54 protein-coding genes, 1 tRNA gene and 3 pseudogenes (1 of these 58 running past the window's edge) are annotated in these 57,296 nt (G+C 67.0%); 23 read left to right on the top strand and 35 right to left on the bottom strand.

Translation table 11 applies throughout. The features are described from left to right. Positions 1-214, top strand: a pseudogene (locus EJK91_RS21710) (IS3-like element ISAar46 family transposase); the annotation flags it as partial. 40 nt (positions 215-254) lie between these two features. On the opposite strand, the gene EJK91_RS07030 reads toward EJK91_RS21710, so the two are convergent. Both EJK91_RS07030 and EJK91_RS07035 read right to left on the bottom strand, forming a co-directional pair. Continuing rightward, positions 255-701: an SRPBCC family protein gene (locus EJK91_RS07030; RefSeq protein ID WP_125078568.1), complete on the bottom strand. Its 447-nt coding sequence runs from the start codon at positions 699-701 to the stop codon at positions 255-257. Further along, on the bottom strand, positions 698-2,218 hold the full coding sequence (locus EJK91_RS07035; protein WP_239651168.1) for an SDR family oxidoreductase: 1,521 nt from the start codon (positions 2,216-2,218) through the stop codon (positions 698-700). The genes EJK91_RS07030 and EJK91_RS07035 overlap by 4 nt, the downstream gene beginning before the upstream one ends. A 173-nt stretch (positions 2,219-2,391) precedes the next feature. Between EJK91_RS07035 and EJK91_RS07040 the strand changes: the two genes are divergently transcribed. Further along, on the top strand, positions 2,392-3,753 hold the full coding sequence (locus EJK91_RS07040) for a TIGR01777 family oxidoreductase (protein WP_125078569.1): 1,362 nt from the start codon (positions 2,392-2,394) through the stop codon (positions 3,751-3,753). A 3-nt stretch (positions 3,754-3,756) separates the two neighbouring features. On the opposite strand, the gene EJK91_RS07045 is transcribed toward EJK91_RS07040, so the two are convergent. The 9 genes from EJK91_RS07045 to EJK91_RS07085 form a co-directional block, all read right to left on the bottom strand. After that, entirely contained in the window at positions 3,757-4,245 is a 489-nt protein-coding gene (locus tag EJK91_RS07045) for a TspO/MBR family protein (RefSeq protein ID WP_125078570.1), read from the bottom strand. A gap of 14 nt (positions 4,246-4,259) precedes the next feature. After that, a complete protein-coding gene (locus EJK91_RS07050) occupies positions 4,260-4,901 on the bottom strand; it encodes an SOUL family heme-binding protein (RefSeq protein WP_125078571.1) in 642 nt (213 codons plus the stop codon). Positions 4,902-5,005: 104 nt separating this feature from the next. Continuing rightward, on the bottom strand, positions 5,006-6,355 hold the full coding sequence (locus EJK91_RS07055) for a cryptochrome/photolyase family protein (protein ID WP_125078572.1): 1,350 nt from the start codon (positions 6,353-6,355) through the stop codon (positions 5,006-5,008). Between the two features lie 48 nt (positions 6,356-6,403). Beyond that, complete coding sequence (locus EJK91_RS07060) at positions 6,404-6,892, bottom strand: MarR family winged helix-turn-helix transcriptional regulator (RefSeq protein WP_046300738.1); 489 nt, start codon at positions 6,890-6,892, stop codon at positions 6,404-6,406. 26 nt (positions 6,893-6,918) lie between these two features. Continuing rightward, positions 6,919-8,598 carry a GMC oxidoreductase gene (locus EJK91_RS07065; RefSeq protein WP_125078573.1) on the bottom strand — a complete coding sequence of 560 codons (1,680 nt, stop codon included), beginning with the start codon at positions 8,596-8,598 and terminating at the stop codon, positions 6,919-6,921. A 55-nt stretch (positions 8,599-8,653) separates the two neighbouring features. Then, the gene (locus tag EJK91_RS07070; RefSeq protein WP_046300736.1) at positions 8,654-9,070 is read right to left on the bottom strand and encodes a hypothetical protein; all 417 of its coding nucleotides are present in this window, start codon (positions 9,068-9,070) and stop codon (positions 8,654-8,656) included. 44 nt (positions 9,071-9,114) lie between these two features. Then, on the bottom strand, positions 9,115-9,867 hold the full coding sequence (locus EJK91_RS07075) for an SDR family oxidoreductase (RefSeq protein ID WP_024441816.1): 753 nt from the start codon (positions 9,865-9,867) through the stop codon (positions 9,115-9,117). Positions 9,868-9,894: 27 nt separating this feature from the next. Further along, positions 9,895-10,941 (bottom strand): zinc-binding alcohol dehydrogenase family protein, encoded by a 1,047-nt coding sequence (locus tag EJK91_RS07080; RefSeq protein WP_125078574.1) that lies wholly within the window; start codon positions 10,939-10,941, stop codon positions 9,895-9,897. 91 nt (positions 10,942-11,032) lie between these two features. Further along, entirely contained in the window at positions 11,033-11,905 is an 873-nt protein-coding gene (locus EJK91_RS07085) for an alpha/beta fold hydrolase (protein ID WP_125078575.1), read from the bottom strand. An 80-nt stretch (positions 11,906-11,985) separates the two neighbouring features. Here EJK91_RS07085 and EJK91_RS07090 point away from each other — a divergent pair, with 80 nt between their 5' ends. Then, positions 11,986-12,513 carry a CGNR zinc finger domain-containing protein gene (locus EJK91_RS07090; protein WP_125078576.1) on the top strand — a complete coding sequence of 176 codons (528 nt, stop codon included), beginning with the start codon at positions 11,986-11,988 and terminating at the stop codon, positions 12,511-12,513. Between the two features lie 285 nt (positions 12,514-12,798). After that, positions 12,799-13,392: a hypothetical protein gene (locus EJK91_RS23105; RefSeq protein WP_306341111.1), complete on the top strand. Its 594-nt coding sequence runs from the start codon at positions 12,799-12,801 to the stop codon at positions 13,390-13,392. Here EJK91_RS23105 and EJK91_RS07100 read toward each other — a convergent pair. After that, positions 13,363-13,566 (bottom strand): hypothetical protein, encoded by a 204-nt coding sequence (locus EJK91_RS07100; RefSeq protein ID WP_082108346.1) that lies wholly within the window; start codon positions 13,564-13,566, stop codon positions 13,363-13,365. The two genes, EJK91_RS23105 and EJK91_RS07100, sit on opposite strands and share 30 nt — an antisense overlap. A gap of 135 nt (positions 13,567-13,701) precedes the next feature. On the opposite strand from EJK91_RS07100, the gene EJK91_RS07105 reads away from it, so the two are divergent. The 5 genes from EJK91_RS07105 (at position 13,702) to EJK91_RS07125 (ending at position 18,865) form a co-directional block, all read left to right on the top strand. Then, positions 13,702-14,727 carry an ATP-binding protein gene (locus EJK91_RS07105; RefSeq protein WP_046285499.1) on the top strand — a complete coding sequence of 342 codons (1,026 nt, stop codon included), beginning with the start codon at positions 13,702-13,704 and terminating at the stop codon, positions 14,725-14,727. Next, the gene (locus tag EJK91_RS07110) at positions 14,717-15,574 is read left to right on the top strand and encodes a TniQ family protein (RefSeq protein ID WP_046285500.1); all 858 of its coding nucleotides are present in this window, start codon (positions 14,717-14,719) and stop codon (positions 15,572-15,574) included. Before EJK91_RS07105 ends, EJK91_RS07110 begins: the two co-directional genes overlap by 11 nt. A gap of 114 nt (positions 15,575-15,688) precedes the next feature. Continuing rightward, the gene (cmtR, locus tag EJK91_RS07115) at positions 15,689-16,045 is read left to right on the top strand and encodes a Cd(II)/Pb(II)-sensing metalloregulatory transcriptional regulator CmtR (protein ID WP_046285501.1); all 357 of its coding nucleotides are present in this window, start codon (positions 15,689-15,691) and stop codon (positions 16,043-16,045) included. 50 nt (positions 16,046-16,095) lie between these two features. Further along, positions 16,096-16,404, top strand: a complete 309-nt coding sequence (locus tag EJK91_RS07120; protein WP_276062076.1) for a DUF1490 family protein — start codon at positions 16,096-16,098, stop codon at positions 16,402-16,404. A 91-nt stretch (positions 16,405-16,495) separates the two neighbouring features. Beyond that, positions 16,496-18,865: a heavy metal translocating P-type ATPase gene (locus tag EJK91_RS07125; protein WP_046285513.1), complete on the top strand. Its 2,370-nt coding sequence runs from the start codon at positions 16,496-16,498 to the stop codon at positions 18,863-18,865. A gap of 63 nt (positions 18,866-18,928) precedes the next feature. Here the strand turns inward: EJK91_RS07125 and EJK91_RS07130 are convergent, their stop codons facing one another. Continuing rightward, entirely contained in the window at positions 18,929-19,303 is a 375-nt protein-coding gene (locus EJK91_RS07130; RefSeq protein WP_046285502.1) for an ArsR/SmtB family transcription factor, read from the bottom strand. Between the two features lie 89 nt (positions 19,304-19,392). On the opposite strand from EJK91_RS07130, the gene arsM reads away from it, so the two are divergent. Then, positions 19,393-20,181: an arsenite methyltransferase gene (arsM, locus tag EJK91_RS07135; RefSeq protein WP_046285503.1), complete on the top strand. Its 789-nt coding sequence runs from the start codon at positions 19,393-19,395 to the stop codon at positions 20,179-20,181. Between the two features lie 102 nt (positions 20,182-20,283). Then, a pseudogene (gene arsB, locus EJK91_RS07140) lies at positions 20,284-21,794 on the top strand (ACR3 family arsenite efflux transporter). Positions 21,795-21,898: 104 nt separating this feature from the next. Here the strand turns inward: arsB and EJK91_RS07150 are convergent. Together EJK91_RS07150 and EJK91_RS07155 are read right to left on the bottom strand one after the other, a co-directional pair. Further along, a complete protein-coding gene (locus EJK91_RS07150) occupies positions 21,899-22,657 on the bottom strand; it encodes a DUF2182 domain-containing protein (protein ID WP_234821612.1) in 759 nt (252 codons plus the stop codon). A gap of 25 nt (positions 22,658-22,682) precedes the next feature. Further along, a complete protein-coding gene (locus EJK91_RS07155; RefSeq protein ID WP_046285514.1) occupies positions 22,683-23,147 on the bottom strand; it encodes a heavy metal-responsive transcriptional regulator in 465 nt (154 codons plus the stop codon). A gap of 71 nt (positions 23,148-23,218) precedes the next feature. On the opposite strand from EJK91_RS07155, the gene EJK91_RS07160 reads away from it, so the two are divergent. The 4 genes and pseudogenes from EJK91_RS07160 to EJK91_RS07175 all read left to right on the top strand — a co-directional run. After that, entirely contained in the window at positions 23,219-23,554 is a 336-nt protein-coding gene (locus EJK91_RS07160) for a DUF1490 family protein (protein ID WP_414826532.1), read from the top strand. 55 nt (positions 23,555-23,609) lie between these two features. Further along, positions 23,610-25,958, top strand: coding sequence for a heavy metal translocating P-type ATPase (locus tag EJK91_RS07165; protein WP_125078595.1), 2,349 nt, complete (start codon positions 23,610-23,612; stop codon positions 25,956-25,958). Between the two features lie 39 nt (positions 25,959-25,997). Then, the gene (locus tag EJK91_RS07170) at positions 25,998-26,489 is read left to right on the top strand and encodes a transposase (protein WP_133055903.1); all 492 of its coding nucleotides are present in this window, start codon (positions 25,998-26,000) and stop codon (positions 26,487-26,489) included. 51 nt (positions 26,490-26,540) lie between these two features. Beyond that, positions 26,541-27,738 (top strand): annotated as a pseudogene (locus EJK91_RS07175) (heavy metal translocating P-type ATPase); the annotation flags it as partial. 216 nt (positions 27,739-27,954) lie between these two features. On the opposite strand, the gene EJK91_RS07180 reads toward EJK91_RS07175, so the two are convergent. From EJK91_RS07180 to EJK91_RS07190, 3 genes are all read right to left on the bottom strand, one after another. Continuing rightward, positions 27,955-28,971: a cation diffusion facilitator family transporter gene (locus tag EJK91_RS07180; RefSeq protein WP_082108489.1), complete on the bottom strand. Its 1,017-nt coding sequence runs from the start codon at positions 28,969-28,971 to the stop codon at positions 27,955-27,957. Beyond that, positions 28,955-29,299, bottom strand: a complete 345-nt coding sequence (locus tag EJK91_RS07185) for a TFIIB-type zinc ribbon-containing protein (protein WP_082108488.1) — start codon at positions 29,297-29,299, stop codon at positions 28,955-28,957. The genes EJK91_RS07180 and EJK91_RS07185 overlap by 17 nt, the downstream gene beginning before the upstream one ends. A gap of 167 nt (positions 29,300-29,466) precedes the next feature. Further along, positions 29,467-30,234 carry a DUF1275 family protein gene (locus EJK91_RS07190; protein WP_085263410.1) on the bottom strand — a complete coding sequence of 256 codons (768 nt, stop codon included), beginning with the start codon at positions 30,232-30,234 and terminating at the stop codon, positions 29,467-29,469. Positions 30,235-30,471: 237 nt separating this feature from the next. Here EJK91_RS07190 and EJK91_RS07195 point away from each other — a divergent pair, with 237 nt between their 5' ends. Both EJK91_RS07195 and EJK91_RS07200 read left to right on the top strand, forming a co-directional pair. Further along, positions 30,472-31,074 (top strand): methyltransferase family protein, encoded by a 603-nt coding sequence (locus EJK91_RS07195; protein WP_046285971.1) that lies wholly within the window; start codon positions 30,472-30,474, stop codon positions 31,072-31,074. A 37-nt stretch (positions 31,075-31,111) separates the two neighbouring features. After that, positions 31,112-31,768 carry a class I SAM-dependent methyltransferase gene (locus EJK91_RS07200; protein WP_082108384.1) on the top strand — a complete coding sequence of 219 codons (657 nt, stop codon included), beginning with the start codon at positions 31,112-31,114 and terminating at the stop codon, positions 31,766-31,768. Between the two features lie 42 nt (positions 31,769-31,810). Here EJK91_RS07200 and EJK91_RS07205 read toward each other — a convergent pair whose 3' ends face one another. The 3 genes from EJK91_RS07205 to EJK91_RS07215 form a co-directional block, all read right to left on the bottom strand. After that, positions 31,811-32,476: a cation transporter gene (locus EJK91_RS07205; protein ID WP_046285981.1), complete on the bottom strand. Its 666-nt coding sequence runs from the start codon at positions 32,474-32,476 to the stop codon at positions 31,811-31,813. A gap of 292 nt (positions 32,477-32,768) precedes the next feature. Continuing rightward, positions 32,769-34,976 carry a manganese-exporting P-type ATPase CtpC gene (ctpC, locus tag EJK91_RS07210; RefSeq protein ID WP_224865678.1) on the bottom strand — a complete coding sequence of 736 codons (2,208 nt, stop codon included), beginning with the start codon at positions 34,974-34,976 and terminating at the stop codon, positions 32,769-32,771. Positions 34,977-35,077: 101 nt separating this feature from the next. Next, positions 35,078-35,359 (bottom strand): DUF1490 family protein, encoded by a 282-nt coding sequence (locus EJK91_RS07215; RefSeq protein WP_046285972.1) that lies wholly within the window; start codon positions 35,357-35,359, stop codon positions 35,078-35,080. A 190-nt stretch (positions 35,360-35,549) separates the two neighbouring features. On the opposite strand from EJK91_RS07215, the gene EJK91_RS07220 reads away from it, so the two are divergent. Beyond that, the gene (locus EJK91_RS07220) at positions 35,550-36,227 is read left to right on the top strand and encodes a DedA family protein (RefSeq protein WP_082108382.1); all 678 of its coding nucleotides are present in this window, start codon (positions 35,550-35,552) and stop codon (positions 36,225-36,227) included. Positions 36,228-36,810: 583 nt separating this feature from the next. Here EJK91_RS07220 and EJK91_RS07225 read toward each other — a convergent pair. The 6 genes from EJK91_RS07225 to EJK91_RS22325 all read right to left on the bottom strand — a co-directional run bounded on the left by EJK91_RS07225 (position 36,811) and on the right by EJK91_RS22325 (position 41,383). Further along, entirely contained in the window at positions 36,811-37,920 is a 1,110-nt protein-coding gene (locus EJK91_RS07225; protein ID WP_046285973.1) for a helix-turn-helix domain-containing protein, read from the bottom strand. Continuing rightward, the gene (locus tag EJK91_RS07230; protein ID WP_224864599.1) at positions 37,904-38,524 is read right to left on the bottom strand and encodes a hypothetical protein; all 621 of its coding nucleotides are present in this window, start codon (positions 38,522-38,524) and stop codon (positions 37,904-37,906) included. Before EJK91_RS07230 ends, EJK91_RS07225 begins: the two co-directional genes overlap by 17 nt. 176 nt (positions 38,525-38,700) lie before the next feature. Then, entirely contained in the window at positions 38,701-39,699 is a 999-nt protein-coding gene (locus tag EJK91_RS22145; RefSeq protein ID WP_046285974.1) for a hypothetical protein, read from the bottom strand. Then, positions 39,686-40,234 carry a DUF6932 family protein gene (locus tag EJK91_RS07240; protein ID WP_046285975.1) on the bottom strand — a complete coding sequence of 183 codons (549 nt, stop codon included), beginning with the start codon at positions 40,232-40,234 and terminating at the stop codon, positions 39,686-39,688. Before EJK91_RS07240 ends, EJK91_RS22145 begins: the two co-directional genes overlap by 14 nt. 39 nt (positions 40,235-40,273) lie before the next feature. Then, positions 40,274-40,879 carry a hypothetical protein gene (locus tag EJK91_RS07245; RefSeq protein ID WP_046285976.1) on the bottom strand — a complete coding sequence of 202 codons (606 nt, stop codon included), beginning with the start codon at positions 40,877-40,879 and terminating at the stop codon, positions 40,274-40,276. A 165-nt stretch (positions 40,880-41,044) separates the two neighbouring features. Continuing rightward, entirely contained in the window at positions 41,045-41,383 is a 339-nt protein-coding gene (locus tag EJK91_RS22325; protein WP_224864597.1) for a helix-turn-helix domain-containing protein, read from the bottom strand. Between the two features lie 128 nt (positions 41,384-41,511). Between EJK91_RS22325 and EJK91_RS07255 the strand changes: the two genes are divergently transcribed. From EJK91_RS07255 to EJK91_RS07270, 3 genes are all read left to right on the top strand, one after another. After that, positions 41,512-42,456, top strand: a complete 945-nt coding sequence (locus tag EJK91_RS07255) for a site-specific integrase (protein WP_224864596.1) — start codon at positions 41,512-41,514, stop codon at positions 42,454-42,456. Between the two features lie 6 nt (positions 42,457-42,462). Beyond that, complete coding sequence (locus tag EJK91_RS22330) at positions 42,463-43,890, top strand: hypothetical protein (protein ID WP_224864595.1); 1,428 nt, start codon at positions 42,463-42,465, stop codon at positions 43,888-43,890. Positions 43,891-44,110: 220 nt separating this feature from the next. Beyond that, positions 44,111-44,186: transfer RNA gene (locus tag EJK91_RS07270), tRNA-Arg, on the top strand. Between the two features lie 31 nt (positions 44,187-44,217). On the opposite strand, the gene EJK91_RS07275 is transcribed toward EJK91_RS07270, so the two are convergent. Both EJK91_RS07275 and EJK91_RS07280 read right to left on the bottom strand, forming a co-directional pair. Then, positions 44,218-46,005 (bottom strand): alkaline phosphatase family protein, encoded by a 1,788-nt coding sequence (locus EJK91_RS07275; RefSeq protein ID WP_125078577.1) that lies wholly within the window; start codon positions 46,003-46,005, stop codon positions 44,218-44,220. A 97-nt stretch (positions 46,006-46,102) separates the two neighbouring features. Further along, the gene (locus EJK91_RS07280; protein WP_125078578.1) at positions 46,103-48,067 is read right to left on the bottom strand and encodes a hypothetical protein; all 1,965 of its coding nucleotides are present in this window, start codon (positions 48,065-48,067) and stop codon (positions 46,103-46,105) included. 312 nt (positions 48,068-48,379) lie between these two features. Between EJK91_RS07280 and EJK91_RS07285 the strand changes: the two genes are divergently transcribed. Further along, positions 48,380-49,405: a DUF1214 domain-containing protein gene (locus tag EJK91_RS07285; protein WP_024441823.1), complete on the top strand. Its 1,026-nt coding sequence runs from the start codon at positions 48,380-48,382 to the stop codon at positions 49,403-49,405. Between the two features lie 42 nt (positions 49,406-49,447). Continuing rightward, on the top strand, positions 49,448-50,266 hold the full coding sequence (locus tag EJK91_RS07290; RefSeq protein WP_125078579.1) for an LLM class F420-dependent oxidoreductase: 819 nt from the start codon (positions 49,448-49,450) through the stop codon (positions 50,264-50,266). On the opposite strand, the gene EJK91_RS07295 is transcribed toward EJK91_RS07290, so the two are convergent. The 6 genes from EJK91_RS07295 to EJK91_RS07320 all read right to left on the bottom strand — a co-directional run. After that, positions 50,247-50,663, bottom strand: a complete 417-nt coding sequence (locus EJK91_RS07295) for a hypothetical protein (RefSeq protein ID WP_046302371.1) — start codon at positions 50,661-50,663, stop codon at positions 50,247-50,249. The two genes, EJK91_RS07290 and EJK91_RS07295, sit on opposite strands and share 20 nt — an antisense overlap. Positions 50,664-50,672: 9 nt before the next feature. Continuing rightward, positions 50,673-52,259 (bottom strand): ABC-F family ATP-binding cassette domain-containing protein, encoded by a 1,587-nt coding sequence (locus EJK91_RS07300; protein ID WP_125078580.1) that lies wholly within the window; start codon positions 52,257-52,259, stop codon positions 50,673-50,675. A gap of 172 nt (positions 52,260-52,431) precedes the next feature. Then, positions 52,432-52,869, bottom strand: coding sequence for a type II toxin-antitoxin system Rv0910 family toxin (locus EJK91_RS07305; protein WP_024441827.1), 438 nt, complete (start codon positions 52,867-52,869; stop codon positions 52,432-52,434). Between the two features lie 26 nt (positions 52,870-52,895). Next, a complete protein-coding gene (locus tag EJK91_RS07310; RefSeq protein WP_125078581.1) occupies positions 52,896-55,310 on the bottom strand; it encodes a cation-translocating P-type ATPase in 2,415 nt (804 codons plus the stop codon). Further along, positions 55,307-56,878, bottom strand: coding sequence for a serine hydrolase (locus EJK91_RS07315; protein ID WP_125078582.1), 1,572 nt, complete (start codon positions 56,876-56,878; stop codon positions 55,307-55,309). Before EJK91_RS07315 ends, EJK91_RS07310 begins: the two co-directional genes overlap by 4 nt. 4 nt (positions 56,879-56,882) lie before the next feature. After that, positions 56,883-57,296 carry the 3' portion of an MBL fold metallo-hydrolase gene (locus EJK91_RS07320; protein WP_125078583.1) on the bottom strand. 756 nt of this gene lie beyond the right edge of the window, so the window shows 414 of its 1,170 coding nt (coding positions 757-1,170); the start codon falls outside the window, past its right edge; the stop codon is at positions 56,883-56,885.

Below are 57,296 nucleotides of genomic sequence, written 5' to 3' on the forward strand. Positions count from 1 at the left end.
GCATCGTCATACCGGGATCGGGCTACACACGCCTGCCGACGTGCACTTCGGGCTGGCCGCCGACAAGGCTGCCGACCGGCGAGCCGTGCTCGCCGACGCCCGTATCCGACACCCGCACCGCTTCGGTACCAACCGTGCGCCGAAGATCCTCGACCTGCCCGACACCGTCTGGATCAACCAGCCAGCCCAGGAGGCCGACACAACAGCCGCCTAACACCTGATGGACTCAAACGCCTTGACAAATTCCGGCACGCTCAGATCCCCCGATCGCCGAGGCGCCGCAACTCCCCTTGAAGTCCGCGTACGCCGTCGTCGAGCAACCGGGTAACGGCTGGACGCAGCAGTGGCTCGATCCACTTCAGCCAGCCCTGAAAGGCGAATCTCACCCGATAGGTGATCAGGCAGCCGGACGGCTGCGCGGCGACCGTGATGGTGTCGCAGACGATCACGGAGTCGTTCTCTCCACGCAGGTCGATCGAGCGACCCGGTCGCAGCGCCGTGACGACGTAGTCGATGGAGCTCACCCGTCCGGCGAACCGGGATGTGTTCCGGTAGCGGGTTCCCACCCCGCCATCGCCTGAGAACCGCACCGTCCGTATGGTTCCCGGGTCCCACCGCTGCGTGGTGGTGAAGTCGGCCAGATAGGCAAACACCGCATCTGGTGCCACGTCACTGCGCACCTCACGCTGCATGGTGATCATGCGCCATCCCTCCCCGCGCGCGGAATTCGTGGTACGCGGCCCGCGGCAACGGCGATATTGTTGGCCATGCCGGTGAATATGATGCCGTGAAACGGCAGAAGTGAATACCAGTAGAGCTGTCCGGCAAGGCCTTTGGGGAAGAAGATCGCGCGCTGGTGCAACTTCGTGGTGTGCTCACCGCACGCCTCGAGGCGCCATTCGAGCCAGGCGCCGCCGGGGGTCCGCATCTCGGCGCGGAGCCGCAGCAGGTGCGGACGCTCTATCTTTTCGACTCGCCAGAAGTCGAGCGCGTCACCGGTGTGCAGCACGTGTCGGTTGCGGCGGCCCCGAGCCAGCCCGACTCCCCCGGTGAGTCGGTCCAGCCAGCCCCGGATCGTCCAGGCGAGCGGGAAGGAGTACCAGCCGTTCTCGCCACCCACACCTTCGACGACCTGCCACAACTGCTCGACAGTGGCGTTGCATTCGACGCTGCGGTCGTCGGTGTAGACCACTTCCCCAGCCCAACTGGGATCCGAAGGCAAACTGTCAGCGGGGGCGCCGGTCGCAGATGCATCGGCCCAGGTCGTTTCCACGTCACCGCTGTCGATGCGGCGCAGTGCGAGCGCGACGGCGTCCCGGTAGCGGGTCTTGCCGCCGGAGGGCGGCGCGATCACCGCATCGATGTCGCGCTCGGACGCGATCGCGTCGGTGCTCAAGGACTCGATCAGGGCACGGCCGATCCGGGGCGGGACAGGAGTCACCAGTCCGATCCACAGTCCGGCCAGTTTCGGTGTGAGGACCGGGAGGACAAGAATTCTGCGTCGGGTCAGTCCGGCGACGTGGGCATAGATCTGCATCATCTCGCCGTAGCGCAAGACGTCGGGCCCACCGATGTCATAGGAGCGACTGCGCGCCAATGGCATGGTCGCGGCGGCCAGCAGGTAGTAGAGGACATCGCGGATCGCGATGGGCTGGATGCGGTTGTTGACCCAGCGCGGTGTGGTCATCACCGGCAGCCGATTGGTCAGGTGCCGAATCATCTCGAAGGACGCCGAGCCGGAACCGATCACCACCCCGGCCTGCAGTACCAGGGTCGGCACCCCGCAGTTGAGCAGGATCTCGCCGACCTGGCTGCGGGACCGCAGATGCGTGGACAACCGGTCCGATTCCGCATGCAGGCCGCCGAGGTAGACGATGCGCCCCACCCCGGCTCGTTGGGCCGCGGCAGCGAGATTCTGCGCGCACTGCCGCTCCGACTCGATGAATTCTCCCGGGTTGCCCATCGAGTGCACCAGGTAGTAGACGACGTCGATGTCGCGGCAGGCTTCGTCCAGGCAGTCCGGTTCGGTGAGGTCGCCGCGAACCACATCGACGGCCGCGGCCCACGGGACATCGCTGATCTTGTTGGGGTTACGGGCCAACACCCGCACCCGGTGGCCGGCTTCGACCAGGCGGGGGGCCAGCCTGCCTCCGATGTAGCCGGTGGCCCCGGTCACCAATACGTTCAATGGCTGATCTCCGCGATCCGGCTCCGTCACGCGGCCCACCCGAACCACTGATCCGCCGAGCGTGGTGTGCGCGATCGAGTCTGCCGGCCTTTTCGGGTGACGCCTCATAGTGGTGATTCGGAACCGCGGACGCCGTGGTCGGGTTCGGCGGGAGGCTCGCCGACAGCGATTGCGTAACCGGCTTCTGCCAGTAGCGTCGAGGCATGAGTGTGGACTTCTCCAGCACAGTTGCCGCGCCGCGTGCGGATGTCTTCGCATGGCATGAGAGGCCGGGTGCCTTCACCCGGCTGAGTCCGCCGTGGCAGCCGATGCATCTGGTCAGCGAGGCGGATTCACTGCGCGGCGGGACGGCCGTACTGGCTCTTCCCGGCGGACTTCGGTGGGTCGCCGAGCACCAGCCCGACGGCTACGATCCGCCCGCGCGATTCGTCGATGAGCTCGGCGGACACGGCCTGGCATCGCTGCCCACCCGGGCCACCCTCAGCTGGACTCATACCCACGAGTTCGAGGATCTGGGCGACGGGCGGACACGGGTTATCGACCACGTCGACACCCCCATCCCCGGGGCGTTGCTGCGGCCGATGTTCGTCTACCGGCATCGCCAGCTCGCCGACGACCTGGCAGCGCATCGCCGTGCCGCGCAGGCGGGCCTGACGCCCCTCACCGTGGCGATCAGCGGCTCGACGGGACTGGCGGGTTCGGCTTTGGCGGCGTTCTTGAGCACCGGCGGTCACCGGGTGATTCGCCTGGTTCGCCACGCTGCCGGCAATCCCGATGAGCGGCAGTGGAATCCTGACCAGCCCGACCGTGATCTGTTGAGCGGAGTCGACGCCGTGATTCACCTGGCCGGCGCTTCCATCGCCGGACGGTTCACCGCCGAGCACCGCCGCCAGATCCGGGACAGCAGAATCGAGCCCACGCGGCGACTCGCCGAGTTGGTCGCCGGCACCACCGGGGGACCGCGCGTGCTGATCTGTGCATCGGCCGTCGGCTATTACGGTTACGACCGCGGCGATGACGTGCTGACCGAGGACGCCGAACGCGGCGAGGGGTTTCTGGCTGATGTCGTGGCCGACTGGGAGGACGCCCTCACGCCGGCAGAGCAAGGCGGGGCCCGCGTGGTGCGCGTTCGCACGGGCATCGTGCAATCGCCACGCGGTGGAACGTTGCGTTTGATGCGCCCCTTGTTTGCAGCTGGACTCGGCGGCCGGCTCGGCAACGGCCGGCAATGGCTGCCGTGGATCGGCATCGACGACCTGATCGACATCTATCACCGCGCCCTGTGGGACACCGGACTTAGCGGCCCGGTGAACGCGGTCGCACCGAATCCCGTGCGCAACATCGACTACACCAAGGCGCTGGGCCGCGTGCTACACCGGCCGACCGCCCTGCCGGTACCCGGCCTGGGCCCGCGATTACTTCTAGGCGCTCAAGGCGCTCGCGAACTCGCTTGCGCCAGCCAGCGGGCGCTGCCCGGACGCCTCAACGATGCCCATCACCAATTCCGCATGCCCGAACTCGAACCCCTGCTGCGGCACCTCTTGGGACGTACCGGCCCGCAGTGACTCTCACCGGCGGCGATTGAGTACCGCGATGTGCCCGCACAACACCGTGGCAAAGGTCACCCACAGCGGATACAGCACCAGAGGGACGGCCCGCACACCCCGAACGGCGACGGCGCGGCGCGCCAGATCGGCACTGCTGGCCGCAAGCGCCGCACTGACCGCAGTTGCCGGTCCGAGACGGCGGCGGTTGAAGAACAGCCATGACCAGCCCGCGTTGAGGACGAGGTTAAGCACCAGCGCCGCCACGTAGGAGCGGCGTTGCGCGACCTTTCCACGGTCGTTGAGTTCGTCGATGGTGGCCGCCGAGACCGCGGCGATGTCGGCGTAAAGCGCCGGCCACACTATCGGAAAGGCTTGTCGTGGTGGCTGATACGCGGGCTTCGCGAGCTCTGCATACCAGTCCGATTGCACTGCGGGGGCGGTAGCGATGCTTCCCGTGACAGAGGCCGCGGTGACTGCGGCGCCGGCGCCCAGCAGGGTGGAGATGCGCACGTGACTCCTTCGGCTCAGTGATTCTTGGTGACAGGTACCGCAATCTCGTTGCGACGAAACATCGGAAGTGTCCATGGCGGGTCGTAGAACCACGCCTGAGGTACGCCGGCCGGCTCACACTGCATGTCTTTCAGGGCATTGAGCAGCGTGGCGGTGTGCGCTTCAACCGCACGCCGAGAACGATCACCGGAGAAGGCATGCACCGCCACGGTTTCCGCGGGCACGCGCACCAATTGCACCGCAGCGTTGTCCGGCTCCGGCAACGATTCCAGTCCGACGCCGGTCGGCATGAAGAAGCGGATCACCCATTGGCCCGGGGCGCCGGGTTGCTGGGCGACGGGGGCGGTCATCGAGATCTGCTCCCCCTCCGGAGCAGCGGGGTCCTGCGCGACGGGAGCAGTCATCGCAATCTTGGTACGCGAGTGATTGCCGCCGAAGATGTAGCCGGCCAGGCGTCGAAATCCGGTGCTGCGTGCCGCCTCCTCATCACCGGTGACGACGGTTTCCGCCGCGACACGCTCCGCGTAGCGGCGAATCTCCACATCGCGGGTTCGTTGCTCCACCGTGAAAGGAGGTTCCTCGGTTCCGTTGCGGACACCGACCACCGACCCGACGGCCTGCAGCGCGGCGCCTGCCGCCGAGAGGATTCCACTCATGTTCGCCCTCCGCTCCTGCCGTTTGTCGCCCGGCCCCGTGCTGCCGGTCGACCACCGACTGTAGCTCGATAGCCCTCATCTATTCAATAATTGAACCATTCAATTTATGAATCACTAAGGTCTTGGTAGCGGCGCAGCGCCTCGGCCCGCTCGCGACCGTGGTCCACCATGGGCTGGGGGTACCCCGGGGGCGGTGACGCCCGGACCAGATGGGCGTCGGCTAGTTCTGCCAGCTCTGGAACCCAACGGCGCACGTAGTCACCGTCGGGGTCGAATTTGCGGCCCTGCAAGGTCGGATTGAACACCCGAAAGTAGGGGGCCGCGTCGGTGCCGCACCCCGCACACCACTGCCAGCCGTGTTGGTTGTTGGCCATGTCGCCGTCAATCAGCTGATCCAGGAACCAGCGGGCGCCCCACTGCCAGGGCAGATGCAGGTCCTTGACCAGGAATGATGCCGCGATCATGCGCACCCGGTTGTGCATGAAGCCGGTCGCGCGCAGTTCCCGCATGCCCGCATCGACGATGGGAAAGCCGGTTTCGCCTGCCGTCCAACGCTCGAACCGACGGCGCGCCTCGACATCGGTATCGACCTGGATGGAGTCGAACTCATGATTCCAGTTGGCCCAGGAGCTGCGCGGCCAGAAGTGCAGCACCGAGGCATAGAAGTCCCGGAACGCAAGCTGGCGAAGGTACGCGGAGTCCCCGGGCCTGTGGAGGTCGAGATCGGCAGCCATGGTCCGGGGGTGGATGTTGCCGAATTTCAGGTAGACCGACATCCGGCTTCCCCCGTCCCGGTCGGGCCGGTCGCGGTCGTGCTCGTAGCGCTCCAGCCCGCTGCTGACGAACGCCTGCCAGTGGTCTGACGCTGCGGCCTCCCCGGCAGGGAACTCGCATCGACCACCGAAGTCAGGGATGTCCACGCGTTGCGCGGACTCGCCGGGCAGGTCGAGAGGGTCGATCAGGTGCGCCGAGTCAGGTCGGGAGTTCGCCGGACGCCGCCAGCCGTGCTCACGCCACCGCCGAAAGAACGGGGTGAAAACCCGGTAGGGAGTCCCGTCGTCTTTGACGACTCGCCCGGGCGAGGCCAAGTAGGGCGAGCCGGTGGCCACCAGCGGTATGTCACCGAGCGCAGCGCGCACCCGCGCGTCACGCCGGCGCCCGAACGGGGCGAAATCGGTTGACACATGCACCGCCGACGCACCGATCTCGGCGGCGATCCGCGGGATCCGTTCATCGGGAGGCCCGCGCGTGATCAGCAGCCGGCCGTCCAGGTCATCGCGCAGGCTGCCCAGAGACTGGCCCAGGAACTGCAGGCGGCGTTGCCCAGCCGAGGCCTCCAGCTGCGGGTCCAGCACGAAGCAGGCCAGCACCTCGGGGTCCTCGGCCAGCGCGGCCGACAGTGCCGGCAGGTCGCCGACCCGCAGATCGCGGCGGTACCACAGCAGGACCGGCATCGGACTAACCGGCCCGCAGGTCCACGGTGCGGGCCTGCCGGCACGGGCTCACGGGGTCCCCAGTTCGGAATCGAACTGTCGCATCGCTGCGGTCACGGCAGCGACAACCCGATGCGCAGTCTGCAGTTCGGCGTCGGAGAACTCGGACAGCGCGCGGTGCATGTGACCTTGCAGCGGCGTGAAAAACGCTCTGGCGGTGGCCAAGCCGAGTTCGGAGTACCGCAGCGTGACCTTACGTCGATCCGAGGCGTGAGCTTCGCGCCGCACATGACCGGACTCGATGAGACGATCGACCAGATAGGTGATGGCCGCACCCGAAAGTCCCATGCGTTGCCGCAGCTCACTGGGACTGATTGGGGACCCGGCTGTCTCAGCAACCATGATGTGCAGCAGGGCGCGGAAATCGGTCTGACGAACGTTGTTGGTACCGGCGAACCGCTGGCCGATCTGTTCGGATTGGGCGGCGAGCTGCCGCATATCGGCAGATATCAGCGACTCCAGCGCGGTTCGGGCACCAGCATCATCATCCGGTTTCATGACGGTTGACAACACTATCGCTGCGATCAGGCTGGGAACAGCGGCAGCCGTAACGCGCCGGGTGCACTCTCGGGCACGGCCGGCCGCACAGGCCGAACCGGTGCGATGCGTCGGTACGGCTGGCCCAGCGGCACGCGGGGGTCCGGCTCGCCGTTGTTGGGCCACAGAGCCATCGCCCGTTCGGCCTGCGCGGTGATGGTGAACGAGGGGTTCACACCCAGATTGGCGGTGATCGCCGACCCGTCGGCAACGTGCAGACCGGGGTGCCCAAAGACCCGCTGATAGGGATCGATGACGCCGGTCTGCGCCGAGTCACCGATGGGGCAGCCGCCGATGAAGTGCGCCGTCAACGGGATGTTAAGCGCGTCCAGGTAGGTACCGCCGGCCATCCCGCCGACCTTGTCGGCCATCCGGCGCGCCACGTCGTGGGCGATCGGGATCCAGTCCGGATTAGGTTCGCCCACACCCTGTTTCGCCGTCATCCGGGTGCCGAAGAGGCCTCTTTTACGGTAGGTGGTCAGCGAGTTGTCCAGCGACTGCATCACCAGCACGATGATCGAGTGCGCCGAGGCGTTGCGCGGGAACATACTGTGCAGCATCATCGCCGGATGGCGTGCGATGGTCAGCATGAGTCGCGCGAAACGCCACGGCCCCCCGTCGATCAGATGGGTGCCCATCATCGACAGCAGGTTCGAGCCCTTGCCGTAGCGACACACCTCGATATGGGTGTTGGCCTCCGGGTGGATTGAGGAGGTGATCGCCACGCCTTGGGCGAAGTCGTCACGATCGGGCGCGAACACCACCGGCACCTCTTCGGAATTGGTGCGGGTCAGCTCGCCCAGGCGGTCCGAGAGGTGCGGCAGTGATCCGGTGTCGCGCAGCTTGTGCAGCAGCCGCTGGGTGCCCAGCGAGGCCGCGGCGAACACCACCTGACCCGTGGTGAAGTCCCGCTTGCGCTTGCGCACCCACCGGCCGGTGCGCACCGTGCTGACCACATAACCCCCGGCACCGTCGGGCCGCACATCGGTGACCATCGTCATCGGATGAATCTGGGCGCCGGCACGCTCGGCCAGGTACAGGTAGTTGGTCTCGGTGGTGTTCTTCGCGTTGTGCGGGCACCCGGTGAAGCACTGCGCGCAACCGATGCAGCCGGAGCGCTCGGGGCCGGCCCCGCCGAAGAACGGATCCGGAACCGTCGTGCCGGGCTCGTCGCCGAAAAAGACTCCGACGTTGGTAGGGTGGTAGGTGTCTTCGACACCCAGATCTCGGGCCACCGCCAGCAAGACCTCGTCGGCGGGGGTGGTGTGCGGGGTGGGCGTCACTCCCAGCATCCGTCGAGCCTGGTCGTAGTACGGCGCGAGCTCATCTCTCCAGTCGGTGATGTGCGCCCACTGCGGATCATCGAAGAACCGTTCCAACGGCTCGTAAAGGGTGTTGCCGTAGATCAACGAGCCGCCGCCGACCCCGACGGCGCTGGCGATGAACGTCTTGCCCAGCACCGTCAGCCGCTGCGGACCGAAGCAGCCCAGTTTCGGCGCCCACATGGCCTTGCGGACGTGCCAGTTGTTGGGCGGGAAATCGGCGGGTTGCCAGCGACGCCCCATGTCCAGTACGCCGACCCGGTAGCCCTTCTCCGTCAGGCGCAGAGCGGACACGCTGCCCCCGAACCCGGAGCCGATCACCACGACGTCGTAGTCATTTGTCATGCAGGTCCTCGGAGCTGTCGCCCGGAGCGGGCGGGGCACATCACGACACCGGAATCTATCCCGCTGCGGACGTGCGTGTGGGTATAAGCAGCGCAAGCGATACCACCAGGAGCAGGCTCAGGCCGACCGCGTTCAGCACCGCGTCCCGCGGCCCGTACATGTGCAGCATGCCGAGGTGATAAATCAGGTGCAGCAGGTTGAACGTCGACCAGCTGACCCCCGTGATGACGACGACGGCGCGGTTGCGCAGGTAGTACACGGCCAGCGCGCTGAGCACGCCCAACCCCGAAAACATGCCGCCGACGTCCTTGACGAGGTGCTCGTTATAAGGGCCCAGTACCGGCAGCCAGGTCATGCCCATTCCGGGAAACGTCGTGTACCAGTGCAGCGGGGCAAAATACGCCCACAGCCCGAGGCTGAGCCCGAAGATGGTCAACACGATCAGACAGAGGCGATGCGCGGTGAGGTTCATACCCCATTGACGACGCACCGGGCGATTGTGTGACGACATGCGGCTCACCGAACAGCCGGAACGTGGGCGTCCAGCCACTCGGCGAAGGTCTGCTGGCCTCGCGGGCCCGGGTGCGCGGGCAGCAGCGCGCCGCCGGCCATGGCCTTTCCGACCGCGCCGGGCAGCCGCAGGGGGATCACCGGTCGGCGCTGCCTGAGGCGGCGCAGCAACTGCCGAGCCATGTCGACCATCGACTCCACCTGGGGGCCCGCGAGTTCGGGCGCCATCTGCTGGGGCTCACCGACGGCCAGGGTGCACAGATGCGCGGCGACTTCGCTGACGGCTATCGGCTGGCAGCGCATGGCCGGTATCACCGCGATCGGGCCGGGCACCTGCCCCAGGATCTGGTCGGCGAACTCGTGAAACTGGGTGGCACGCAGGATCGTCCACGGGACGGCACCGGCCCGGATCACTTCCTCCTGGTGCAGCTTGCCCTGGTAGTAGCCACTGGGCACCCGGTCCACGCCGACGATCGACAACGCGACGTGGTGGCGGACTCCGTTGCGCTGCGCGGCGGCCAGCAGATTCTCGGTCGCGGTTCCGAAGGACGCCCGCGCCTTCTTGGCGTTCATGGTCGCGAAGTCGACGACATCGATGATGGCCTCGACACCGTCGAGCGCGGCATCGATTCCGGCGTTTTCCAGGAGGTCGACCCCGTGTGCGCGGGCGAGGATCACCGGGTGGTGCCCCTGGCTGTCGAGATGCTCGACGACCTTGCGTCCGGTCTTGCCGGTACCGCCGGCAACCGCGATCTTCATGGGTGCACCCTTCCACGTGGCTGGACGTCAGTCGACCAAGACCACCATTTTGCCCTGAGCCTCCCCTGCTTCCATGACGCGATGCGCTTCGCGGATCTGATCGAAGCGGAAGACCCGCGAGGGCGCGGCTTTCAGGCGACCATCGCGCACTTTGTCGGCGATGTCCTGAAGCGGCACATCCGATAACGCAAAGCCGCGAGTGCCGAACACAAAGCTTCCGAAGAAGCTGAGGTTGACACCGCTGGCCATCTGCAGCAACGGGTTGAAGTCAGCGATCGGATCCAGCCCGCCGAGCCAGCCGGCCAAGCACGCCGTACCGCCCCGGCGCAGCATGTTCAAGGAGTCGAGGATCGTACTGTTGCCCACGAGGTCGAGAATGGCGTCGATGCGCTTGGCCTCGGTTATGTGTGCACTCAGATCGGGGATCTCGAGTTCGGCGCGTTCGACGCCGAGGGAAGACAGCATGCCGAACCGGTCACGGTTGCGCGTGGTGGCGATCACCCGAGCACCGGCCTCCACCGCCAGTTTTGCGGCCGCCTGGCCGAAAGACGATGTCGCCCCACGGATCACGACGGTCTGACCGGCGGTCAGATTGAGGTTGCGAAACAGACAGGTCCATGCGGTGGCATAGGTTTCCGGCAGCGCGGCCAGCTGATCCCACGGAAGATCCGCCTCTATCAGGGCGACGTTCTCAGCGCGCACCCGAGTGAACTGGGCGTAGCTGCCGTTGATGGTCCGGCCCAGCCCGCCCATCAACGCCGCAACTTTGGCACCAACCCGGAACTCACCTCCCGGGCAGGCATCGGCGATGCCCACGCATTCGATACCACTGACTTCGGCGGCCTCGGCCCACTCGCCGCGGCGCATGTGCATCTCGGCGTGGTTGATGCCGAATCCCTTGACCCTGATCACCACCTCGCCATGTTTCGGCAGTGGCTTGGGGATGTCGGTGTAGGTCAAGACATCCAGATCGCCGAAGCCGTCGAGAACGATGGCCCGCATGGTGGGGCCGCCCGCGGCTTCTCGCACCACCGCGGGTTCGGTCGGAATGGCTGGTGTCGGTGTGGTGGACATACGTCTCGTCTCCTATGAAGATCGTTGGTGCGTGCTATTTTTCGAAGATCTGCGCCAGTTTCCGCAGGTCGGTCCGCGTCGGCCATGACGGCTACTGCCCGCCGACCCGGACCAAGAAGCCCTTGATCAGGGCGGCAACCTCGTCGGCAGCGGTCTCCAGCAGGAAGTGGCCGCCGTCGAGCAGATGGATCTCCGGGTCGCTGGCGTCGCGGCCGAATGCTCGGGCACCCTCAGGGCCGAAGATCGGGTCCCCTTGACCCCAGACCGCCAGCACCGGAACTCCACTGGTGCGCAGGTACTCGTGCAGAGCGGGATACATCGGCGGATTTGTGGCGTAGTCCCGGAACAATTTGAGTTGGATTTCGTCATTACCCGGGCGAGCCAGTAGCGCGGCATCCAATGTCCAGGTGTCCGGGCTGACCAAGGACTCATCCGGGGCGCCGGTCAGGTACTGCCATCTGATCGACTCGGCATCCAGCGCCGTCCGGATGGCCGCCTCGGTCTCGGGCGTCTGCTCACGCTGGTAGTCCCAGACGGTTTTCCAGAAGCCTTCGACAAAGCCCTCGTCATAACCGTTGCCGTTCTGCGTGACTATCGCGGTGATGGAGTCGGGGCGGTTCAGCGCCAGCCGCCAGCCGATCGGGGCCCCGTAGTCCTGGACATAGATCGCGTAGCGGTCCAACCCCAACTGGTCCAGCAGCGCCTGCGTGAGGTCCGCGAGATTGTCGAAGGTGTAGTCGAACTCGCTCGCCAGCGGCATGTCCGAGTAGCCGAAGCCGAGGTAGTCCGGGGCGATCACGTGGTAGTCGTCCGCCAGGCGGGTGATGAGGTCTCGAAACATGTAAGAGCTGGTCGGAAAACCGTGCAGCAGCACGACGGCGGGCGCATCGCTGCGTCCGGCTTCGCGGTAGAACAACCGGTGCCCGTCGACGGTGGCGTGGTGGAAGCTGGCCGTAGGAACCATATCTAACTCCTTAAATCATTTTTGATAGTTAGGAGTCAAGCACCCGTACTGTAACCTGTCAATAGATTTTTGGAGGTTATATGGATATCGTGGTGGCCGGACGCAGCGACGAGGCGCTGCTCTTGGACCTGCTCAACTCCACCCCCGTCATCGACGGCGTGGCACGCGATGAACTCGCGGACCCGGTGACGGCACCGGCGTGGTTGAGTTCCCGCGACCTCGGCCCGGCAAACCGACACCTCCTCGAGGAGCTCCGCGAAGTCCGGGATGCGTTGCAAGACATCGTGCGTGGCGACCGGACACCGCAGGCCTTGCAGCCGTTCCTCGGTGGCGTCGGACTCTCGGCGACAGTCAGCGACCACGGCATCACCTGGACCCTGGACACGGGCGAGACGTCGACGGCCGCGGCGCGCGCCATCCTCGCCTGGGACGCTTTGCGAATCTCCAGCCCGGGGCGACTGCGGCCCTGCGCCAATACCGACTGCCAGCTGTTCCTGATTGATCGCAGCAAACCCAACACGGCCCGCTGGTGCTCGATGGCCATCTGCGGCAACCGGATGAAGGCACGCCGCCACTACCAGCGAAGCAAGGCCTCGACCAGCGACTGAAGCGCCCGACGCGCCCACTCGCGCACGGGGGACGCGTTCGCGTCGCCGCGAGCCCAAATGCCGCGGCGGCGGGATCGCGGACTACCATGGGACGGCCCCGCGGGTTCTCTACACCGACCGCTTTCCAGGTCCCCCGCCCCCGGGGACGTGTCTAAAAAGTTCGAGCTCCTGGTAGACAGTGGTAGGCGCGAAGCCGTGGAAACGTGATCGCGTCGATTTGGGAACGCGTGGTCCGTTGTGTTCTGGGCAGTTTGCGACCATTCGGCCCGGAGTCCGGTTCAGGCGGTGTCGGCGGGGCTGTCGACGCTCAACGGACTGATTCCGGTCGTGGACAGCAGCGTTCGGTGCAGGAGCGCGCGGAATTGGTGCGGCCGCAGGCGACCGTTGCCCGGCAGGAAAGGGAAATCGCCTTTTTTGGAAGAGGTCTCGGCGCACTTTGCGGCCGCGGGATCGAAGGCGAGCCGCCTCGAGCTCGCCGCCGCGGACTGCGCCTGCCACGACGTACCCGCGACGGCCGAGCTACCCGGCGTGTCGAGCCCGGGCTACAACTGTCAGCGGGTCGCGGAAAGTGACTCACGTGAGGTGCCGCTGCCGAGGATGTTGGAGGGCCGTGGAATGCGTGTTGAGATTCTGAGCAGCTCAGACTGCCCAAATGCGGCAGCGGCCCATGAATTGCTGGTCGACTGTCTGGCCGTACTCGGGATCGATACGGCGATCGTTGAGCGCGTCGGCCCGTTTCCGTCACCGTCGGTGCTGATCGACGGGACCGATGTGATGTGTCCCGATCAGCCGCCGACAGGGGATTTCTGTCGGTTGGACCTGCCCACCCGCGAGTTGATATTTGCCGCGCTACGACGGGCGGTTGCGGCCGAAAGTTAGTGGCCGCATCGCATACACGATCACGGCAACGCCGACCAGGCAGACAGGGCGCCAATCACATCCCAGTGGCCGGGCCGCAACCCATCGAGGAGCACGGCCCCAGGCCGGCGAACCGGCAACGAAGACGCCGCCGTAGGCGGCCAGAATCCGGGCTCGTGAGCATCGGAGGGTGATTCAACTCCTGCCATTATATCAGCGTTGACTGTACTATTTGGTCCAGCCACCAGGCAGCGGGGAGGACGGCGAGGACATCGAGATCGCGCAGGTCATTCCACTTCCGGTGTTCGATGCACGCAAGGAGGCTGAATCGTGGCGGCTGTGAACACGTTTGCGCCGGTGAGCCAACTCGAGGACCGGCGCCAACCCACCACCACGCTGGAGGGTTGGCGCCGTTTCGTTGATGCAGACCCGCCCGAGTTCACCCTGCTGCCCGATGCGCAGTGGAGCGCCCTGTCGGAGACCGAGCGGACCAGCTACAACGAAGCCCGTGTAGCGCACCACAGTGAACTGGTTGTGGTCACCACGTCGGCGATCCAGCGCATCACCAACGAAGGCCGGCTGTTGACCCTGCTCAACCAACGCGAGATCGGCGCCCGGCGCGGGCTGATCATTTCCGGGGCGGCCGCGACCGGGAAGACCACCGCGGTCAAACAGCTCGGCCGGTTTCACGAACTGCGGATCCGGACACGATTCGCCGACAAGTCCCGGATCCCGGTCGTCTACGTGACCGCGCCGCCGAAAGGCTCGCCGCGCAAACTCGCGATGGAGTTCGCCCGATTTCTGGGCCTTCCGCCGATGCAACCGCGGATGAATGTCACCGACATCGCCGACGCCGTCTGCCAGGTCCTCATCGACGCCCGCACCGACATCGTGATCGTCGACGAGATCCACAACCTCAACCTCGATACCCGCGCCGGCGAGGAACTGTCCGATCACCTGAAGTACTTCACCGAACACCTACCTGCCACCTTCGTTTACGCGGGCATCGACGTGGAGCTCTCCGGGGTGTTCACTGGCACCCGCGGGCGCCAGTTGGCCGGGCGTTGCGGGGTGATCAACACCAGCCCGTTCCCGTATGCCGGGGAATGGAAGTCGTTGGTGGCCGCGATGGAAGGCACGCTGCGGTTGCACTGCCACAACGCCGGAACGCTGGTCGCCGAGGCCAAGTACCTGCATCAACGCACCGGCGGCATGATCGGAAGCCTGGCGCACCTGATCCGCTCGGCGGCGATCCGCAGCATGCTCGACGAAACCGAGAGCGGCACCCGAGATCTGATGGACACCGTGCTCATCGACTACGCGGCCCAAACATCGGCGCAACGCCATGCGAGCTGAGGCGTCGATCCGGCCGGTGTGGCCTATCGGGCCTACGGCGCCGTTACCGCGAACCGTCACACCGTTTCGCGCAGAAACCGTGCAGTCCTATCTTGATCGCCTCGCGCACGCTAACCACCTGGAACCCCGGCAGCTGCGGCGCTACCTGGCCGACGGCCCTGCGATCTGCCGTCCCCGGCCGGACTGGTTGGCAACCGTCAGCAGCCAGCCTGTGGCCTCCCTTCAAGCCCGGCTCATCGGGCTGGCCAACCGCGACCGCGACCCCACCCGCCAACGCCGCCACGCGCGGCCCGCCTGCCGGCTCTGCATGGCACGCCGCGGTGTCTACGAGCCTGTCTACTGCTGGTTACCCGACTACGCCACCGTCTGCCGCCGCCACCGCCGATGGATCGGCCCGGGCACCTACACCCTCGAAGATCAACGCGACCTGCACTGCACACCCCTCGTCCTGGCCGCCGCGCAGCACCATGCCCGATTGCATCGCCGTCACAACGGCACCGCACGGTTCGCAGTCAAGGATGCCGCGCGGATCCGCCGCTGGTGGGCACGCAGCACAAGCCCCTCGGAGTTGCCGCCCGACGACGTTGACACGCATATCGCCGCCTACCCCGACCTGATCGCCTTGGCCGCCATCCTGGCCGATGCTCGCGTCCGGATCTGGAACAGCGTGGCAGCAACACCCGCGCGAACTCGCGTAGTCGACGCGGTCTACGTCAGCATCGGACGCCGGTTTCCCCAGCGCCGTGACCACACCCGACCCATCGAGCAGTGGATCCACGATCAACAGCTCAGCGCCGTACGCCGCGCACACAACGCAAATCGCGCGGACCCCACGACCAGCCGATAAGCGTTCCAGGGACGGGCCAGCTGAGTGATGTCATGGCTGACGGCGGGCTTGCGAACCGGTACCACACAATTCAGCCCTTGCTGTTATATCAGCATCTACTGTACTGTTTGGTACATGCTGACGTGTGAGAGGCGGGAATCGGCGCTGGCCCGGCTGGGCCGGGCGCTGGCGGACCCGACACGGTGCCGGATTCTGGTGGCCCTACTAGACGGGGTGTGCTATCCGGGCCAGCTGGCTGCACACCTGGAGTTGACGCGGTCGAATGTGTCCAATCACCTGTCGTGTTTGCGGGGCTGTGGGCTGGTCATCGCCACCTATGAGGGTCGGCAGGTTCGCTATGCGCTGGCCGACAGCCACCTCGCCCGGGCCTTGGGCGAATTGGTCCAGGTTGTTCTCGCGGTGGATACCGACCAACCCTGTGCCGACGAGCACGTCATGTCGGCAGCAGCCGAGCTACCCGTTGGTCGATGACCGAGATTGCTCGGGTAACTCGACGATCGCAGTAGCTCAATCGCAGTGAGATGAACGAACAGAAGGGGTTAGCAGTGGCTTCACATGGACTCATGGCTAGAGCGGCCGGGACGGTATTCACCGGGCTGGTCGGGGTGAGCGCCTACGAAATACTGCGCAAGGCCGTGGGAACCGCTCCGGTGCACCGAGCCGCGGTCACCGCAACCGAGTGGGGTCTGCGCGGAACCCGACGCGCAGAAGTGGCAGCAGAGTCGGCCCGGCTGAAAGTCGCCGACGTGGTCGCCGAGGCCCGCGAACGCATCGGCGAGGATGCCGCTGCGCCGGTTGGCGCCAAGACCGACGATGACGACTGCTGCTGAGTGACGAGCCGTCGCCGGTTTCTCGGCGGCGGGGTAAGTCCACGGCCGATTGTGGCGAAAATCGGTTCGCCCGTATCCACGAGGAAGGTTGATCGTGCAGACTACTGGAGCGTCCACCGATACCGGGCCCGCACTGAGCGTAGTGTCCGCGGGCGCCGGACGGATACGTGTGCATGCGCCCTGGTTTCACTTCGACGCGATGCGAGCTGTCGCGATCGAGGACACGGTCGCCAAGGTGGCCGGTGTGGATACCGTCCACGCCTACCCCCGCACGGCGTCCGTGGTGGTCTGGTATTCGCCCGAGCGCTGCGACACCGCGGCCATCTTGTCGGCGATCGCCGACGCCGAGCACATCCCTGCGAAGTCGGTGCCCCCGCGGGCACCGCACTCGGTCGATGGGCGCAACCCCGGTCTGGTGCAGCGAATTCTCGACTGGAGCTCGCGGACGCGATCAGGTGGGCACGCTGACATGGTTTCCCAACGGTCAGGGGAAGGAAGCGGCGGCTGCTGTGACCACGACACCGGCCAGCCCGGGTCGCAGCGGCTGTGGGGCGTCGCCAAGCTGCGGCGAGCCGCGTTCTCCGGGGTGATGCTGGGCGCCTCACTGGTGACGGCGTGGCTGACTCCATTCGGGCCGGTGGCACTGGGATTGAAAGTCGTGGCGCTCGCGGTGGGTGCTTCGACGTTTGTGCCTTCAACCGCTAAGCGACTGGCCGAGGGCCGCCTCGGTGTCGGCACGTTGATGACCACCGCCGCGCTCGGCGCGGTCGGACTCGGTCAGGTCGGTGAGGCCGCCATGCTGGCGTTTTTGTTCTCGGTTAGCGAGGGCCTGGAGGAATACGCGGTGGCCCGCACCCGTCGCGGCCTGCGCGCCCTGCTGGCGCTGGTGCCGGACCAGGCCACCGTACTGCGCGACGGTGTCGAAACCGAGATCGCCACAACCGAACTGCGCGTCGGCGATCAGATGATTGTCAAAGCCGGGGAACGCCTGGCCACCGACGGCATTATTCGTGCCGGGCACACCGCCCTAGACATCTCGGCGATCACCGGCGAATCGGTGCCGGTAGAGGCCGGAATCGGTGATGAGGTGTTCGCCGGGTCGATCAACGGGTCCGGAGTGCTGCAGGTTCAGGTCACCGCCACCGTTGAGGACAACTCGCTGGCGCGAATCGTGCACATCGTGGAAGCCGAACAAGCCCGCAAAGGCGCCAGCCAACGCCTGGCCGACCGCATCGCGCGGCCGCTGGTGCCCGGCATCATCATGACCGGGGCGCTGATCGCCGGGGCCGGCAGCGTCTTCGGTAGCCCGGTGGTCTGGATCGAACGCGCACTGGTGGTGCTGGTCGCAGCCTCCCCATGCGCGCTCGCCATCGCGGTACCCGTCACCGTCGTAGCGAGCATCGGCGCCGCTTCCAAACTCGGCGTACTCATCAAGGGCGGCGCCGCGCTGGAGGCCCTGGGCGCCATCGGCACCGTCGCCCTGGACAAAACCGGAACGTTGACCGCCAACCGGCCGGTCGTCATCGACGTCGCCACCACCAGTGCCGCCACCCGCGAGGAGGTGCTGGCGGTGGCGGCCGCGCTCGAGGCCCGCAGTGAACACCCCCTGGCCGCGGCCGTGCTCGCCGCTGCCCAAGCGCCGGTGGCCGCCGCGAGTGACGTGCATGCCGTTCCTGGGGCTGGGCTGACCGGCCACCTCGAGGGGCAAGCCATCCGACTGGGACGGCCTGGCTGGATCGACCCCGCCAACCTTGCCGATCACGTGACGCACATGCAACAAGCCGGGGCCACAGCGGTTCTCGTCGAACGCGGTGGACAGCTGCTCGGTGCCATCGCCGTCCGCGACGAATTACGTCCAGAAGCCACCGGGGTCATCACCGGACTGCGCGACCGCGGCTACCAGGTCGCGATGCTCACCGGCGACAACCCTGCCACCGCTGCGGCGCTGGCCACCCAAGCTGGAATCCAGCACATTTATGCCGAACTGCGCCCCGAAGACAAGGCTGCCCTGATTGCACAACTGCGCGCCCAGCGGCCCACCGCGATGGTCGGCGACGGCGTCAACGATGCACCTGCCCTAGCCGCCGCCGACCTCGGAATCGCAATGGGTGCCATGGGAACCGACGTCGCGATCGAAACCGCCGACGTCGCCCTGATGGGCCAAGACCTGCGTCACCTGCCCCAAGCACTAGACCACGCCCGACGCTCCCGGCAGATCATGCTGCAAAACGTCGGGCTATCGCTGACAATCATCACAGTGCTGATGCCGCTGGCGGTGTTCGGAACCCTCGGCCTGGCTACCGTCGTGTTGGTCCACGAACTTGCCGAAGTGGTCGTCATCGCCAACGGTATGCGCGCCGGGCGCCTCAAACCCCTCTCGGGGCAACACAAGACACCCGACGGCCGCAGGGCGACTGAAGTTAGCGCCAGCATGCAAGTCGCCAAGACAAAGCGTGTTTAGCCCTGTTTAGCCCCGACTAACCGTCGACTAACCGCGCACATTCAGCCGCGAAGTGGATGCGTGTCACCGGTGGCTGGCGCGGGCGAACACCCCGCCGAGCACATCCAGGGTGGCGGGCACTAACCGGTAGTAGGCCCATTTGCCGCGCTGAGTGCGTTCCAGCAGGCCGGCCTCGACCAGGATTTTGAGGTGGTGCGATACGGTCGGCTGGGATAGCCCCACCGGGGTGGTCAGGTCGCACACACACGCCTGGGCGCCCTCATGGCCCGCAATCAGCGACACCAGCCGCAGCCGGGTCGGCTCGGCCAGCGCCTTAAGCACGCCAGCCAGTCGCTCGGCGGCCACCGCGTCCAGCACGCCGTCAATGATCGGGCTGCAGCACGCCGCAAGACTGCCCGAGTCATCGCGATCGGTTGGGGACGTGACCGTGGCGGGCATGGCCCTAGTATGACACACGCATTGACAGGTATCGATGCTTCGTGCACACTGCACCCATAGATAGCTGTCGATGAAAGGAGTGGGGTCGGATGACCACCGACCACAACGAACTGCGCGATCAGGTCCGGGCCAGCTACGGTGCGGCCGCCACCGCGATCGGCGGCGGCGCCACCAACAGCGAGGTGCTGACCGCGGCGAGCTGCTGCGGGTCCAGCGATTCGGCCGAAATCGGCACCATCTTCGGCGCCGGCCTCTACGACGCCGACGAGCACTCCGCTATTCCCGCCGACGCACTCGCAGCCAGCCTGGGCTGCGGCAACCCGACCGCGGTCGCCGACCTACACCCCGGTGAACGCGTGCTCGACCTCGGGTCTGGCGGCGGCATCGACGTGTTGTTGTCGGCCCGCCGGGTGGGTCCGAACGGGTTTGCCTACGGAGTCGACATGACCGATGAAATGCTGGCCCTCGCAGAGGAGAACAAAGCCAAGGCCGGCGCCGCCAACGTCGAGTTCCGCAAGGGCACCATCGAGGACATCCCGCTGCCCGACGCCGCCGTCGACGTGGTGATCTCCAACTGCGTGATCAACCTGTCCGCCGACAAACCCGCCGTGCTCGCCGAGATGTTCCGCGTCCTGGTCCCAGGAGGGCGGATCGGGATCTCCGACGTCGTCGCCGAAGACCACCTCAGCGCGGCCGAGCGCGCCGAACGCGGCTCCTACGTCGGCTGCATCGCCGGGGCACTGTCCCGCCAGGAGTATCTGGACGGACTGGCCGCGGCCGGATTCGTCGATGCCTCAGTGACGTTCACCCACCAGGTGGCCGAAGGAATGCACGGCGCGATCATCCGCGCCACCAAACCCGCCGCATCGTCTGACTGAGGCAGCCGCAGACAACGCGACCGCGCCCTCACACCCCAACCCACTTCACGTTGATAGTTGCCAGCGAAGCGGCTGACCGTTCGCGCATCGGGAGAGAAACCTATGAGTGACACCGCCGTATCGACTGCTGCACCCGCAGTGGCCGCCAAGCTCTCCACACTGGACCGGTTCTTGCCGCTGTGGATCGGGGTAGCGATGGCCGCCGGCCTGTTGTTGGGGCGGCTGGTGCCAGGCCTGGGAGCGGAACTCAGCGCTATCGAGGTTGACGGGGTTTCGTTGCCCATCGCCCTTGGGTTGTTGGTGATGATGTATCCGGTGCTGGCCAAGCTCCGCTACGACCAGCTCGGCGAGGTCACCTCCGACCGCAAACTGCTGGTGTCCTCGCTGGTGTTGAACTGGCTGATCGGTCCGGCGGTGATGTTCACCCTGGCCTGGCTGCTGCTGCCCGATCTGCCCGAATACCGAACCGGGTTGATCATCGTCGGGCTGGCCCGCTGCATCGCCATGGTCATCATCTGGAACGACCTGGCCTGCGGGGACCGCGAAGCCGCCGCGGTGCTGGTCGCGTTGAACTCGATCTTCCAAGTCCTCATGTTCGCCGCGCTGGGCTGGTTCTACCTCTCGGTGCTGCCCGGCTGGCTTCACCTGCCCCAGACCGGGATCGAGGTCTCGCCGTGGCAGATCGCCAAATCCGTGCTGATCTTCCTGGGCATCCCGCTGCTGGCCGGGTACCTGTCACGCCGCCTCGGTGAACGGGCCAAGGGCCGGCCCTGGTACGAGTCACAGTTTTTACCCCGTATCGGCCCGTGGGCACTGTATGGGCTGTTGTTCACCATCGTCATCCTGTTCGCCCTGCAGGGCCACCAAATCACCTCCCGGCCTTTCGATGTCGCCCGCATCGCGGTGCCACTGCTGGCCTACTTCGCCATCATGTGGGCCAGCGGCTACCTGCTCGGCGCCGTCCTGAAGGTCGGCTACCCGCGCACCACCACGTTGGCGTTCACCGCCGCCGGCAACAACTTCGAACTCGCGATCGCCGTGGCGATCGCCACCTACGGCGCTACCTCCGGGCAAGCCTTGGCCGGGGTCGTCGGCCCACTCATCGAAGTACCCGTGCTGGTCGGATTGGTCTACGTGTCCTTGGCGCTGCGCACCCGCTTGTTTCGACCACAACCCGAGCCAAGCGGTGCCCGCTGATGGTTGATAAACCCAGCGTCCTGTTCGTCTGCGTGCATAACGCCGGACGCTCCCAAATGGCGGCCGCACTGCTCACCCACCTGGCCGACGACCGCATCGAAGTCCGCTCCGCGGGCACCGAACCCACCGACCAGATCAACCCGGCCGCCGTGGCCGCAATGGCCGAACGGGGCATCGACATCACCGCCAACACGCCCACGGTGCTCACCGCCGACACCGTGCAGACCAGCGACGTCGTGATCACCATGGGCTGCGGCGACACCTGCCCCTACTACCCGGGCATCACCTACCGCGACTGGAAACTGCCAGACCCCGCCGGCCAACCCCTCGAGGTCGTCCGCTCCATCCGCGACGACATCGCCAACCGCGTCCACGCCCTGATCGCCGAACTTCTGCCCGCCGCCGGAAACGACTGATCGACCAGGTGACGACGCGACAAACCTGGCCAGCCAACCCATTACTGGGCCCGTGGCCAGGGCCTTGAGCCACGGTTGCTGCGTCGTGGTGATGACGAGTTTCATTAGACGAGGTGGCTGACAAATGCGGGATGCACCAGCAGCGCAACGCCAACAACTACGAGCGTCGCCGCTGTCCAGCGCCTGACCCGGTCGCCGAAGGGGGCCGTTCTCTCCAGCCAGATCACCACCGAAAGCGACAGCATCCACGCCAATTGCATGGTGCCGAGGGCGATCAGGAGTACGAACAGCATCCAGCAACTGCCTAGGCAAAACATGCCGTAGCGGCCGCCGGCAACAAGCGCCCGTGCCAGACCGTAGTCGGGGCGCTGGCCGGGCGGCAGAGACAACGGCATCGGCCAGCGGCAGTGCCGCAGGCAGGTCGCCTTCAGCGGTGTGAGCTGATACAGCCCGGCGGCGACGGCCACCGCGCCGGCCAGGCGGCCGGCCCACCCAGATCCGTGCGCCACCGGTCCAGTGAAGTGGCTCCACGCGACAAAGGCAGGGATGCCGGTGGCGCTCCACAGCGCCAAATATCCGGCGACGAAGATGAGCGCCGGAGCCGCGGCGGCGCGGGCGTAGGAGCGAACCACGGGCACGACCGCGGGAAGCATCATCGCCGCCATCATGGCCACCCACGCGATGAGGAACGCGGAGAACGACATCGGTGACTGGCCCCCCATGGACATTCCTGAGTCGCCGTCCATGGTCATTGTGTCGCCGCCCATGCCGCGGGCGCTGACCACCGACCACCACCAGCCCACCCCTGCCACACTCAGCAGGACTGCCGGCAACCACACATCGGTCCATGACCGCCCGGGCACGTCGCTGCCGTCTTGGTCAGGCCTTCTATCCGCCACCGGCGCCCGCTGTCTCGTCGCGGGGACGGCTGAGGTCGACGGGGACCTCGGCATCCAGGTCGCTTTCCAAAATCCAGCACACCGTGGACTGGTCGTGTTCGGTGGGCGCGGCGTGCGCCGCGTAGTCGAGAAGGGTCTGCAAGTGGCCTTCGAGGGCGACAAGTTCGGCGATCTGCGCGCGGACTTGGTCGAGACGGGTACTAAGGACTTGTCGCACGTGCCCGCACGGCACCTCGCCCCGGTCGTGGATCGCCAGGATCTGGCGCACCTTCTGCAAGGTCAGCCCCGCCGCTTGGCCTCGATGGATGAACCGCAGCCGGTCCACGAACTCGGGCCCATAGTCGCGATACCCCGACGCCGTGCGCGCCGGAGGCGGCAGCAACCCCGAGTCTTCGTAGAAGCGAATGGTTTTCGCGCTGGTGTTACTGAGTTTCGCAAGCTCGCCGATCTGCATGTCACCCATCCTTGACCTTCCAGTGCACTGGAAGGTCAAGGATGGGTTCGTCACCGCTTGACGGGGCAACGATGAGGAAGGGAGTGTTCGCGATGGTGCGGCAGGGAGTATTGGGAAAGGCGGCGCCGCCGGTGAGCCACGCGGTGGCGTTTGCGGCCTATGCGGCGCTGCACACGGCATTGGCGAAGGCTCCGTGGCGCAAGGCAACGGTCAAGGCTACCGCCTGGGGTCTGCGCGTTGCGCGAACGACCGAGCGCAAGACCAGGGAGACCGCCGAGCGGGCTCGCTTGACGGTGGCCGACGTGCTGGCCGAGGCGGTCGAAAGCCTCGGGGAGGAAGTCCCACCGCCAGCGGCGGCCGACGCGACCCGGATGACAACCAGTGAGCCTGATGATGCTGACCGCTGAAGCTACTCCGGATGCCGGTGCCACGCCGGTCGTGGTATCCGCCGCGGCGGGCCGCATGCATGTGCGCGCCACCGGGGTTGAGTTCGATGAGGCCCGTGCCGCTGCGATCGAGGACACGGTCGCCACGGTGAGCGGTGTGCGCGCCGTGCAGGCCTATCCGCGCACGGGATCGGTGGTGGTCTGGTATTCGCCCAGCCGGTGCGACACCGCGGCCATCGTGTCGGCGATCGCCGATGCCGAGCACATTCCCGCGGCGTCAGTGCCCGCGCGTGTCCCGCACTCGGCCGATGTCGGCAGCGGCGGCATTGTGGGCAAGGTCGTCGGGGGGATCGCGCGAACGCTGCTGGGGCCGCGCGGTGACGAGCTCGACCGGCCGCCGGAGATCGAGCGGCTGCGGCAGGCGCTCGATCGTATCGGCTATCACCTCGAGCCGGCCGCCGCGACCCCGCCGTCGCCGCGCGAGGAGGCCAGACGCGGGATTCGGGCCTGGTGGCGGCGGGTGTGGCTGGCCTGGCCGTTGGGGCTGGTGTCGATGTCGGCACCGATGCTGTTCGGCGCTTACCCGTGGGCGGGCTGGCTGGCGTTCGCCGCGACGGTGCCGGTGCAATTCATTGCGGGGTGGCCGTTCCTTAAGGGGGCGGTGCAGCGGGCGCGGGCGTGGACCGCGAACATGGACACGCTGATCGCGCTGGGCACACTGACCGCGTTTGGCTACTCCACCTACGAGCTGCTCGCCGGTGGCCCGCTGTTCTTCGACACCGCGGCGCTGATCATCGCGTTCGTCGTGCTGGGCCGCTATTTCGAGGCCAGGGCCCACGGCAAGACGCGGGAGGCGATCAGCAAGCTGCTGGAGATGGGCGCTAAGGAAGCCCGGCTGCTCGTCGACGGACAAGAAATTCTCGTCCCTGTGGATCAGGTGCAAGTCGGAGACCTGCTGCGGGTGCGGCCCGGCGAGAAGATCCCGGTCGACGGCGAGGTCACCGACGGGCGCGCCGCCGTCGATGAGTCGATGCTGACCGGCGAGTCCGTCCCGGTCGAGAAATCGGTGGGTGACCGTGTTGCCGGGGCGACGGTCAACACCGACGGGCTGCTGACCGTACGGGCCACCGCCGTCGGCGCCGACACCGCGCTGGCGCAGATCGTCCGCCTCGTTGAGCAGGCCCAGGGCGGTAAGGCCCCGGTCCAGCGGCTGGCCGACCGGGTCTCGGCGGTGTTCGTGCCGGCCGTCATCGGTGTTGCCGTCGCGACGTTTGCCGGGTGGACGCTGATCGCCGCCAACCCGGTCGCCGGCATGACCGCCGCGGTGGCGGTGCTGATCATCGCCTGCCCCTGCGCGCTGGGCCTGGCCACCCCCACCGCGATCATGGTCGGCACCGGCCGCGGCGCGGACCTGGGGATCCTGGTCAAGGGCGGCGAGGTGCTGGAAGCCTCCAAGAAGATCGACACCGTGGTGTTCGACAAGACCGGCACCCTCACCCGCGCCCAGATGCGGCTCACCGATGTTGTCGCCGGCCAGCGACACCAGCGTGATCAGGTGCTGCGGATCGCCGCAGCGGTCGAATCCGGCTCCGAACACCCCATCGGCGCGGCGATCGCCGCCGGCGCGCGCGAACGGGGACTGGAGGTTCCGGCCGCCACCGCGTTCGCCAGCCTCGCCGGGCTCGGGGTGCGCGCCGAAATCGACGGCCGACCCGTGCTGATCGGGCGGCGCACGCTCGTCGACGAGCACGATCTGCTGCTGCCTGAGCACCTTGCCGCGGCAGCTGCGGAGCTCGAAGAGCAGGGCCGCACCGCGGTATTCGTCGGCCAAGACGGGGAAGTTGTGGGTGTGCTCGCCGTCGCCGACACGATCAAGGACGACGCCGCCGACGCGATCCGTCGACTGCACGCCATGGGGCTGCAGGTCGCCATGATCACCGGCGACAACGCCCGCACCGCGGCCGCGATCGCCCAACAGGTCGGCATCGACCAGGTTCTGGCCGAGGTATTACCGCAGGACAAGGTGACCGAGGTCCGGCGACTCCAGGACGAGGGCCGGGTAGTCGCCATGATCGGCGACGGCGTCAACGACGCCCCCGCCCTGGTACAGGCCGACCTGGGCATTGCGATCGGCACCGGCACCGACGTGGCCATCGAAGCCTCCGACATCACCCTGATGGCCGACCGGCTCGACGGTGCGGTGCTCGCGCTCCAGCTCTCGCGGCGCACGCTGCGCACGATCCACCAGAACCTTGGCTGGGCCTTCGGCTACAACACCGCCGCCATCCCCCTTGCCGCGCTCGGCCTGCTGAACCCGATCATCGCGGGTGCCGCGATGGGGTTCTCCTCGGTCAGCGTGGTGACCAACTCGCTGCGGCTACGCCGCTTCGGTCGACAGTTACCCCGGCAACGGCCGCTCAGGTAGTTGACATCACAGCTTGAGGGCGTTACGGAGGATGCGGAAATGCCACCACGGCGGCGCTCGTTTACCCCCGAGTATCGGGCTAAGGCCGCGCACATGGTGATCGATGGGCACCGACGGGTTGCCGAGGTCGCCCGTGAGTTAGACCTGCACAAGGATCTGCTGTACACGTGGGTGCGTGACGAGCGGTGGCGGATGGCCAAGGTCCGCAGCACCGACACCCAGTGGACGGACCCCACTGCAGGACAACCGCTTTCGGTGCAGGAGCGCGCAGAATTGGTGCGGCTACGAGCGACCGTCGCCCAACAGGCCAAAGAAATCGCCTTTCTGGAAGAGGCCTCGGCGCACTTCGCTGCCGCAGCATCGAAGGTGAGCCGCTTCCACGAACTCATGCCAGCGGAGTGCGTCTGTCGGGACGTGAACCGGATAGCTGAACTGTTGGACGTGTCGACTTCCAAACCGCCACCAAAACGAGCACGTTTCACCACCGATAGCATGGCAAACTCAGTCCATCGGGATTGTCATTTGACCTGAGGCACCGCAGGTCAAACGGCCACGAGTGCCTCAGATCAAATGACAACGGACACCAGCCAGCGGCTGGCCGATCGCATCGCACGACCGCTGGTGCCAACCATCATGATCGCCGGGGCGCTGATCGCCGGGGTTGGCAGCGTCTTCGGTAGCCCGCTGGTCTGGATCGAACGCGCTCTGGTGGTTTTGGTCGCAGCGTCCCCGTGCGCGCTGGCCATCGCAGTGCCGGTGTCCGTGGTGGCGGCCATCGGCGCCGCCTCCAAACTCGGTGTACTGATCAAGGGCGGCGCCGCGCTGGAGGCGCTGGGCACCATCGGCGCGATCGCCCTAGACAAGACCGGAACGTTGACGGCCAACCGGCCCACCGTCATCGACGTCGCCACCAGCAACGGCGCCACCCGCGAGGAGGTCCTGGCGGTGGCGGCCGCGCTGGAGGCCCGCAGTGAACACCCCCTGGCCGCGGCCATCCTCGCCGCCACCCCAGCGCCGACCGCCGCCGCCAGTGACGTGCAAGCCATCCCCGGGGCCGGGCTGACCGGCCGCCTCGACGGGCATGCCGTCCGTCTGGGTCGGCCCGGCTGGCTCGACCCCGTCGACCTCGCCGATCAGGTGGCGCGCATGCAACAAGCCGGGGCCACCGCGGTTCTCGTCGAACGCGACAATGTGCTGCTCGGCGCCATCGCCGTACGCGACGAACTACGCCCAGAAGCCGCCGAGGTCATCGCCGCGTTACGCGCCGGCGGTTATCAGGTGACGATGCTCACCGGCGACAACCACGCCACCGCGGCCGCCCTGGCCACCCAGGCCGGGATCGAGCACGTCTATGCCGAACTGCGCCCGGAGGACAAGGCCCACCGGGTCGCGCAGCTGCGTGCCCGCCGGCCCACCGCGATGGTCGGCGACGGCGTCAACGACGCACCGGCCCTGGCCGCCGCCGACCTGGGCATCGCGATGGGCGCCATGGGAACCGACGTCGCCATCGAAACCGCCGACGTCGCCCCGATGGGCCAAGACCTGCGCCACCTGCCCCAAGCACTCCACCACGCCCACGGCTCCCGGCAGATCATGCTGCAAAATGTCGGACTATCCCTGGGTATCATCGCCGTGCTGATGCCGCTGGCGCTGTTCGGAACGCTCGGGCTGGCCGCGGTCGTGCTTGTGCACGAGCTCACCGAGGTCGTCGTCATCGCCAACGGCGTGCGCGCCGGACGCATCAAATCACTTACCGGGCCAACCCAAGACACCCGACCGCCTCACGGTGACGGTGGGACGACTATTGCCGCGACAGGCCGGCCAGCGCGACAACCGACATAATCCGCGGTTCCCCACGGTCACCGACCAAGATCTGCCCACCGCAACCGCAGCAGTCATGGTGGTGGACAGCCAGAACGCCGGTATGCGGCGCCGCGAGGTGACATGTATGCCGGCCGGGGCCGCACGCGCGGCCACGACGTCGCGCTACCCCGGATTATGGGCGGGCACTGGCCCGCGCGGTTGGGCGCAGCCCTCGGACGCGGGTGTGGCCATCAGGGGTGGCGTGGTCGATCTGCACGGTGGTGTGCTCGACGTGAAACTCGTTGTGCAGCACCGTTTCCATGCGGGAGCGGACCGCGTGGCAGTCGGCTTCGCCGGTGACGAGCACATGCGCCGACATCGCCGGCTGACCGGAGCTGATCTGCCACACGTGCAGATCATGCACCTCGACCACCTGGGGTATCGCGGCGATCCTGTCGTTGATCTCGGCCGGGTCCAGGTCTGCGGGGGCGGCCTCTAGAAAGATCCGCCCGGCCTCGCGGACCAGGCCCCACCCCGCTTTGGCCATCAACGCCGCCACCACCAGGGCCGCAATAGCGTCGGCGCGGGCGAAGCCGGTGGCCCACACCACCGCCCCGGCGATCGCGGTGCCGATGAACGCGTACAGGTCGTTGAGGATGTGCTGAAAAGCACCCTCGACGTTCAAACTGGTGCGGTTCGCCCGGCTGATCGACCAGGTGGCGGCAATGTTCACGACGATCCCGGCCAGGGCGGTGAACAGCACCAGCGGGCCGGCAACCTCCGGCGGGGTGATCAGCCGGCGCACCCCTTCGTAGACGAACCACACCGTCAGCAGCAGCAGAGTGATCCCGTTGGCCTGCGCGGACAAGATCTCCACCCGCTTGAACCCGTAGGTATAGCGGCCCCGCGCCGGACGCCGCGCCAGCCGGATCGCGATCAGCGCCAACACGATCGACGCCGCGTCGGTGAGCATGTGCCCGGCATCGGAGATCAATGCCAGCGAGTTCGCCACCAGGCCGATGACCACCTCGACGGCCATGAACGCGACGATCAAGCCCAGCGCGATCCCCAGCCACCTGCGGTCCGCGTCCGCCGACGCCCCGTGGCCGTGATCGTGCCCGGTGTCGTCGGTGCGGCCAGCACCGGAGTCGTGGGCAGGTCGCGGCGCCGACGCGGTAGCGTCGGCGCCGCCGTCAGTGGTGCCCGCCATGGCGCCCCCCGTAGTAGCCTCCGCCGCTGAACAAGCCGCCAAGAAAGCCGCCCTGTCGGGGGCGTTCGGCATACATCGGCGGCGCCGGGTAGGGCTGCGGCACATACCCGCCTGGCGGCGGTTGCTGCGGCTGCTGTTGGGCGGCGTAGAACCGGCGCTCGGCCTCGGTGAGCTGCTCAATCTCCCCCAGGTCGAGGAAGATGCCGCCGCAGCCGGTGCACTGATCGATCGTCACCCCGAACCGCTGTACCGGCAGCATCTGCGATGCACACCGCGGGCACAGCAGCGCCGACTCCCTCGCTTCCCGTGATCCGCGCTGGTCTTCCACTTCTCGGCTCCTCTCCGGCCGGTTCCCGATCGACTGCCGGGAGTCTATCTAAAAATGCGTACATATGCATGTGTGCATACGATTCGTCATGCGCCTGGCACCGCGGCTATGTCTCCCGCAGGATCCCAACGCCTGAACGCGGGAAGGGCAACTGAGCGGGGACGCGGTCAGCGGGCATCGGTCCGCGCCGGCTCGGCGGTCGCACAAGCACGGGATGTGCGACGTCTGCGGTCATGCAGCAGGCTTGCCGCCGCGACGGCCGCGCAGACCGCTGCGGGGATGATCAGCGCGTAGCCGCCGAACCAAATACCGGTCAGTACCCCGGCTGCGCCGCCGGCCAGGAACAGCAGCAAGGTCGCGGTAAGGACGGCTGTTTTCCACTTCTCGATTCCGTGCCGGCGGCTGCGGCCCAGCATCAGCCCGAGGTCGGTGATGGTGCCGGTGAAGTGCGTGGTGCGGATCGCCATCCCGCCCAAGCTTGAGGTCACGCCGTTTTGCAGTCCCAGCGCCGCGGCGGCAAGTCCAGCCTGGACCACGGTTCGCTCCACGCCGAACGTGGAAAGTGTCGCCTGGACCACGGTTTCCTCGACCCCGATCGCGGCAAGCAACAACAGCGCGGCTTCAGCTACCAGCACCGCGGCATGGCGCGGGCCGGTGTCGGTGTGGGTGGGCGCCAGAACCGCGCCCGCTGCCGCGGTGCCGCCCAGGAACCCGAACAGGATCGCCGCGAGCACATGGCCTTCATACAACCAGGGGTTCGGGTTGCCCGTGTTCATGCCCAACTCAGTGGTTACCGCGGTGAGGTTGCCCACCGGGAACGCCAACACCAGCAGGGCCACCGCGTTGACAAACCCGGCGACCCCGGCCAGCAGCCCGCTGTACCCGAGCACCAGTACCCGCGGGGCCCACGGCGCGGGCGTCGGCGTATGCGGCATCATCGCTCCCTGTCCGGTGGTCCGCGGCGGGCGCAACGCTAACAACGCAAGCTTACGACCACGTGACCACTTGTCTAATTGTCTGAGTCGCGGCTGCCCGCCGGTGTCGCCGCTGGCGCGTGGTGCCCTCCGACGACCGCTCGAAGCGCCGAAGGACGGATGTGAGGCTTCGACTAGCCACCATAACATGCATACATTACTATGTGTAGATATGTGCTGGGTCGGAGGAGTTTCCTGATGGCTCTCATCGCAGTGGTGCTCTATCTCGTGTTCGGTGTGCTCGGGTTCGGGTGGCGCAGCTGGCGGCAGTGGCGCATGACCGGATCGACGGGCTTTCGCGGTGTCAGCGGCCGGTTCGGATCGCTGGAGTGGATCGCCGGCGTCGGGTTCGTCGCGGCGGTCGTCATCGGTGTCGCCGCGCCGCTGCTTCAACTGGCCGGCATGCTTTTCCCGCTCGAGGTGTTGCTCGCGACGTGGATACAGACGACCGGCGTTGTGGTCGCTGTGGCCGGCATCGGCGCAACCGTCTACGCGCAGCACGACATGGGCGAGTCCTGGCGGATCGGGGTCGACCCCAACGAGGCAACGACGTTGGTGCGCCACGGTGTGTTCGCGGTGGTCCGCAACACGATCTTTTCCGCGATGCTGGTTTTCGCCGCCGGGTCCGTGCTCGTGGCGCCCAATCCGCTTGCGCTCGCCGGTTTCGCGCTGCTGGTCGCCGCGATCGAGCTGCAGGTCCGCGGTGTTGAAGAGCCCTACCTTCGCACCGTGCACGATCAGCAGTACCACGCCTACACCGCCGCGGTCGGGCGTTTCGTTCCCCGAGTCGGGCTGTCCTGACGCCGCGACTGGGTGTGCGCAGGGCCAGCAGATGTTGATGGATCGGGCGGAAACCGCGCTGGTGAACAGCTTGCCGCGGCGCTGGCTGCAAAGCTGTTATGAAGCGCCGCTGCTGGCGCGATGCGGCGGTCGGCTCATCCCGGGATCGCGGGCCCTGGAGATCGGATGCGGTTCCGGATACGGCACGCAGCTGATGCTGGAGCGGTTCGGCGCCACCCGTGTCGACGCGGTGGATCTGGACCCGGCGATGATCCGACGAGCGAGCCGGCGGCTGGCCCGCTACGGCGACCGGGTTCGGCTCGCCCAGGGCAGCGCGACCGACCTGCGTGCGGCGCTGGATGCCGACGACGCGAGCTATCATGCGGTGTTCGACTTCGGGGTCGTCCACCACATCCCGGACTGGCGCAACGCGCTGGCCGAGGTCGCCCGGGTGCTGAGACCGGGTGGGCGGTTCTACTTCGAAGAAGTCACCGCTCATGCCTTGGCCTGCGACGACCGGTTCACCGTCGAACAGTTCCTCGACGAACTCACCCGGTGCGGCCTCGTGGTCCTCGGGTCGATCACCCGCATCCGTGGCGATTATCTGCTCGGGGCCGCCGACAAACCCCTCTCGGGGCAACAGGATCGAGTCTCGCGGCAACAGGATCGAGCGGCAGGTGGTCCTGGCTGCGCCGGCCCGCTTCACGCCGGTTGATCCACCAGCATCTCGGCCGCGACGACGCAACCAGCCCGTGGGTCAGCAGCCGCAGTCCTCACCCCGCCAGGACCGAAAACCTTGCCAGACCGCGGCGGCGGCAACGCCCAGCCCGATCACCGGATCGAGCCACCAGCCGCCGGACCAGTTGGCGGTAACCGCCAGGCCAGTCAGCACCGCGGCGGCCTGCACTGCGCACAGATAGTTCTGCGCGCCCTCCCCGGCGGTGGCCGCCGAGGCCAACCGGGCACCCAGGATGCGTTGGCCACGCCCCAAGACCGGCATCACCAGCACCGCGAACGCGGTCAACACGATGCCGATCACGCTGACCTCGGGGTGGCGTTCACCGAAGAGGTGATGGACCGATTCGGCGGCGATGTAGGGGGCGGTCAGCCAAAACGACACCGCCACACCGATTTGCGCGCGGCGCTCGGCCGTCGCCGACAGGGTCCGCGAACCGGTGAACCGCCAGATCACCACCACGCCGGCCAATGCCTCGGCCACACTGCCCAATGCCCAGCCGGTCAGGGCGACCGACCCAGCCGCCAACCCCTGCCACAAGCCCACGACGGCCTCCACGGCCAGAAACACCAGGCTGATCCACGCCAGCCCCCGCGCCCATCGGGCGTCCCGCAGCCATCCTGCGTCGCGTACAACCGGTGCCGGCGCAGCGTGCCCCGATTCCGCACAGCATGTGTCGTCGACCAACTCGGCGGGACCGCCCGCCGGATCGAAGTCAGCCACCACAACCCCACTATCTGCATTTGATTGCTCTTATGATCAGGCCACGGCGGCGGGACCCACGACCGCCACACCTACCCGCTCGGCAGCAGCGCGCCGCCGCCAAAACCCCACTCATCACCCGGTAGGACCCCGGGTGACCTCGATTGTAGGCGGTCGACACCCCCAGGCCAGGGTGCCTACCGCCAGGAACTGGCGGTAGGCACCCCGTTCATCGGTGCGCGACGCTCACCACACACACGCCGACGTTAGGCGACCGTCAGCGAGGCGGTTCTAGATCCGCCGACGAGACCGAGACCATCGCGCCGCCCCGCCGCTGGCGACCGCCCTCCGTCTCGGTGGACTGGACCCCGCCATCACGCGATCCGTTACCGGCGAGGCGGTAGCGGATCAGCCGGGAGCTGTTAGTGGCCACAGCCACCGAGGACGCGTTGTGCAGGATCGCCGCGAGCACCGGCGACAGCGCGCCGACGGCCCCGATCAGCAGCCCGGCGGCGTTGACCGCGATCGACATGCCGTAGTTCTGCCGGATGACCTGGACGGCACGTGCGCCCAGGTCGGGCACGTCGAGCAGGCGTTGCAGGTTGTCGTTAGCCAATGCGACATCGGCGGTCTCGACGGCCACATCGGTTCCGGCCAACCCCATCGCGATCCCGATATCGGCGCTCGCCAGCGCCGGGGCGTCATTGACCCCGTCGCCGACCATCCCCACGACGTACCCCTCTGCCTGCAGCGCGCGTACCGCCTCGAGTTTGTCGTCGGGGAGTACTTCGGCGCGCCACTCGTCGATGCCGAGTTCGCCCGCAACCGCGGCGGCGGTATCGGAATGGTCGCCGGTGAGCATGACGATCCGGCGTATTCCGTTGGCTCGCAGCTTCGTCAAGACCTCAGCGGCCTCGGGACGGACCTCGTCGCGCAGGCTGATCAACCCCACCAGCGTGCCGTCCACCGCAAGCAGCAGCGGGGTTTCGGCCTGCTTGCGCAGCTTGTCGACCCACTCTGTGGCTTTCTTCGACACCCGGACCTTCTCGGCGCGCAGCAGCGACGGGCTGCCCAGCAGCAGGATCTGCCCATCGGCCCAGGTGCGCATCCCCAGCCCTACCAGCACCTCGCATTGCTCGTGCGGCGGAATACTGATATGGCGTTCCTCGGTCGAGCGGATCACCGCCTCGGCCAGTGGGTGACGCGAGTGGATCTCCGAGCTGGCGGCATAGGCCAAGACCTCCTCGGGCTGCCAGCCCTTATGCAGTGCAACAATATTCGTCACCACCGGGCGTCCCACCGTGAGCGTGCCGGTTTTGTCGAACACCATCGCGTCCACCTGGCCCGCCCGCTCCAGATGCGAGCCGCCCTTGATCAGGATGCCGCGGCGCGCCCCGTTGCCGATCGCCGCACTGATCGCCGTCGGCGTGGACAGCCCCACCGCGCACGGGCAGGCGATCAGCAGCATCGTCATCGCCCGGCGGACATCGCCGGTGAGCACCAAGGTGAGTGCCGACAGCAGGAACGACGCGGGCACGAAGCGCCGCGAGAAGTTCTCCCCGACGGTCTGGATCGGCGCCCGATCGAGCTGGGCCTCCTCGACGCGGGTAACGATGCGGCCGATCACCGTTTCCTTACCCACCGCGCGGGCGCGTACCACCAACCGTCCGCGCACCACCACCGACCCGGCGTGCACCGCTGCCCCCGCGATGATGCTGACCGGCAGGTTTTCCCCGGTGATCGCGGCCTGATCGACAACCGCCTCCCCGTCGATGACCTCGCCATCGACCGGGATCGCCACGTGATCGTGCACGATCACCTCGTCACCGATCTCCACCGTGTCGATCGGCACCTGGACCTCGGTGCCGTCGGCGGTACGGATCCACGCGGTGTCGGCGGTGCCGCGCAGCAGCTCGGAGATCGCCCGCCGGGTGCGCCGCACGGTCAGATCTTGCAGATACTCACCGATATTGAGCAGCCACAGCACGGTGAGCGCGACCACGTTCTCGCGCAGGACAAGGCTGGCGATGATCGCCGCAGTGACCAACGTGTCGGTGCCCGCGCGACCCGAGCGCAGCGACCGCAGCGCGCCGCGCAGGAACGGATAGCCCATGAAGACGGTTGCCCCGGTGGCGACCAACTGCCCGGTTGGGCCCAGCATCGGCGGCCGCCGGAAGCCGTAACGGCGCACACCCAGTAGGAACAGGGCCGCCCCGCCGATGACCATGCGCAGCACATCGGTGTTGCGGACGTCAGCTGATCGCGGCGTGCGCGCGGGGATCATCTCGTCGGCCACATGCTCAGCCGCGGCGATCGCCGCTAGCAGCGACGGCCGATCGGCGCGCCGTGGCGAGTACCACACCACCACCGATCCGGTGTGTGGGTAGGCGTGCACTGCCCGCACCCCGGGCTGGCGGCCCACCGACTCTTCCACCGCCACGGCACGACGCGAATTCGAACAGACCCACGCAACCGTGACCCGCATCCGCCCGGCCGCATCGGAAGCCACCTCGAAAGCAGGATCATCGACAGCCGCATCCGACACGATCGTCAGCGCGGCATGGTTGGCAGCAGTCACCGACGCCATCAGTGGTCGTGGTCGTGGTCGTGCACGTCAGCGGCGGCAGGAGGCTGGACCTCTTCGCCGATACGCTCGCGGGCCTCGGCCATCACATCGGAGGCCTTCAGCCGGGCCGACTCCGCGACGACCTCGGCGCGCCGCGTCCCGCGCAAACCCAACTCCGTCGTTGCGACGGCGGCCCGGCGAACGGGCGCCTTCCCGAGCGCCTTCTTCAACACCTCGTAGGCGCTGACCCCGACCAGCCCGGTGACCACCGTGGCCCCCGCTTTCGCCAACAATCCATACATTGCGATCAGTAACCTTTCGTTCCGCTTCTGCCCCAGTTGGCATACCGCTCAATCCTTCGCCGCTGACGTTAACATCTAAACATTGCAATATCAACATGTATTATGGATCCGCGGGTGTCGGACGCTGCTTGCCGCGACCCGGCCACAGCCGAGCTCCTGCGACCATGGGGGCTGCCCTGAAAGGGGATTCATGCAGCAATTCGTTATCAGTTTCGGGCTGGTCGCGGTCTTTGCGCTGATGGTGGCCGAGTCGGCCGGCATCCCGATTTCCTCCGAGGCCACCATGCTGCTCGGTGGAGCGCTGGCCGGCGGCGCGGTGGCCGGCATACACATGGACCTCCCGCTGGTGATCGCGGCCGGCACCGCCGGCAACCTGGCCGGCAGCTATCTGGGCTGGGCGGCGGGCCGCTACGGCGGCCGGGCCGCCCTGCGCCGCTGGGGCCACCACCGGTGGCTAAACAAGGCCCACCTCGACCGAGCGCAGCGATGGTTTGCCCGCCACGGTGCCGCCTCGGTGTTCTACGGGCGCCTGCTGCCGGTCATCCGCAGCTTCATTTCGCTTCCGGCCGGGCTCGCCGGTATGCGACCGGCCCGCTTCGGCATCTACACCCTGCTGGGATGCCTGCCCTGGACCACGGCACTGGCCGGAGCCGGCTACGCCATCGGCGCGAACTGGCGGACCGTTGCCCACTCTTTGCACTCGCCCGCCGCCCTCATCATCGCCGGGACCCTCGCCGTCCTCATCGCCGCCGCGACAGTCTTCATCATCCGCCGCCGCCGTGCTCGCCGCGCTGGTGAACGCTCGACACTGCTGCTCGTGGAACCGACCAGCTGCACCGGTGAGCGCCGCCCGATGGGCGACCATTAGGTAAGACCGCCAGACAGCGGCGGACCTACCGGTCTGCCAGCTCTGGTCCGCTGATCTGCAGCACCGCCGGCGATGAACTCGCGGCCCGCCGTCGCACGAGCCGTGCCGCGCGAAGGCCTTGGGCATCGTCACATTGCCGAGGGCAGCTCACGCCTTCGCCCCAGGCCGCGCTGTTCGGCTGCGACTTCCCTCAGCGCCCGAACTATGCTCTGGGCTCAAAGGCGCACCTTACCGGCCTATTCGCCGGAACCGGCTAGCAAAACAGCCTCGTGACCACGACCACGACGAAGGCGGGAACCCCGACCACCCGTGTGGCCCTGGGATGATTCATGGCGCTTCAGGCTCGTCGAGGCAATGATCGGCCTCGACCGTTGCCCCCTGATGTGGGGCCACACCCATCCGCGCTTGGTGGTCCTGGCAATTGTGCTGGTGCTCGCGCCCTGCTGACTGGTGTCCCGTGGGCAGCAGTACACCACACGCACGCGACCGAGCACCGCGCCCGGGCCGATGATCGCCTACGCCGCCTACCCCGTACCAGGGGCCTGCGGATTCACCGTTGCCGGTCGGGCGCGCCTTGGTCGAGTCACGCTCGCTGTCTTCGAATCAGTGGCAGAACGTCGCCGCCCAGGGTGTGGGAAGCCGCACGGTTTGGTATCCAGAGTTCTAGTCGCTCGGGGTCGATGCCGAAGGTATGCGACGCTGCCATGTACGGCGCATCCCCGTAGGTCGACGATAGCATGTGCCACAGCAGAATTGGTTCTTCAACCCCGACCTCGACCGGCTCATGTTTGCGCCATCCCCTTGATGACACCTGAATCATCAGCGACCTATGCCGATCGGGAGAGATAAGACGCAGATCCCGGCCTCGCTGGATCAATGCCTGTATCGCGATCCCCCAGCGGGCCTTGATGCGCGCGTATCCGTTAAGGCTCAGTGACTCTGAGATATCGGCTGCGGCTACTTCGCTCGGGTATAAGAACGCGCCGGCAAAGCGGTGCGCTTCTTTCTCGCGTAACCGCTCGTCACCCACGTCCCGGTGGTGATGCAGCTTCAAATGGCCCAGCTCATGCGCGACTGTGAACCGCTGCCGGTCGCCGGCACTCGTCGGCGTGTACATCACCAGTGCTGATTTCGGTGTTGCTCTGGACATCCCGGAATGGCCATCAAACGCTGGATGTTCCGCCCCGAGTCGAACCAGCGGGGCAACGGCCGCCCCTGCACGCTCAACGGCACGCATGACATGCGTAATGGGTTGGTTCCGCGGAATCCCGAGTTCATCCCGGGTAGCCGTTGCGATACCTTCGATATCCGCGGCGGTGATATCAGCGGTGACCGGTTCAAGAGCTAACGGCGTTCTTTCCGATGCCTCCATAAGTCGACTGGCAATGCGTTGTAGCTCCTCGAAGCAGCGCAGCGCAGCCCTGGTAGCTTTGGCGCCCGCACCGGCGGTCTTACGAAAATGCACTGCTGCCGGGTCCACGGGCGATGACACCGAATCGAAGAACGACAGCGGCATTCGCACGGCCGCGCAGACTGTAGCAACCAATGCTGGCGACAGCTCTCGATCGCCCCTTTCGACCGCGGAGATCGTCGATTGAGGTACACCGGCCTTCTGAGCCAGTTCGGTTTGTGTCAGCTGGAGCAGTTCGCGAAGGTCGTTTAGCCGGGCACCGGGGCTAGGCGCTCCCGCCACTGCCGTCCTCCTCGTCGTAGCTGACCGTGGTCTCGTCAAGGTCTTCGTCTAGGACCTCGAAACGCATTGCCTCGAAGTCAGTTTGCGTTCGCGGGAGGTCGGCCGACAAATCGATCGGCACACCGCGGTGCGAGCTACCTGGCCCTATGGGGCGCACGACTCGCAGTGAGACCTCGGCGTCGCATTCATCCCATAATGTCAGCAGGTTGTGGGAGAGGTTTTTGGACGCCCCCCACAACGCCAGCTGCGCGCACGGCCGGTTGCGATAGTAGGCACGGCGGCGGGTGTTGGATCCGGCGCACGGCACACCGCCGGGAGTGGGTGCCTCACGTAGGAGCCGTATCGCTAAGTCACTGCCTGAGTGAATGAGGTGGATAGCGCCGTTTTGACTATGCCGCTTCCAATCGATGGACCAGCTGTCGACCGCGTGCGCGCTCAAGTAGTCGAAGACCTCGCTGCGGTAGTGCGCGGTCCGTAACCATCGCTTGTCGTCACCGGTGGTGATGCCCAGCACCTCAAGCCGATGCCGTGCATGGCCGAAGGCGTCATGGAGCGGTTCGACCAGCGGCGATATCCGATGTACGAGATGCTGAATGTTTCTCACGGCGCGATAATATCGCGATGATGCGATATTATCGCGCTTAATGAAACAGCGTGTCGCGAGAAGCGCGGCCGGTTTGGCCCGGTGGAGACCGGCGTACCACGCCGACAACGCGCGGCGGCCACCGCCACGACGGACGCCCTGATCAGTAGGCCGCGCAGTACATCTCAACGAGGGCGCTAGGACTGCTCGTCCCCGAGGCGGTGGACGGCTTGGGCGGTGTACGTGGTTTTGACCGCGCCGCCTGGCGTGGTTTCGATCTTCATAATCGCGTCGATGCGTACCCTGTCGCCGACGGCGAGTCCGCGGGTTTCGTGTCCGCCGATCCGGCCGAGTTTGACGGTGACGGTGTCGCCGTCGTCTTGTTGGATCAGCCAGGATGATACGGCGCTGACGGTGAGGTATTCGCCGATGACCTCGACGTACTGCTCATCGAGGTTGGCGTTTTCGACGGTGGTCGCGATGTAGGCGGCCGCGGCGGCGGATACGGTGACCCTGCGGGTGGTGCGTTCGGGTTGTTGCCAGTCGATTTCGATGTCGAATCCGGCGCGGTCCAGCGTCTTGGACAAATCGCGCACCGCGGAGGCGGTACGGGGCCCCATCTCGCCGAGTTCTCGCACGAACACCGAGTTCGCCGGGCTAGGGCCAATGTCATTGCCGGCGGTGAATACGTCGATGGCCGCCCCGATCGCGGTGTCGAGCAGCTGGTCGGTGGTTTCGAGTTCGGCGAACATGCCGACCTTGCCGTCCCCGTGTCCGGTTTCGGTGATCGGCGAGGTTGCCGGCATGATCGTCAGCACGATCGAACCCGGGCCGGGTGAGGCCTTCAGCAGCAGATCGGTGCGGTGGCGCACGTCGGCGTTGGGTTGGCGCCCCAATGATTTGTCCCCTTGCTGGGCGGCGCCGACCGCGGTGGCCAGCCGCTGAAATCCGGTCATGACCCGCGCCACCTCCGACACCCGTGCCGACGCACCGGTCACCCCTTCGCCGGTGATGCGGATGTTGCCCCGCGAAGCGCGGGTGCGGCCCAGGCCGTCGTCGTCGTCGATCAGGGCCTCGATGCTGATCCGGGACAGGTCGTCAGGCGTGGTCCAAGTCGGTGAGTCGTCGCCGGCCATCGCGGCCAGGATCGCGGCCTGCATCCGGTCCAGCTGTTCGTCGCTGTCACTGGTAGTCATCGACGATCACCTCCACATAGCCGCGGCGCGGCAAGGCGTCGTCCCGCGCCGGGATCGAACCGCGTGTGCCGCATCGTATTCGCTGCAGGTAATCATCCACCTGCCCGCGGCGTTCAAGGTACGGGGTCAGATAGCGGTCCTCGGTGTTCGGGTCGGGCTGGCAGTGCCAGGCGAGGAGTTGAGTGTCCACCTGCACTCCGACAATGCGGCGGACCTTACCCCGTTGGGCAAAGGCTGCCAGCGTGTGGACGCTGGTGGGGTTCAGGTGCGCCTTGGCCAGCTCAAGGTCCTCGGCCCAGTACGCACAGGACACCACCTGTGGTTCGGGATCGTCGGAAAGGAATTGCCCGTAAAGCCACGCGGCGTTGACGTGCACGTGTCGGCGCAGCAGGTTCGTCGCAGACTCCCAATCCTGCCACAGCCTCTGTCGATGAGCGCCACGCCCGTCGACGAAGCGCTGACGCACCTCGATCCGGGTTGCACGATATCGGCCGGGGGGCAACAACCCGTGCGTTGGGTCCAACTCCGGAATCACAACACCGCCCCTTCTGCCGACCGCCGTGCGCGAGTGGCTCTACCTGACTGCGTGCGCTGGTCCGCCGTCCCCCTGTCCTACGGTCAACTGTGACCATGGTGCGCCATCGGGTGCGTCCTGGTCGGTCGACGCGGCGAACAGCGCATCGATGACCTCGTCGATGCGTGCCACCGCGTCGCGCGCCGCCTCGGCGAGCCGCTCGGCCGCCGCTGGCTGGCCGGTGTCGGCCAGCGCGGCCTGCAGGTTTTCCCGCGCGGCCAGCAACCGGCCGAAATCCGCCCCGGCGGCGGCCGGGGCCTCGCCGGCGGTGAAGGCGCGGATCAACTCATCGAGCGCCTTGCGCTGCCGGGTGCTCATCCGCTGGGCTTCCCGCGGCGGCTGATACGCAACATCCGAGGGGGCGCTCACTCCCGCCGCCGCGAATGCGGTGTTCTCCGAGACATCGGCCAGATAAGCGATCGCCCGGATCGACGCATCCGAGGGCCGGGTCGCGTAGGTACCCTGCCGTAGCCGGTTGAGGGTCGCGTGCGAGATATCGTGACCGGCGCTCTGCGCCAGCTCCGCCAGCCGGCGTCCCGACGCGCCACCGTGCCGCTTCACTGCAACATCAATCAGGTCGATCAACGACCTCGGAGTCTTCACCATGGCTTGGCACCCACTTCCCGGCTACGCTGACGCGCGCGCGTGCGCGCGCGAGCCCCAGTGTTCTGGAACATGGAACACGAGTCAAGCGCAACACGCCGTTGCGCTACGGGCGCAATCAAATCACAGGAATGTAACCTGCCTCATGTGACGGACGGCATCGGTGGGTTAGGCGGTAGCACGCCGGGTCACGCTGCGGCGGTTCGGAGTGCGGCCATGCTCGGGCCAGATCGTCCGGCCCAGGGCGTCTTCCAGCCGGGCCAGCGAACCGATATCGCACAGCACCGTGCCGGCCAGGATGCGCCCAATCGTGGTATGGGCGACCCCGCTGGTGGTGGCCAGCGCGCGCTGACCCGTCGCGGCCTCGGCCATCGCCGCGCGCAGCGCACGCGCGAGGCCCTGCGCGGCGAACGCCGACGCCGGGGCATCGGCGACCAATTCGGCATCCGGCCACGCCCCCGAGGCCACGTAGGCCACCGGTGGCCGGTCGGCGTTGCTGCGCGGCATGCGCCCACGATAACCGCCGATGCCGTCGCACCGGCACGACTTGTCAGACCCCTCTGCTCAAATGGTGCATACATGCACCGATATGGACGGAGGCGACGTGCACAACCAGTCATCGAAGGTGCCGCGCCATGGTGAGCGCCGGCGAGCAGCTGACCCTGCCGTTGCGCTGGGGGCCCGCCATGGCTGACGGCAGCCTAGACACGGCCGTGCAGACGGTGATCGGCGCCTGGATCGACGACGGCGTGCTGGCCGCGCAGACCCTGGACAAGTTCGGGTTGCTGCTGCGCCGGTTCGCCCGCTTCGCCGCCGCCCACGACACCACCACGCTGGCCGCCGTCGATGCGGCGCTGGTCGCGAAATTCGTTGCCGCCAAAGGACGGGCCCGGCATGGCTGCGTGTCAGACGCGGCGGTTGCAACGATGCATAACCGGCGCGCAGCACTTCGGGCGTTCTACCGCAGCGCCCGTCGTCTGCGGTTGACCCTCGATGACCCCACTACCGACATCGACGTTCCCGCCCGGCAATCGTCCCCACAGCGGCCACTCTCCAATGACGAGGCCGCCCTGGTGCGGCTATTCGCCGAACACGCCACCCCGACCCGCCACGCCGCCACCGCCGCGTTGCTGCTCGCCGGCGCGCACACCTCCGAGCTGGGGCACATCAGCGCCGCCGACATCGACCCACAGACCGCGACCGTAGGGGCGCACGGATCGCGCAAACACCGCCCGCGCGTGTTGCCGCTGGACACCTGGTCGGTGCGGGTGCTCGCTGAACGCGCCGACTACCTCACCGGCCCACTACCTACATCGGCCGCGTCGCCGGTGTTGTGCACCGCCGCCGGCGGCAGCGACGCCCATAAACAAGCCCGCGTCTGCGTCACGGTGCGCGACATCCTGTCCCGCGCCGGGCTCTCCGAGGACTCGGGCATCCGTCCCGCATCGCTGACCGCTTATGCCGCCCGACGTGAGTTCGACCGAACCGGCCGGATCGAAGATGCCGCCCACCGCGTCGGCGCGTCGTCGCTGGACGCCACCGCGGCGCTGATCGGCTACGACTGGCACGACGGGGGGTGATCCGCCGTGAGCAGGAAACCCGCGACGCCCGACCAGGCCGACGCCTATGGCGCCGGGCGGATTCAGCAGCGTCAGCTGCACCGGATCGCCACACCGATGGATCTCACCCTGCTCGAGATCGACACCATCGAAGCCGTCGCGTCCAGCGAACTCATCTATCGACTTGCTGAAACGCTGCCCGTGCATGAGCCTGGCACTCCGGGTCGGCTCCCGCACTATCCGTCCTGGGTGTATGTGCTGCACAAGGCGCTGGCCGGGGTGTTGGGCTCACACAGCAAAGCCGCCCGCGCGATGGCTCACCCCGCCTACTGGCGTTCGATCCGCCATCACGCCGCTGCCCATCACGCACCGAAAGCACGGCGGTGCCCCCCGCAGCGCTGGCACCACAACTACGCCCAACACCTGCTCGACGAGCACGCCAACGAGCTGCTCGACGCGTTCCGGCCTTTGGCCCGCCGGTTGGCCATCGAGCTCGGCTGCCTGGACCCCGCCGCTACGGTGTCGCACACCGATCCCGCCCGCGGACAATACGTCGTCGGCGATGGCACCGTGGTGGCCGCGCCGGTCCGCAAGATCACCGCCGAGCGGTGGGCCGAACAGGGCGGACGCACCGTGCACGCCGGTATCGAGGTCCAAAACGGCGAATATGACAGCGAATTTCGTTGGGGCACCAAATTCGTGCTACTCGGCACCCGACCGGACAACGTCCGCAACAACCGTGTGGTCCTCGACGTCGACGCCGTGCCGGCGGGCAAGGGCTACGGCGGTGAAGCCCGCATCGCCGTGGACATGATCGACCGCGTCATCGCCGACCCAGACAGCCGCTGCGACGGCGTCTGCTACGACGGGGCATTCCGCGGTAAGCACATCGACCACTGCATGAAACGCGGTCTCACCGTGCTCTCACCGGTGCACGATGGCACCCGAAAGCCCACCGCACTCGACCGCATTGACTGCAAATGCGGCGAGTCCCACGAGCTGTGGACCGCCGATGGCCGCATCTGCGAGCGGCAGGTCCTCGACACCGGACACAAACACCTCCAGACCTGCCCGACCAGCAAGATCTTCTCCCGCCGCAACGCCGACGGTAGCCACCGCTGGTATCTGGAATTCGCGACCCCGTCGTGCGGCACCGTGCACCGCGAACGCATCGACACCACCGCCGAGGACTGCGCCCGCGGCCACAACCGCGCCGAACACCTGCGCCAGCACGTCAAGACCGATGACGGCGAGAGTGTCTACGACCGCTGCTACGGCTGGCGTGAAGATAGCGAATCGCTGAACAACACCCTCGACCGTACCCTCTACGGCGGACGCATGATCGCCTACAGCGCCGTGCGACAACTGACCGTCATGCTCGGATTCGCCATCGGCCGCAACGCCATCGCAGCCTATCTGCACCGACGACGACAACCCGAAGAGCGAGCCGCCTAACGCTGTTACCACGACGATGGTCATCGCACGTCGACCACGGCCGCCCAGACGTCGCGTGGCATTTGTCATGCCAGCTAAACTCACACCCGCCACACCGTGACCGGCCGCCACTTTGTATTGGCCCGTCCGGAATGGCACCGGGACGCCCCGGACACCGCTAGAATCCGCTGGTGTCACGCCGATCGGCGGGATTTTAGTCAGGTATTCAAAGACGTCCCCCGCCCCCGTAGCTCAGGGGATAGAGCACGGCTCTCCTAAAGCCGGTGTCGCAGGTTCGAATCCTGCCGGGGGCACCAGTTTTTGGGGTGTACGACTTCGGGACGGCCGCTACTTCCAGAAGGCGTTCATGGCCTGGGCGTAGGTGTCGTTGGCCGTGAGCGGGGCCAGGCCCAAGGCGTCTTCGATGGTGGCCATCAGGCTGTACTGGTTGTAATAGGCGTCGGTGGTGAAGTTGCCTGACTGCATCCCCCCGTACGTCACGGCGCCCGCACTCGGGATGACGATCATCGGAGCGTTATTGCCTTGGTTACCGAAGCCCAGTGAGAGGTTGTTGTTGTCTTCGTCCGTGGTGATGATGATGACGTCCCGCTCGTCCGGGTCGGTCCACGTCTTCGAGCTCTCGATGGTGGAGACCTCCTGCTGGACGAACTGGTCGGCGGCCGAGACGTTGTACTGATGGTCGCCGAGCTGTGTGGCGATGAACTGGAGAACGCCGCTGAGTGAGTCGACCGGGCCTTCCCCGTTGTTGTCCTCGTTGGCAGCGATCCAGGTGAATCCGGGGAACTTGCTCGGGTCAGCGAGGTCGGTGGACAACTGCGTCAGCGGAAGCAGGTGCTCCTGCAGGTAATCGGGGGTGTTGCCGTAGACGTAACTGAATTGGGTGAAGGGCAGTTCATCGGCGGAGTAGTCCCCCGATGACACGATGGCGCCCGCCGACGGCATGCTCTGCGCGTAGCCGGCCCAGCTGATGCCCGCCAGGTCCATCTCCTGCATGAGGCTCGGGGCGTTGATCGAGTTCGGGGCAGAGTTGTAGTCGATGCCGAAGTCCGAGCCGCCCAGGATCCGGAAGTAGTTCGGGTCGCTGGGGTGGCCCAACGCGTAGTAATTGTCCGCGTAGCCGTAGGTGTTGATCAGGCTGTTCATGTACGGCGCGTTGGGGCTACCGACGATGTCGGCGGCACCCTTGTTCTCCACGTAGATCACGAACACGTGATCGAGTTGGCCGACGTCTGACGTCGGTGTGGTGAGCGGCGCCGCGGTGAGGCTGGGATCGCCGACCGTGAACGACTCGTTGTCGGCGTAGGCGCCGTTGTAGTCGCCGAGGTACTGGTTTTCGTCGGTGAAGGTCGTGGTCACCTTTGCGGAGACCGCGCCGTCCGGGACTGTCCCCGTGATCTCGCGTTCCTCAAATCCGGTGAAACCCCAGCGATCCCAGACCGTGACGGGGTTGAGCGAGCCGGTGCCCACCACATTCCCGTCGGCGTCGAGGAAGCTGACCTGCACTGAGGCATAGGACGGGTTCCACGTTTGGCCACCCAGATCGGCACTGAGCGCATACGGCGTTCCGGCCGCGCCGGTGACGTCGACGGTTTGGCTGATGGTGGAGGTGCCCACCGGTCCGCCGCCAGCGAAGTTGTCGCCGCCGCCCGGCGGCGCGGTCTGCGGAAAGCCGAACAACCCCGACACCGTCGGCAACGGAAAAGCCACCGGGGACGGATATCCGACCGGGGTGCCGTAGGCGATCACGGTCGGCGTGCCGGTCTCGGTCCAGCCCGGAATGGTCACCCCGCTATAGCCGGACCCGGACGGATCGGCTGTTTCGAAGCCCGGGTTGACCAGCAGGTTCTGACTCATCAGTTGCGTGTCGGCGTGGAGCGGGGCAATCGGATCGAGACTGTTGAGCCAGCTGACGAGTTCGGTGTCCAGCTGTGGACCCAGGACCGTGGTGACCGAGTCCTGCTCCAGGAAACTTGTCATCGCATTGAGGACTTGGTCGATGAAGACGTCGAACTCATCGGCATGGGCTTCGGGCGCGGACGCCAACTGCCCCAGTCCCAGCGCCACAACCACGCTGGCCGCGCCCGTCATCCCCATCCTCAGACGCCGAAGAGCCATGGTTCCGACAATCCTCAGGCACCGCTAGGCCGTCAAGAAGCCCCAGCTAATACATTTCAGAGCCACAGGAAGTCGACAGAATCGCGCGACCGTGGGGTTAGCCGAACAGATCGGCCAGGCTGAAGCTCGGAGTGTCGGCGACCAGGTCGGACATGTTCGCCCACTGCTGGGCTGCCTGGGCACTGAGTTCGGTCGGCCAGTCGTCGTTGGCGGTCAGGATCACCGTCGCCAGGTTGTCCCGGGCATTGAGCAGTCCGGCCAAGATGCTGGTGTTGGGGTCGAACAGCAATCCGTCGATAGCGGGGATGAACAACTGGGGCATCACCACCGAGAGGGCGGTCTGCGCCAGCCCTAGTGCGATGGGCAGGTTGATGTTGCTGGCCAGCAGCGGCAGGGCGTTCCAGACCGCGGACAGGCTTTCCATCGGGTTTTCCAGGACACTGCGCACCACGGCGTCCCAATCCGGGCTGAGCGCCTCGGTGAAGCGCAGCTCCATCGGCGTGACGGGCTGGCTGGCGAAGACGGCCTCGAAGTTCTCATTGCCCATCAGGCCTTGCAGCCCGTTCATCAGGAGGTTCTGCAGCACCCAGTCGGGCTGGGCGGTCATCCGGGACATATCCAGCGCATAGCCGTAGGACAACACTCGCTGCGTCATGTCGGCGGCGAACTCCTCGGGGCTCACCGTCGGGGTGCCGTCGGGGAGGTAGTCGTTGAGCTCGCTGATCGGCACGACTTGAGCCGTCACTCCCAGTCCCAAGACGCTGTCGGGATCGGCGACGTGTTCGAAGCGCGCGAAGATCTCGCCTCGCGACAGGCCCCCGGTGTCCAGCCAGTTCGCCACGCCCGGATTGGTGGCGCTGACAACGTAATAGGTGTAGCCATCGGGGTCGTGGTAGGTCGTGGTGTGGTTCAGCGTGGATTGCGCCATGACGTAGGGCAGCGCACCGCCGTAGACGTTCATCAGTTGAATGCCGCTGTAAGCCGACTCCACGTTCGGCACCTTGATGACCAGAGCCTCATCGGAATCCAGGTCGAAGTTGCCGCCGGTGACCACCGCACTGGCCAGGCCGGCACCGTAGCTCGTCTGGGGGCCCAGGTCATGCATGGTGTTGGCGGGAATGTTCATGCCTACCGAGGCGCCGCCTTCGATTGCCCGCGTGTTGAACGGGCCAACGACCTGAGCGAAGGCACTGAAAAGGGTGGTGAGGATCGAGTCGACCGATCCGAGGCCACCGGAATCTGCCAGCGTGGTCGACACCGGGTCGTCACTGGGGAAGAACCCGCCCTCGGGGATAGCGAAGAACGGCGGGCAGTCGGCCACACATTGCACGGTGACGCTGCCCGGACCCTTCGCCCAGTCGCCGAGGATGTCCCGGATCAACAGCGACGCGGCGCCGCCGACGGTGGCGTCGGTGGTGTCCATGAAGTTCAGCGCTCCGGCCGGCGCCTCCGGTCCGATGTAGACGGTGAAGGTGCCGTCGGGATTGAGCACCAAGCCGTCGCCCAGTTCCAGGTCTTCGATCGCCTGCGCCGTGCCGCCGGTGATGGCCTGCGTGCTGATCGCGAAATGCTCCGTACCACCGCCGAGGGTGCCGTGCAGGACGTAGGTCGCACCGGGCGCCAGACCGGCGGTCACCCGGTAATAGATGTCGGGGGTGAAGAAGTCGAAATACTGCCGTGGCTCGGTGGCGTTGCCCGCGATCGCCTCTGGCGACTGAAAGAAAACGCCGTTGAACAGTTGGGTGACTCGTGAGAGGCCGGCGCTGAGCAACTGGTAGTTGGTGTTCTGCAGCATCAACATCACGTTGTCTTCGCTGCCGGGCGTCGCGTACGGCAAGGTCATGTTGAGCTCGACCAGCCGCTGCATCTCCGCGATCAGCGCATCGATCGCGGGCTGGAACCCGTACGTCGCTGTCAACGCCACCGCGGGCGGCGCGCTCGCCGCGGCCGTCACCGGCGAGCCCATCACCAGCGACAACGCGCTGCCCACCGCGGCCGCGGCGACGCCGTACCGCTGGATGCGGCTCGGCCGGCCCACTGCTCCGCTTGCGATCACGCCCACGACCACTCCCCGATCTTGTTCATGATTCTCTGGTTTAAATCACGGCGAATTTTTATTTTCCGACGATACGTCGAGGGCTTGGCGGGTGCAATAGTCGCCGCGCCCCGCCGCAACCCGTGTCGATAAACCCCTTGCCTGCATCAACCGGGACCGCCCGGTAGGTTGCGCTGCATGTCCAAGCGATGGCTTTCTGCGTGCGGAACGGTGACAGCAGCACTGGTCCTGAGCGGATGCGGGCTGACCGTGACGAAGACCGGCACCGACCCGGTCGCGAACGTGGCCCCCCGCAGCACCCCCAACGGCATGGTGTTGGTGTCGCCGGACAACTTCGTGCGGGCGGTCACCGACCAGGAATTCACCAACATCGTCAACGAGAACGGCTTCGGCCGTTTCTTCCACATGCGCGACGTCACCCCGGTCGACCGGCAGCTGGTGGTGCGGTCCAATCGGGACACCCTGTATTCGGCGGCGGTGTTCGACCTGCAAGCCAGTCCGGTCACCCTGACGCTGCCCGATCCCGGTCAGCGGTACATGTCGGCGCAGGTGATCAACCAGGACGAATACGTCACGGACATGTTCTACGGCGGCGGCGAGCACACGCTGGATCAGCAGCATGTCGGCACCCGCTATGTGGCCGTCGCCATTCGCATCCTGGCCGACCCCAACGATCCCGCAGACCTCGCCGCAGCCCACCGCCTGCAGGACGCGATCACCGCGCACCAAGACGACACCGGCAGCTTCGACGTGCCCCGGTGGGATCCGGTCAGCCAGAAGAAGGTCAGCGACGCGCTGTTGGAGCTGGCCCAAACGATCCCCGACACCCGGGGCATGTTCGGCAGCGAGGCCGAAACCGACCCGGTGCGGCATCTGATCGGGGCGGCCGCGGCGTGGGGCGGCAACTCCGAGAAGGAGGCGTTGTACCTCAATGTCACCCCGGCCCGCAACGACGGCAACACGGTGTACCGCCTTACCGTCAAAGACGTTCCGGTGAAGGCGTTCTGGTCGGTCACCGTCTACAACAAGAACGGCTACTTCACGGAGAACCCGCAGCAGGCGTACTCGGTCAACAACATCACCGCGGACAAAGCGGCGGACGGATCGGTGACCGTGCAGTTCGGGGGATGTTCCGACGACAACAAAGCCAATTGCCTGCCCACCACGCCGGGCTGGAACTACCTGGTCCGGCTCTACCAGCCGGACAAGGAGATCTTGTCGGGCAAGTGGGTCTTCCCGGCGGCGCAACCCGAAGAGTCATCGAGTAGCGAGACCCGTTCTCCGGCACCGGCACCCGGTCCCGCGGCAACGCCCCCGCCGGCGCCGTCGCGGCCGGCACGCTGACCACAGGGCCGGCACCCGGCAAGCCGGTTGAGGAGGTAGCTGGTGGACAAGCAGTTTCGCTTCGGAGTGGGCCTGAACCCGATTCGATCGGCGACCGAACTCACCGAGACCGCACGGCGGCTGGAGGGTTCCGGATTCGACGTCCTGCACGTGCCCGATCATCTTGGCGCCCCGGCCCCGTTCCCGGTTCTGGTCGCCGCCGCCGCGGCCACCTCGACGATCCGGGTGGGCACCTACGTGCTCAACGCCTGCTTCTACAAACCGGCACTGTTGACCCGCGACATCGCCGACACCGACGTGCTGTCGGGCGGGCGGCTGGAGGTGGGCCTGGGTGCGGGCTACGTGCGCGCGGAGTTCGAGGCTGCCGAGCTGCCCTTTCCCAGCGCCGGCCGCCGCGTCGAGTACCTCGAGCACGTGACGAAGTACCTGGCGACACACCAGCCGCGCGTGCCCATCCTGATCGCCGGCAGTGGTGACCGGCTACTGACCGCGGCAGCTCGCCACGCCGACATCATCGGATTGACCGGGTCGCGGGTGGACGGTGCCGACGATTCCCTGGCCGAGCGGGTCGACTTCGTCCGCGCAGCCGCCGGCAACCGCTTTGATGCCCTCGAACTGAACCTGGCCATCACGGCGGTGCCGACCGACGGCTCCGGGATACCCGATCTGTCACTGACCCGCCGGTTCGCGCCGACCCTGTCGGATGAGGAACTGCTGGCCTCGCCCGCGGTGCTGTCCGGGTCCGTTGACGAGATGGCCGACACGCTGCGCGAACGCCGCCACCGTTACGGGATCAGTTACTTCACCGTCCAGCAGCAGCACGCCGATGCGTTCTCTGAGGTCATCGCCGCACTGCGGTGACCAGCGCCCACACCGAACAGCACAACGCACCCACGACGGCGACGGCGCCGATATAGAGCCCGTAGCCGGCGTTGATGGGTGCCGCGACGTTCAGCCGGTAGTACCAGATGCCCAGTGCGGTGATCAGCGCGGAGTCGAGCACTGCGACGACCGCGGCCAGCCGGGTGAACAGCGCCCGGGCCACCATCGCGCCGGCCACCAGCAGCACGGAGGCGAGCAGCACGATCAGCTGGCCGACCCCAAAGCGGGGCGGCAGCGCGATGGCACCGGCGCTGCCGCCGATCGCACTGGCATGCCCGCCACCCTCGGCCGAGGTGGTCAGCCACGGCAGCCAGGCACTGCCCGACAGCAGGGCCGCGCACAGCGCAATCAGCCAACCGGGACGGTAGCGAGTCATGTTGTGACACTAGCTCGCATCGACCAGCACTCCGCTGCGCGGCATCGACAACGTCCTGCTCAGGCCGAGCCGTCCCAGGAACTCGTCGTCGTGACTCACCACGATGAAGGCTCCGCGATAGCCGCTCAGCGCGTCGACGAGCTGACCGACGCTGTCCCGGTCGAGGTTGTTGGTCGGCTCGTCGAGCAACAACAACTGCGGCGGTGGATCGGCGAGCAGTAGTTGTGCCAGCGCGACACGGAATCGCTCACCACCGGACAGGGTGCCGACCGGCCGGGCCACCCGGTCCTCGGTCAGCAGGAATCGGGCCAGTTGGGCGCGCACCGCCCGTGGCTGCCCGCCGGAGACCGCCGACACCGCGTCGAACGCGGACACGGTGTCGGCCAGGTGGTCCAGGCGTTGCGGCAGGTATCCGACCCGGTCGGTCAGCAGTCGCCCGGCATCGCCGCTCAGCAGTGCTTCCAGCAGCGTCGTCTTGCCCACCCCGTTCGGGCCGCCCAGGGCGATGCGCTCCGGTCCCTGCACCAAGACCGGTCCGTCGGCTCCGGGCAGCTCGGCCAGCCGGCGGCCGTTGGGCACCTCCGGATCCGGCAGATCCACGCGAATGTGTTCCTCGCGACGAACCCGGGCGCAGGCGGCCTCCAAGTCGGCTTGGGCATCACGAACCCGACCGTCCAGATGCCCACGCAGCTTGCCCGCCGAGACCTGGGCATTGGCGGCGTTCTGGTTCATCACGATCTTGGCGGCACGCTTGTTCTGGTGGGCGACCTGGGCCGCCCGGTTGCGTCGAGCGAGTTTGGTCTCGGCTTCCACCCGCTGGCGCTTCTCCACCTTGACCACCTGCCCAGCGGTGCAGGCCGCCGCCCGGGCGGCGGCCTGCTCGGCTTGCAGGTGCGCCCGCCAGGCGCTGTAGGGGCCGCCGAACGTGGTGAGTCGTCCGTCGTAAAGCTCAGCGGTGCAGTCCATCTGCTCCAGCAGCGCGGTGTCGTGGCTGGCCACAATGAGCGAGCCGGGCCACGTGTCGACCAGCCGCGCCAACCCGGCGCGCGCGGCGCGGTCCAGGTTGTTGGTCGGCTCATCGAGCAGGGTGATCGGGGCGGCCGCCAGCCGCAGCCCGGTCAACGCCACCAGCATGGCCTCCCCGCCGGACAGTTCGGCGACTCGGCGATCGAGGTCGCCCGATCCAAATCCGATGTCGCGCAGTGCCGCATCGGCGCGGGATTCGATGTCCCAGTCATCACCGACCACTTCGAAATGGGCCTCGGCGGCGTCTCCGCCTTCGATCGCCCGAAGCGCGGCGAGTCGATCGGAGACACCGAGCAGCTCGGCGATCGAGGCGTCGGTATCGAGGGTGAGCAGCTGCGGCAGGTAGGCCACCTGCCCGACCGCGGTGATGTGCCCGGTTGTCGGCCGGAGTTCGCCGACGATGAGCCGAAGCAGGGTGGATTTGCCGGCGCCGTTGGCGCCCACCAGGCCGGTACGGCCGATACCGAACGAGCCGGTGACGCCGGCCAGCGCGGCACCGCCGTCGGGCCAGGTGAAGCCGACATCGGTCAGGGTGACGCCAGCGCGGGCGTCATAAAAAGGGAGGGACATGCGGTCTCCGGGAAGGTCAGCGGGAGCGCTGACAACCGGGACCGGACTACGGCAACTCGGCGGTGATCAGCGCGCGGACGGCGGCGTGAGACCGACGATGCCTGTCATTCCATGACCTCCTGTGCAGGGACGCCCGCCACACTAGCGGCGGGATGGCGCGGCGTGCAACCGATTAACTCGGCGCGAAAACCGTGACGAACTTGCGCAGCGACTCGTTGATGTCGCTCTTGAGCGCGGCGGCCACCAGCATGCCGATCGGGCCGAACAGGGCCGGACCGCCCAGGTGCACGTCGAAACTGACCTTGGAGCCATCGCCCTGCGGGGCGACCTTGGCGAGCAACTTGATCTTGACCCCGCCCTTACCGTCGCCATTGAGCGTCATCCCGGCGGGTGGCTTGTAGTTCACGATCGTCCAGCTGATCTTGTTGAGCATGCCCTTGACCTCGACGATCGACTCCAAGGTGGTGCCCTTGTCGAGGGTCTCGGGCAGCACACTGCGCCATACCCGGTGAATGGTCAGCCACTCTTTGTAGCGGGACAGATCCGAGGCGTACGCCCAGGCCTCTTCGGGAGGCAGCGGAACGTCGATGGATCCGGAGAGCTTGGCCATGTCGTGCTTACCCCTAGTGTCGCGGTTTATCGCTGCGTCATTGTGGTCGTTGCCGACTCCCGCCACAACTTCGGCCGCTCACCGAGCATGCCGCCCCGGGCCCACCACATCGCCTCGATGGCGGCTGCGCCGAGCGCGCCGATGCCGAGCGCCAGCAACGTCAGTGCCGTGTTGGAGGGGTCCAGCAGGAACTTCTCCCGGGTCAGCGGCATCGCGAAGATCGCCACGTAGGCCAGCCCGCAACTGATCACCAACAGCAGCCGCCACCATTGATAGGGCCGAGCCACCACGGCCAGCACCCATCCCGCGGTGGTCAGCAAAGTGATCAGCGCGCTGGTGGAGGCCTGGATCTGCTGGACCGCGGTGGCTTCGCTGCCGCGGTAGGCCACCAGGTAGGACGCGAAGGTGGCGATGCCCACCACCACGCCGGCCGGCAGCGCCCCGCTCATCACCCGGCGTACGAACCCGGGGTGCGCCCGCTCATTGTTCGGCGCGAGCGACAGGATGAACGCCGGGATGCCGATGGTGAACCACGCCGCGACCGTGACGTGGATCGGCTGGAATGGATACAGCAACGGTTTGGTGCCGAACAGGGCCGACGCCAGCCCCACCAGGCCCACCAGCAGTGCGAGCAGCACGGAATACACCGTCTTGGTCAAAAACAGGTTCGCCACCCGCTCGATGTTGCCGATCACCCGACGCCCCTCCCCCACCACGTAGGGCAGGGTGGCGAACTTGTTGTCCAGCAAGACGATCTGGGCCACCGAACGCGCCGCTGAGCTGCCCGCCCCCATCGCGACACCGATGTCGGCATCCTTGAGCGCCAGCACATCGTTGACGCCATCACCGGTCATCGCCACTGTGTGGTCGCGGGCCTGCAAGGCGCGCACCATGGCTCGCTTCTGATCGGGGCGCACCCGGCCGAACACGGTGTGTTCCTCGAGCGCACCGGCCAGTCGGTCCGGTTCACCGGGTAGCTTGCGGGCGTCCATCGCGTCCCCGGGCAATCCCAGCTCGGTGGCCACCGCACCCACCGAGACCGCGTTATCGCCGGAGATGACCTTTACCGAAACCTCCTGCGCGGCAAAAAAATCCAATGTCTCGCGGGCGTCCGGCCGCACCTTCTGCTCCAGCACCACCAGCGCCGCCGGAGTCACCGGCCCCGGCGCTTCGGGATGGTCGACGGGCAGGTCGCAGACCCCTAGCAACAAGACACGCAGCCCGCGCGCCCCGACCCGTTCGGCTTCCTCGGCGGCCGCCGAGGACGGTTCGAGCAGCACATCGGGCGCCCCGATCACCCAGTTCCCGTGCTCGGAGAATGAGACGCCGCTCCATTTGGTGGACGACTTGAACGGCGCGCAGGCGCTCGACGTCCAGCCCGGCGATGTCGGGAAAGCCTCGGCGATGGCCTGGATGCTGGCATTGGGGCGGGCGTCTTCGGCGGCCAGCGCGGCCAGCGCTTGGCGTACCGGAAGTCCTTCGGCGCCCTCGAGTTCGGTGACCTCCGACACTCGCATCCCGTTCTCGGTGAGAGTGCCGGTCTTGTCGGCGCAGACCACGTCGACGCGGGCCAGTCCTTCGATCGCGGGCAGTTCCTGCACGAGGCACTGCCGCTGACCCAGTCGCACGACCCCGAGCGCGAACGCCAGCGACGTCATCAGCACCAGACCCTCGGGAACCATCGGCACCAGGGCGCCCACCATCGCCAGTACCGATGCCCGCCAGCCCGCGTCGGTGGTGAACAACTGCGTGTAGATGATCAGCAGTCCGGCCGGGATCAACAGGTAGGTGATGAATTTCAGGATCTGGTTGATACCGCTGCGCAGTTCGGACTTCACCAGGGTGAACTTGCTGGCTTCCTCGGCCAGTTTGGCCGCGTACGCCTCGCGACCAACCCGGGTGGCCCGGTAGGCACCACTGCCCGAGACCACAAAACTGCCCGACATCACGTGGTCGCCGCGATCCTTGCCGATCGGGTCGGCTTCACCGGTGAGCAGCGACTCGTCGACCTCCAAGTCGGAGGATTCCATGACCTCGCCGTCGACGACGATCTGGTCGCCGGGGCCGAGCTCGATGATGTCGTCGAGCACCACCCGCCCCGGCGGGAGCTGCTGCGTGCCGGACTGCCTGCGCACCAACGGTTTCGCTTGGCCGATGATGGCCAGCTTGTCCAGCGTCTGTTTGGCCCGGATCTCCTGCACCATGCCGATGACGCTGTTGAAGACGATGAGCAATCCGAACAGCCCGTTGATCAGTGAGCCGGTGGTGAGCACGATGGCCAACAGCACACCCAGGATCGCGTTGATCCGGGTGAAGACGTTGGCGCGGATGATCTCGCGGACGCTGCGGGCCGCGCGGGCCGGGATGTCGTTAGTCTGGCCCCGCGAAACCCGGTCGGCGACTTCCGCGTCAGTGAGTCCTGCGGTTCGCGCGGTCGTCAACGGGTGAACCTTCCCAGCTTGTCGTGATCGAAGTACTCCAGCTCCACCGCGCCCTTGGTGAAGGTCGCCTTGGATATCGTTCCGTCCGGAGCATTCTCGCCCTGCAGGGCGAAGGTGAAGGTATCACCGTCGTAGTGGCTCAACCGGAATCGCTGGTGCTGCGGTCCGAGCGTCACGTCGAGTGCACCCTGGTCCTCGGTGACGGTGGCCGGGCCCCAGTAGGGGTTGGCGTACTCCCCGAGGTATTCCGACAGTGGCCGGGCGGGAGCCGGTTGGGCGGGAGGCCGGGCGCCCACCAGCGCGCCTTCGGGCTGTGACATCGGCGCCAGCGCCTGACGGTACAGCGTCGGCCAGTCCTCGCGGATCTCGCCGTACTGGACCAGGTCCAGAAATTGGGCGATCAAGGTCTCCGGGACCCCGATCGGGGTGGCGTTGGTCAGCACGACGATTCCGACGTCCTGCGACGGGAGTGCCGAGAACGCGGTCGCGGCGCCCAGCAGGAAAGCGCCCGAGTGGCCGTATTGGGTGCGCCCCGAGGAGGTGATCGACACGTTGAAGCCCTCGCCGTAGAACCCCGGCCGGGCGGTGCCGACGCCAGCCGGGGCGCTGATCACCTGCGGCGTGATCGCGGGGAGCAACGCTTTGGACGCGATGAGCTGGGTGTCGTTGTGGCTGCCGTTGGCCAGCACTAAGGTCAGCCACCGGGCCACGTCGTTGACCGACGAACTGACCCCGCCGGCCGGTGACTGGGCGTCCGGATTGCGTTGGTACCGCGGCTGGTAACCGTCGGCGGTCTTGATGTGGGTGAGTGCGCGGTTGGGCCGGGCGAGAAAGTCCGCGTAACGGGAACTGGTCGAGGCCATCCCCAGCGGCCGGTACAGCACGTCGGCCGACAGCTGCTCCCAGGGCATGCCGGCGGCGGTGGCAACCGCCTCGGCGGCGGCGGTCAGCCCGAAGTTGGTGTAGTCGTAGTTGTTGCGGAACGGGGCCAACGGCAGGTGTCTGAGCCGCTGCAGCACTTCCCGGCGGTCGTAGCCGAGGTCTTCGAGTCGGTCGCCGGCATGATCGGGCAACCCGGACCGATGGGCGTACAGGTCGGCGATGGTGAGGTGGTCGGTGACGTAGGGGTCCGACAGCGCGAACCAGGGAAGTTGCGTCACCACCGGGGTGTCCCAGGCGATGGTCCCCGCGCTGATCTGCTGCGCCACCACGGTCGCGCCGACCGGTTTGGACATCGAGGCCAGCTGGAACACCGTATCGGCGTTGACCGCATTGTCCGGTCCATCACCATCGCGGATATCGCGCACACCAAAGCCTTTGGCGTACAGGGTTTTACCGCCATGTACGACCGCGACGGCCAGCCCGGGAATTCCCGTGCTGGTCATCAGTTCCTGCGCCAGGCCATCGAGTTTGGCGACCGCGGCATCGACGCGACCCGCGGGGATGTCCACGCCGGACACCTCGTTGGGCGGGGTGTCGTGCTGCGCGGCCGGAGTCCCCGCCGGAGCGCACGCGCTCAACGCAACGGCCAGCACAGTGGCCCCGGCCGTAGCCGCCCACCTGGTCATGGCGCTAGAGCCTCCACCACGCAGTGGGCGCGGCGACGTCGAGCCGCACTGAACCGCCGGGCCCATGCGGCGGTCCCAGCTTCGCCTCTCCTCCGTCGAGCCTCACTGAACCGCCGGGCCGGGGCACTGCCGTTGCTATCCCCGCGGCGTCGGCGGCGACCAGCAACCGTTCCACCGGTTCGGCCCAGCGGTGCGGCGCCAACCGGAAGGTGCCCCAGTGGATCGGCACCAGCAGGCCCGACCCCGAACCATTCAGGTCGAGGTGCGCCTGCACCGCCTCCTCCGGGTTCATGTGGACGTCGGGCCAGGCGGTGTTGTAGGCACCGATCGGCAACAGCGTTGCGTCGAACGGTCCATGCTGGGCGCCGATCGTGCCGAAGCTGCTGGTGTATCCGCTGTCCCCACCGAAGTAGACCCG

It is taken from the genome of Mycobacterium sp. P7213 (genome assembly GCF_900604305.1).
GTDB lineage: Bacteria > Actinomycetota > Actinomycetes > Mycobacteriales > Mycobacteriaceae > Mycobacterium.

Bases quoted from the DNA above. Each gene is read 5' to 3' on its own strand.
- EJK91_RS07030 (WP_125078568.1), bottom strand. From the start codon at position 701: ATGATCACCATGCAGCGTGAGGTGCGCAGTGACGTGGCACCAGATGCG.
- EJK91_RS07040 (WP_125078569.1), top strand. From the start codon at position 2,392: ATGAGTGTGGACTTCTCCAGCACAGTTGCCGCGCCGCGTGCGGATGTC.
- EJK91_RS07050 (WP_125078571.1), bottom strand. From the start codon at position 4,901: ATGAGTGGAATCCTCTCGGCGGCAGGCGCCGCGCTGCAGGCCGTCGGG.
- EJK91_RS07055 (WP_125078572.1), bottom strand. From the start codon at position 6,355: ATGCCGGTCCTGCTGTGGTACCGCCGCGATCTGCGGGTCGGCGACCTG.
- EJK91_RS07060 (WP_046300738.1), bottom strand. From the start codon at position 6,892: ATGAAACCGGATGATGATGCTGGTGCCCGAACCGCGCTGGAGTCGCTG.
- EJK91_RS07065 (WP_125078573.1), bottom strand. From the start codon at position 8,598: ATGACAAATGACTACGACGTCGTGGTGATCGGCTCCGGGTTCGGGGGC.
- EJK91_RS07070 (WP_046300736.1), bottom strand. From the start codon at position 9,070: ATGAACCTCACCGCGCATCGCCTCTGTCTGATCGTGTTGACCATCTTC.
- EJK91_RS07075 (WP_024441816.1), bottom strand. From the start codon at position 9,867: ATGAAGATCGCGGTTGCCGGCGGTACCGGCAAGACCGGACGCAAGGTC.
- EJK91_RS07080 (WP_125078574.1), bottom strand. From the start codon at position 10,941: ATGTCCACCACACCGACACCAGCCATTCCGACCGAACCCGCGGTGGTG.
- EJK91_RS07085 (WP_125078575.1), bottom strand. From the start codon at position 11,905: ATGGTTCCTACGGCCAGCTTCCACCACGCCACCGTCGACGGGCACCGG.
- EJK91_RS07090 (WP_125078576.1), top strand. From the start codon at position 11,986: ATGGATATCGTGGTGGCCGGACGCAGCGACGAGGCGCTGCTCTTGGAC.
- EJK91_RS07110 (WP_046285500.1), top strand. From the start codon at position 14,717: ATGCGAGCTGAGGCGTCGATCCGGCCGGTGTGGCCTATCGGGCCTACG.
- cmtR (WP_046285501.1), top strand. From the start codon at position 15,689: ATGCTGACGTGTGAGAGGCGGGAATCGGCGCTGGCCCGGCTGGGCCGG.
- EJK91_RS07120 (WP_276062076.1), top strand. From the start codon at position 16,096: ATGAACGAACAGAAGGGGTTAGCAGTGGCTTCACATGGACTCATGGCT.
- EJK91_RS07130 (WP_046285502.1), bottom strand. From the start codon at position 19,303: ATGCCCGCCACGGTCACGTCCCCAACCGATCGCGATGACTCGGGCAGT.
- arsM (WP_046285503.1), top strand. From the start codon at position 19,393: ATGACCACCGACCACAACGAACTGCGCGATCAGGTCCGGGCCAGCTAC.
- EJK91_RS07155 (WP_046285514.1), bottom strand. From the start codon at position 23,147: ATGCAGATCGGCGAGCTTGCGAAACTCAGTAACACCAGCGCGAAAACC.
- EJK91_RS07160 (WP_414826532.1), top strand. From the start codon at position 23,219: ATGAGGAAGGGAGTGTTCGCGATGGTGCGGCAGGGAGTATTGGGAAAG.
- EJK91_RS07165 (WP_125078595.1), top strand. From the start codon at position 23,610: ATGCATGTGCGCGCCACCGGGGTTGAGTTCGATGAGGCCCGTGCCGCT.
- EJK91_RS07170 (WP_133055903.1), top strand. From the start codon at position 25,998: ATGCCACCACGGCGGCGCTCGTTTACCCCCGAGTATCGGGCTAAGGCC.
- EJK91_RS07180 (WP_082108489.1), bottom strand. From the start codon at position 28,971: ATGGCGGGCACCACTGACGGCGGCGCCGACGCTACCGCGTCGGCGCCG.
- EJK91_RS07190 (WP_085263410.1), bottom strand. From the start codon at position 30,234: ATGCCGCATACGCCGACGCCCGCGCCGTGGGCCCCGCGGGTACTGGTG.
- EJK91_RS07195 (WP_046285971.1), top strand. From the start codon at position 30,472: ATGGCTCTCATCGCAGTGGTGCTCTATCTCGTGTTCGGTGTGCTCGGG.
- EJK91_RS07200 (WP_082108384.1), top strand. From the start codon at position 31,112: ATGGATCGGGCGGAAACCGCGCTGGTGAACAGCTTGCCGCGGCGCTGG.
- ctpC (WP_224865678.1), bottom strand. From the start codon at position 34,976: ATGCGGGTCACGGTTGCGTGGGTCTGTTCGAATTCGCGTCGTGCCGTG.
- EJK91_RS07215 (WP_046285972.1), bottom strand. From the start codon at position 35,359: ATGTATGGATTGTTGGCGAAAGCGGGGGCCACGGTGGTCACCGGGCTG.
- EJK91_RS07220 (WP_082108382.1), top strand. From the start codon at position 35,550: ATGCAGCAATTCGTTATCAGTTTCGGGCTGGTCGCGGTCTTTGCGCTG.
- EJK91_RS22145 (WP_046285974.1), bottom strand. From the start codon at position 39,699: ATGACTACCAGTGACAGCGACGAACAGCTGGACCGGATGCAGGCCGCG.
- EJK91_RS07245 (WP_046285976.1), bottom strand. From the start codon at position 40,879: ATGGTGAAGACTCCGAGGTCGTTGATCGACCTGATTGATGTTGCAGTG.
- EJK91_RS22325 (WP_224864597.1), bottom strand. From the start codon at position 41,383: ATGCCGCGCAGCAACGCCGACCGGCCACCGGTGGCCTACGTGGCCTCG.
- EJK91_RS07255 (WP_224864596.1), top strand. From the start codon at position 41,512: ATGGTGAGCGCCGGCGAGCAGCTGACCCTGCCGTTGCGCTGGGGGCCC.
- EJK91_RS07275 (WP_125078577.1), bottom strand. From the start codon at position 46,005: ATGGCTCTTCGGCGTCTGAGGATGGGGATGACGGGCGCGGCCAGCGTG.
- EJK91_RS07295 (WP_046302371.1), bottom strand. From the start codon at position 50,663: ATGACTCGCTACCGTCCCGGTTGGCTGATTGCGCTGTGCGCGGCCCTG.
- EJK91_RS07300 (WP_125078580.1), bottom strand. From the start codon at position 52,259: ATGTCCCTCCCTTTTTATGACGCCCGCGCTGGCGTCACCCTGACCGAT.
- EJK91_RS07305 (WP_024441827.1), bottom strand. From the start codon at position 52,869: ATGGCCAAGCTCTCCGGATCCATCGACGTTCCGCTGCCTCCCGAAGAG.
- EJK91_RS07315 (WP_125078582.1), bottom strand. From the start codon at position 56,878: ATGACCAGGTGGGCGGCTACGGCCGGGGCCACTGTGCTGGCCGTTGCG.